Raw genomic sequence first — 54,250 nt, forward strand, 5'->3', positions numbered from 1 at the left:
TGGCGCCTTCGACGTAGTCGGAGCGGAACGGCGACACGCTGCACTCGCTGCCGACGAACATCGCGTTGAAGTCGGTCGCCAGCTGGTTGACGTCACAGCCCTGTTGCAGGCGCTTCAGCAGCTCATCCTGCTCCAGCGGCCAGTGCTGCTGCAGCTTGCCCTCTTTGATCAGCGCGAACAGCGGCACCAACAGCGGATCCTGCGGCTGGCGGTAGAACAGCGTACCCAGCACGCGGCAGACAATCGAAAACTCATTCATGATAAGGCCTTATACAATACGGAAAATTTTGCCGGGACGATGTCACAAATCGGCCAATTCCGCAATCGCCGGCTTGCCGCGCCGCTCGAGAAAATCCAGCAACCGGCGCGGGCTGACGTTAAGAATGCGCGCTTGTGGGAAGCCCACCTCTTCGATGATGCGCTCGCAGTGCTCGAAATTACCCAGTGAAAAAGCGACGTGCGAATCCGAACCCAGCGCCAGCCAGCCGCCGGCGTCGCGCACCGCGGCGGCGATCGCCCGGCAGTTGGCCTCGCTGCCCTTGCGGGAGTGGGTGAACGACGAGTTATTCAGCTCCAGCGCCACTTCGTATTTGGCGGCGGCCGCCGCGACGGCGGGAATGTCGATCGGGTAACGCGGGTTGCCGGGGTGGCTGATGATATGCACGTCCCCCTGCGCCATCGCGGCGATCATCGCTTCAGTATTGGACGCTTTATCCTGCGGCGCAAACACCGGCTCGTGGAAACCGGCGATGATCACGTCGGTGGCGGTCAGCATCGGGCCGGTGCAGTCGATGTCACCCTGCAGGTTTTTGATGTTGGCTTCGATGCCGCGCAAGATGCCCACGCCGTTCACCCGGCGCGGCCACACGTGCATGTTCATAAAGTGCCAGTAGTGCGGCGCATCGGCCATGTCCGGGCCGTGATCGGTGATGGCGAACAGCTTGATGCCCTTCTGCTGGGCTTCGGCGATGTAATCGTGCAGCGTGCTGTAAGCATGGGTGCTGGCGACGGTGTGCATGTGCAAATCAACGGGGTACATTGTTTCTCCTTCCAGAGGGCCCGCCCGCAAAGGTACGGGCAGGCGCGATGACGATAACAGCTTATCAGTTACCGAACGGCGGCTGAAGGATCAGTATCCCCGTTGCCTGTCGACCACGCCGGCCGGGGCATGCCCCGCCTCCAGCGCGCGAATGTTGGCGGCGATCTGATCCATCGCCTGCTGCGGCAACGTGATGGCAGCAATATGCGGAGTAATGGTGACACGCGGATGACGCCAGAACGGATGATCCTGCGGCAGCGGCTCGCGGGCGAACACGTCCAGCGTGGCGGCGGCCAGCTGCCCCTGTTCCAACGCCGCCAGCAGATCGGCTTCCACCAGGTGCGCGCCGCGCGCGATGTTGATGAGGTAGGCGCCCGCGCTCAACTGTGCGAACAGCTCGCGGTTGAGGATGCCGATGGTCTCCGGCGTATTGGGCAGCAGGTTGATCAGCAGGTTGACGCCGTCGAGGAAGGCCGCGCGCTGCGCCTCCCCGGCGAAGCTTTGCACGCCGTCGATCTGTTTGGCGCTGCGGCTCCAGCAGCGCACGCGAAAGCCAAACTCGGTCAGCTTACGCGCCACGCTCTGCCCCAGCACGCCGGCGCCGAGGATGCCGATGGTGAAATCATCCAGCGAGTGCGGATCGAGCGGCTGCCATTCCTGCCGCTGCTGCAACGCCTGATACTCGTCGAAACGGCGGAAATAGCGCAGCACATAGCTCAGCGCATATTCCTGCATCTGCTGCGCCATGCCGGTATCCTCCAGCCGCAGCAGCGGCACGCCGGCGGGCAGCGTGCCGGGGTGTTTGCGTTCCTGATCAAGAATGGCGTCGACGCCGGCGCCGAGGGCGAACACCGCTTTCAGATCGCGGCGGTTGGCCAGCATCTCGTGCGGCGGGCGCCACACCAGCGCGTAATCGGCCGGCCGCTTGTCGCCGCGCTGCCACTCGCGGATCTCGGCCTGCGGCAGGCGTTGCTTGATGCCGGCCAGCCATTCCTGGGCGTTAAACAAGGGGTGGTAATAAATGATGTTCATACTGCGGGCTCCCGTTTGTTTTTATTGGTTTTCCTCCAGCCTTCCGCGATTCGCCGCCGGATGCAAGCGTTAAAGCCCAAAATAAAAACAGCCCCGACCAGTGGGGCTGTTGCGCATGCTCGTCAATCAGGCGGCAGACGGGCCGTCACGCCGGATAAGACGCCGCAGCAGCGGAATGAGAATCAGCATCGCCACGCCGACGCCCGTCGCCCCCCAGCCCAGCGCGCTGAAGATTTCGCTGTAGCCGGGGTTGGTTTGCAGCGGCGTGCTGCCGCTGTTTTCCGGCATCAGGCCGGAGACATAGCCCGCCAGCACCGAGGCGACGCCGGTCACCATCATCCAGCAGCCCATCATCACGCCCTGATAGCGCGGCGGCGCCAGCTTGCCGATCATCGCGTAACCGATCGGCGAGATCATCAATTCACCGACGCTTTGCAGCACATAGCTGATGACAATCCATTTAAACGCCACCAGCCCGTCGCCGCCCGCCATGCTGATGCCCAGCGGCAACACCAGCATGCCGAGCCCGATGCAAAACAGCGATCCGGAGAACTGCAGCGGAATGTCGATGTTGCAGCCGCGAGCGCGCAGGCGGTTGAACCACCAGGCCAGCAGCGGGCCGCCCACCACGATCACCAGCGTGTTGATGTTCTGGATCCACTGCGGCGCCACCTGAATGCCGTAAACGTTCAGATTGATGTTGTGCTCGGAGAACAGCATCAGCCCCATCGGCGCCAGTTGGTACAGCGCCCAAAACACCAGCGAGCCCAGCGCCAGGATCAGATAGGCCGCCATTCTGCGGCGCTCATCGCGCGGATGGTGGCGCAGCGTCACCACGCACAGCATCAGGAAGATCAGGGCGCCGAGTACGATCACAAAGTGCCCGCTGAACTCGGCGTGGGTCAGCATCACGCGGATGATCGGCACCAGCGCGACCAGCACCGCCAGCCCGACCAGCATGCGCCAACGATATTGGCTGCGGCTGGCGTCGTGCAGCGGCGTATTGAGATCCGCCAGAATCCGCCAGCGGCAGACGGCGACGATGATCGCCGCCGCATTGCCCAGCGTGGCGAACAAGAACAGCGCGCGATAGTTTTCCGTCAGTTGGAAATACCCGGCGACGGTAAAGCCAACGAAGAACCCGAGGTTCATGCCGGCGTAGTTCCACAGGAATGCCGATTCGCGCCGGTCATCGTCCGGCTTGAAACGCTGGGTCAGCATCATGTTAATGCAGGTGACGTTAAGGCCGCTGCCGGTCAGGAACATCGCCAACCCCCAGTACAGCCCCCACACGCCCGCGACGGCAATCAGCGCGCAGCCGAACACCTGCAGCACCATACCGAGCACGAACAGGTTGCGGTTACTGAGGAAACGGCCGCCGAGGTAGCCGCCGAACATGTGCAGACCATAGTTGAAGGCGCCGAACACGCCCATCATGGCGTTGGCGCTGCTTTCGTTGAAGCCCAATCGCTTGGTGGCGTACAGCACCAGCGTGGAGTAAAGCACAGCGAAGCCCAGCGTGGCGAAGATTTGGATGAAGAACAGCGCCCCTGCACCGGGGGGAATGGCATGGCGCGCTTGCGGCGCCGGCATGGCATCTGAAGGAGTCAAAACCAACCTCTACTGCATTATTATGTAATGAGTCTGTCCCTGTCTGCGGTATCGCCGGCCTGTCTCCCGGCAATCTGCGCGGCGTCGTGATGTTCCTTGCCAAAAACGCCGCGCCGACACAATTCCATTTAGCGACACATTTGACTAATAATCCAGTATTAATGCATATAACATCAAATAGACCGATCTCATTGGCGATATATTGAGCTACTTGAACAGAAAAAGGTCAAACAATCGTCTGTCATGAATTCTGGCCGCAGCCTACCCTGCCCGCTGGCGACCGCGAGTGGGAATATCGTTCGGTAAATCAGCAAATTGCTGCAAGTTTGGCTAAACAGTCATGAGAATGAAATAAGAGGGTTGACGCTGAGATCAGATTCTCCTACATTAGCGCCCGTCGACAGCGCAAAGCGTTTTCGACAACAAAACGGTGAGGTGTCTGAGTGGCTGAAGGAGCACGCCTGGAAAGTGTGTATACGCGAAAGTGTATCGAGGGTTCGAACCCCTCTCTCACCGCCAAATTCAAAGAGAAAGCCTGGATTCGCGTCCAGGCTTTTTTTTTGCATGGCGCACCGCCGAGAGGGGTGAGAAGCCTCGACAGGGTTCGACAAAACGCCTGCGTTTTGGACCGCCAACGGCGGCCCGCAGGGTGAGCGCAGCGAATCAAGCCCTCTCTCACCGCCAAATTCAAAGAGAAAGCCTGGATTCGCGTCCAGGCTTTTTTTTGCATGGTGCACCGCCGAGAGGGGTGAGAACCCTCGACAGGGTTCGACAAAACGCCTGCGTTTTGGACCGCCAACGGCGGCCCGTAGGGTGAGCGCAGCGAATCTCCCCCCACAGCCCGCGCCGGTAATTCCCATTTCCACCGGTTATCCGCGAACCTTACTTCTGATTTTCCCACCTTTTCATGACTTCTGCCCTGCCGTTCGCCGCAGTTTTCAGCAAAGTGAACACGGCTTGAGCGGACGAACAAAAACACAGAAATTATTCTTGACCGGATCGGCCCCACTCCCTATAGTAGCGCCCCGTTGCAGCGATGATTTCGCAACAAAAAAATATGGTGAGGTGTCCGAGTGGCTGAAGGAGCACGCCTGGAAAGTGTGTATACGCGAAAGTGTATCGAGGGTTCGAATCCCTCCCTCACCGCCATATTCTAACGAGAAAGCCTGAGCGAAAGTTCAGGCTTTTTTGTATGCATCGCGCACCGACCGGGAGGGTGAGAACCCTCGACAGGGTTCGACAAAACGCTTGCGTTTTGGACCGCCAACGGCGGCCCGCAGGGTGAGCGCAGCGAATCTATCCCTCCCTCACCGCCATACAAAAAAGCCCGAACGCAAATTCAGGCTTTTTTATCCCCACTGCCCAACCGTTCAGTGGTGCGTGCATCTCACCGACGCTGGCTGCGCCAGCGCGCGGCGCCAGTCGCCCGGCGTTTGGCCGAACTGGCGTTTGAAGCTGCGGTTGAACGACTGCTGTGAGTCGAAGCCGAGCGAGATCGCCACGCTGACGATAGGCTCGCCGCTGTTGGCCAGGCGCTCCGCCGACACTTTCAGTTTTTGCATGCGGATATACTCCCCCAGCGCGTAGCCGGTCTGGCGTTTGAACATGCGCTGCAGATGCCATTTGGAATAGCCCGCGCGGTCCGCCACGGTGTTGATATCCAGTTTCTCTTCCAGATTGTTGTCGATCCACGCCTTCAAATCGGTAATAAAGCCCGTAGTGTTCATGCAGATGCTCCCATCATTCGGCAGGGTCACCCTCTGCCCGATGCACATACGTTGCAACAGTTTCGCTTTAAATGCAATTTTTATTATTGCATTTATCGGAAAGCCGCCACTATACTCCACCCAATTAATGTAACCGATATTGATACATTAATGTGACACCAATATGTTTCAAAACCTAACGTTGCGCCATGACAAAGCGCGGCGCCCCTTCCGCCGAACGCCGGCATGAAGGGAAAAGCCCGGAAAACAGGGCTGGGTATGGGGCCAGACAGCGCTTACTTATCGGAATAAAAATAATGCCAAATCAACCAAACTCATCGTTCAACGCCGGCGGCCGCACGCGCGCCGTCGCTCTGGGCCAGCGGCTCTCCGGGGTGGCGCTGTTGGCCGCCCTGCTCGCCGGGTGTGACAACAGCGTCGCGCACAATGCCCCGCCGCCGCCGCCGGTGGTCAGCGCCGCCAGCGTGGTGGTCAAGCCGATCAGCCAGTGGGATGCGTTCAATGGCCGGGTCGAGGCGGTGCAGAGCGTGCAACTGCGCCCACGGGTCTCTGGTTACATCGAGCGGGTCAACTACACCGAAGGCGACGAGGTGAAGAAAGGCCAGGTGCTGTTCACCATCGACGATCGCACCTACCGCGCCGCGCGTGAACAGGCGCAGGCAGAGCTGGTGCGGGCGCGCAATCAGGCCGCTCTGGCGCGCAGCGAATCCTCGCGCACCGAGAAACTGATCGGCACTCAGGCCATCTCGCAAGAGGTGTGGGAACAGCGCCGTTCGTCCGCCGCGCAGGCGCAAAGCAACGTGCTGGCAGCGCAGGCCCAGCTCGATATGGCGCAGCTTAATCTCGACTTTACCCGCGTCACCGCCCCGATCGACGGGCGCGCCAGCCGCGCGATGATCACCGCCGGCAACCTGGTCACCGCCGGCGACAGCGCCAGCGTGCTGACGACGCTGGTGTCGCTCGACAAGGTCTACGTCTATTTCGACGTGGATGAAGCCACCTTCCTGCGTTATCAGCAGCAAGGCCGGCACGATGCCCGCCTGCCGGTGAAAGTCGGCCTGGTGGGCGAAGACGGCACTCCGCATCAAGGGCTGGTGGACTTCACTGATAACCAACTGAACGCCGGGACCGGCACCATCCGCATGCGCGCCCTGCTCGACAACCGCGATCGCCGCTTCACGCCGGGGCTGTTCGCTCGGGTACAGATGCCCGGCAGCGCCGAGTTCAACGCCATGCTGATCGACGACAAAGCGGTGATGACCGATCAGAACCGCAAGTTCGTTTACATCGTCGATAAAGACGGCAAGGCGCAGCGCCGCGACATCGACGTGGGCCGGATGGCCGAAGGATTGCGCATTGTGCAAAAAGGCTTGGCAAACGGCGATCGGGTGATCGTCGACGGCATGCAGAAAGTGTTTATGCCGGGCATGCCGGTCGACGCGAAAAGCGTCGCCATGACCACCACCGCCTCCGCACTTAACTAAGCTCCCAGCAGAGAACTCTGACCCATGGACTTTTCCCGTTTTTTCATCGACCGGCCGATCTTCGCCGCGGTGCTGTCGATACTGATTTTTGTCGCCGGGGTGATCGCCATTCCGCTGCTGCCGATCAGCGAGTACCCGGACGTGGTGCCGCCCAGCGTGCAGGTGCGCGCAGAATACCCGGGCGCCAACCCGAAAGAGATCGCTGAAACGGTGGCCACGCCGCTGGAAGAAGCGATCAACGGCGTCGAAAACATGATGTACATGAAATCGGTTGCCGGTTCCGACGGCGTGCTGGTGACCACCGTCACCTTCCGCCCCGGCACCGATCCCGATCAGGCGCAGGTGCAGGTGCAAAACCGCGTGGCGCAGGCCGAAGCGCGCCTGCCGGAAGACGTGCGCCGCCAGGGCATCACTACCCAGAAACAGTCTCCGGCGCTGACGCTGGTGGTGCATCTGGTGTCGCCTTCCGGCAAGTACGACTCGCTGTACCTGCGCAACTACGCCACCCTGAAGGTCAAGGATGAACTGGCTCGCCTGCCGGGCGTCGGCCAGGTGCAGATCTTCGGCGCCGGTGAATACGCGATGCGCATCTGGCTCGATCCGAACAAGGTCGCCGCGCGCGGGCTGACCGCCTCCGACGTGGTGAGCGCCATGCAGGAGCAAAACGTGCAGGTCTCCGCCGGCCAGCTCGGCGCGGAGCCGATGCCGACGCGCAGCGACTATCTACTGTCGATCAACGCCCAGGGCCGCCTGCAAACTGAAGAAGAGTTCGGCAATATCATCCTCAAGAGCGGCGATAACGGTGAGATCGTGCGGCTGCGCGACGTGGCGCGCATCGAGATGGGTTCCGGCAGCTACGCGCTGCGCGCCCAGCTCAATAACAAGGATGCGGTCGGCATCGGCATCTTCCAGTCGCCGGGCGCCAACGCCATCGAGCTGTCGGACGCGGTGCGCGGCAAGATGGCCGAGCTGGCGACCCGCTTCCCGGATGGCATGAGCTGGAAATCTCCGTACGATCCGACGGTTTTCGTGCGCGATTCGATCCGCGCGGTGGTGGATACCCTGCTGGAAGCGGTGATCCTGGTGGTACTGGTGGTCATTCTGTTCCTGCAGACCTGGCGCGCCTCGATCATTCCGCTGTTGGCGGTACCGATCTCCGTGGTCGGCACCTTCTCCGCGCTGTATCTGCTCGGCTTCTCGCTCAACACCCTCAGCCTGTTCGGGCTGGTGCTGGCGATCGGCATCGTGGTAGATGACGCCATCGTGGTGGTGGAGAACGTCGAGCGCAACATCGAAGAGGGGCTGTCGCCGCTGGCGGCGGCGCACCAGGCGATGCGCGAGGTCTCCGGCCCGATCATCGCCATCGCCGTGGTGCTGTGCGCGGTGTTTGTGCCGATGGCGTTCCTCTCGGGCGTTACCGGCCAGTTCTACAAACAGTTCGCCGTCACCATCGCCATCTCGACGGTGATCTCCGCCATCAACTCGCTGACCCTATCGCCGGCGTTGGCGGCGCGCTTGCTGAAGCCGCACGGCGCGCCGAAAGATCTGCCGTCGCGCCTGATCGACCGGCTGTTCGGCTGGTTGTTCCGGCCGTTCAACCGCTTCTTCGCCAGCGGTTCGCAGCGTTATCAGCACGGGGTATCCCGCGTGCTGGGCCGACGCGGCGCAGTGTTCGTCGTCTACCTGCTGCTGCTGGCCGCCGCCGGGGTGATGTTCAAGACCGTGCCCGGCGGCTTTATCCCGACGCAGGACAAGCTGTATCTGATTGGCGGCGTGAAAATGCCGGAAGGCGCCTCGCTGGAGCGCACCGATGCGGTGATCCGCAAGATGAGCGCCATCGGCCTGAGCGTGGACGGCGTCACCGATGCGGTGGCCTTTCCCGGCCTGAACGCGCTGCAGTTCACCAATACGCCGAATACCGGCACGGTATTCTTCGCGCTGGAGTCATTGAGCACCCGTACCCGCACCGCGGCGCAGATCAACGCCGAGATTAACGCGCGCATTTCGCAGATTCAGGAAGGCTTCGCCTTCTCCATCATGCCGCCGCCGATCCTCGGCATCGGCCAGGGTTCCGGCTATTCGCTGTATGTGCAGGATCGCGGCGGGCTGGGTTACGGCGCGCTGCAGACGGCAATCAACACGATGTCCGGCGCCATTATGCAAACACCGGGCATGGGGTTCCCGATCTCCTCCTATCAGGCCAACGTGCCGCAGCTGGACGCCAAAATCGATCGCGACAAGGCCAAGGCGCAGGGGGTGCCGCTCAATGCGCTGTTCAGCACGCTGCAGACCTACCTCGGTTCGTCTTACATCAACGACTTCAACCGCTATGGCCGCACCTGGAAGGTGATGGCGCAGGCCGACGGCCAGTTCCGCGACAGCGTGGAAGACATCGCCAACCTGCGTACCCGCAACGACAAGGGCGAAATGGTGCCGATCGGCAGCATGGTCAGCATCGGCACCACTTACGGCCCGGATCCGGTGATCCGTTATAACGGCTTCCCGGCGGCGGATCTGATCGGCGACGCCGATCCGCGCGTGCTCTCCTCTACCCAGGCGATGGGTGCGCTGACGCAGATGGCCGATAAGCTGTTGCCGAACGGCATGAACATCCAGTGGACCGATCTGAGCTATCAGCAATCGACCCAGGGCAACGCCGCGCTGGTGGTCTTCCCGGTGGCAGTGCTGCTGGCGTTCCTCGCGCTGGCGGCGCTGTATGAAAGCTGGACGCTGCCGCTGGCGGTGATCCTGATCGTGCCGATGACCATGCTGTCGGCGCTGTTCGGCGTGTGGCTGACCGGCGGCGACAACAACGTGTTCGTGCAGGTCGGGCTGGTCGTTCTGATGGGGCTGGCCTGCAAGAACGCCATTCTGATCGTCGAGTTCGCCCGCGAGCTGGAAATGCAGGGCAAAGGCATCGTCGAGGCGGCGCTCGAGGCCTGTCGCCTGCGGTTGCGGCCGATCGTGATGACCTCCATCGCCTTCATCGCCGGCACCATCCCGCTGATCCTCGGCCACGGCGCCGGCGCCGAGGTGCGTGGCGTCACCGGCATCACGGTGTTCTCCGGCATGCTGGGGGTCACCCTGTTCGGGCTGTTCCTGACGCCGGTGTTCTACGTCACCCTGCGGCGCCTGGTGGCGCGCAAAGCGCAGCCGCAGACGGCGTAATCATCGTCTTAACATGCAAAAAGGTCGGGCATTGCCCGACCTTTTTTTATGCATGCGAACCGCGATTATTTATCGGCGGTTTCAGCCTCTTGCTCGGCGGCGTACTCCGCGCAGGCGCGTTTGTCGCCCCGCTCCAGCTCGGCCAACGAGTCGGCCACGGTGTGGCGCGCCAGCACCGCGAGCGAAGCCTGCTCGGCCTCGTTCACCACCGATTTGAAATACCAGCAGGCGTTGGCGCTCACCAGGCAGCGGGCCGGCACTTCAGGGCGGGAAGCCCAGATGCGCTTGTCGTCGATCACCGCCAGATAGATGTCCCGCAGGGTGATCTCTTCCGCCGGGCGGCCGAGGTGGATAGAGCCGTTTCGGCCCAGGGTGGAAACGATGATGCCGTCTTTGGTCAGCGGCACCATCAGTTTGCGGATAAAGCTGGGGTTGGCTTCCAGAGCGGCGGCGAGGGTGGCGCTCGTCGAACGCATGCCCTGCTTCTCAGCTACGGCGACGCTAAGGACCATTTGCAACGCTGTCGGAAAGCGAAAATCTAACATGTCGTTATCTCTGCGAGACGAAATACTCGGGTTTGGCCGGTGTGGCGATTGGCGCCGAACACACCGCTTAATCGCACAATAATATAACAAACGCGGGGGCTTTTTTGAAGTTTCGCCCAGCGATATCGCACGCAGACATTAGAACGATCGCAAATTTTTAGGCAGGCAGAAAACAGAAACCCGCGTCAATGTTAACGCCGCTCGCTTAACCGGGTTAAACGATCAGAACTAACACTGCCCGCGGGTTTAATTCGAATGTGGCGATCAGGCTCTGTTCAACACCAGCTGGCCGTTTTTATCCAACGGGATTTGCGTGCCCGGATCGTGATCCATGCGGATCTTGCCCTGCTGATTGCCGATCTTGTAGGTCACGTCATAGCCCAGCATTTTCTGAGACTTGTCGTAGACCGTTTTGCAACGCTGCTGAACGCTGGTGCTGACGTCGTTGTTCTGCATCGCCCCTTGCACCTGGTTGCCGGCATAACCGCCGCCCAGTGCGCCTACCACCGTCGCCACGTCGCGCCCGCGACCGCCACCGAACTGGTGGCCGATCACGCCGCCCGCCACTGCGCCCAGCACAGAACCGGCGATGCGGTTTTCATCCTGCACCGGTGCGCGGTGCGTCACGGTGACGTTGCGGCATTCCTGACGCGGCGTTTTGATGGTTTCTTTAATCGGCGTTGCGGCGAGCACCTGCGCATATTGCGGACCGGCAGAAAAGACGTCCAGGCTGGCTACCGCGGCAATCCCCAGAGCGGCAGCGACACCAATTCCAACACCGGCTAACATTGACTTGTTCACAGGAAACCTCCTGAAAGTGTTACCACGCATTTTTTCCGGGGTCTGTTACCGGCTGCACCGCGCTTATTATTTTGCGCATGGGCGGCTTGCGGTATCCCGGTTTACGGCGTGCGCGACGCGCCGTCTGTAAACGAGGTAAAGTCTGCACAATGATCTGAAGGCCCGCAATAAGACAAAGGGACCAAAAATGCGGGAAAACGGCCGTTTTCCCGTTGTTTAGGAGGAATCTTAAGAATTTTACCCATGCCGATGACGGCTTGTGCAGAAGAATCAAACAACCGCCGCCGATCGCCTCGCGCCGCCATAAAAAAACCCGCGCGGGCGAACCGGCGCGGGTTGGTCGACAAAGGCGGGATCAGTGCATCTTCAGACGCGGACGGATCACCCGGTTGATGCCGCCCACCAGCATCATCAGGCCGGTTTTGATGTAGCCATGCAGCGCCACCTGGTGCATGCGGTACAGCGAGATGTAAACGAAGCGCGCGATGCGCCCTTCCACCATCATCGAGCCGCGCATCAGGTTGCCCATCAGGCTGCCGACGGTGCTGAAGCGCGACAGCGACACCAGCGAGCCGTGGTCTTTATACACGTATGGCTTCAGCGTCTGGCCGTTCATCAGCGCCAGAATATTGGTGGCGCAGCGTGAGGCCATCTGGTGCGCCGACTGCGCGCGCGGCGGCACGAAACCGCCGCCCTCTTTCGGGCAGGAGGCGCAGTCGCCGATGGCGAAGATGTTCGGATCGCGCGTGGTCTGCAGCGTCGGCTCCACCACCAGCTGGTTGATGCGGTTGGTTTCCAGGCCGCCGATGTCCTTCATAAAGTCCGGCGCCTTGATGCCGGCCGCCCACACCATCAGATCGGCATCGATAAATTCGCCGCCCTTGGTGTTCAGCCCCTTGGCGTCCGCGCTGGTCACCATGGTGTTGGTCAGCACGCGCACGCCCAGTTTGATCAGCTCCTGGTGCGCGGCGGCGGAAATGCGCGGCGGCAGCGCCGGCAGGATGCGCTCGCCGGCTTCCACCAGCGTCACGTTGAGCGCGCTGTTGTCCAGGCCTTCGAAACCGTAGCTGTGCAACTGCTTCACCGCGTTATGCAGTTCGGCGGACAGTTCAACGCCGGTGGCGCCGCCGCCGACGATAGCGATGTTGACCCGCTCTTTTTGCCCCGGCTGCGCCGAGAACTTCAGGAACAGGTTGAGCATTTCGTTGTGGAAACGACGTGCCTGATGGGGGTTATCCAGGAAGATGCAGTGCTCTTTCACGCCCGGCGTACCGAAATCGTTCGAGGTGCTGCCCAGCGCCATCACCAGGATGTCGTACGGCAATTCGCGCGCCGGCACCAGCTCGCCGCCCTGCTCGTCGCAGATCTGCGCCAGCTGCAGCGTTTGCGTCTCGCGGTTGATGTTGGTCAACGACCCCAGTTGGAAGCTGAAATGGTGATTGCGCGCGTGCGCCAGGTAGCTGAGCGCATCCACGCCGTCATCGAGGGAACCGGTCGCCACTTCGTGCAACAGCGGTTTCCACAAATGGCTGTGGTTGCGATCCACCAGCGTGATCTCGGCTTTGTTCTTGCGGCCAAGTTTATGGCCCAGGCTGGTCGCCAGCTCCAGACCACCGGCGCCGCCGCCAACAATAACGATTTTCTTCTTTGGCGTTGTCAAAATAACCCCCTAAATGTGAACCATTTGTTATCCCAGGGTAAATAAATAATATCCTTAGAATACATAGGGTTCGCGTAAAATAAATCGGCTCTCTGCAGCCAGAATAGCATGTGAGGTTATTTGGTCATACCAAAATTGACGTACATCAAATTTTTTTGGTTAAAGGCTGGACGCGGGGATTTTTTGGGGATTGTGATTCAAATAGTTAGCGCTGAGTCACAGTTTTAAATTTTGCCGATTGCCACAGAGAATCTTGCTTTGACGCACAAAAAAACCGCACTTTCCGCCGGTGAAAAACGGGGCGCGCGGCTCGCGGCAGCGTTATGAAACTGTTAACCCAGCGCCTTGAACGCCTTGAGCCGCTGCAGATGCGGCGAGATGTTTTTGAACTTGTGCGTCTGCTGTTCATCCCAGACGATTTCGTAGTAGTGATGCAGCAATTCGGCGCTGCGCCGGTTATCCAGCACCTCGTCGTGGCGCGACAGCACCACCAGACAGCGATCGCGGTTTTTCTCGCGGAAATCCTCCACGCACTTGGTGGCGATATCGCGATACTCTTCCGGCCGGTCTATCTTGCCGTGCATGTGCTCTTCCGGGTACAGGTTGGGATTGAACATCGCCTGGCGAATGCCGCACAGGAAACCGATGCGCTCCGCCCAGAAGCCGCCGAGGCCGACCCCGCAGATCAACGGGTGCGCGTCGCCGCCCTGCTGCACCGCCTTGTCCACCTCTTTCAACAGATGCTGCATGTCGTGACGCGGATGCTGCGTGCTGTAGCTGATAAAGCGCACGTCCGGATCGATAAACTGCAGCTGTAACACCTTTTCATGATTGCCGGGACTGGTGGAATCGAAGCCGTGCAAATAGATAATCATGTGGATCCTCGCAACAAGCCAAGGGCCGCGGGCGCGGCCCTCATCATTTCCGCTCTGCGCCGCGGTGCGGCGCCTGGATTCACCCTTGCGAACGCTGCTTGTGCTCCTCCCAGCGCTCGCTCAGCGCGCTGAGCGCCTTGTGCGCCTGCTGCCAGCGCTCGGAGTCGCGCAGTTCCTGACGGGTGAACTGACCGCGATGATATAACCGCTTCACCTTCTCTGCTTTGACCGGGGACAGGTTATCCAACACGCTGACCGCGCCTTCGCGGTGGTTGCACACCAGGATCATGTCGCAACCGGCATCCAGCGCCGCCTGGCCGCGTTCGGCATAGCTGCCCATGATGGCGGCGCCTTCCATCGACAGATCGTCGGAGAAAATCACGCCGTCGAAGCCCAGCTCCTGACGCAGGATCTGCTGCAGCCAGTACGGCGAGCCACTGGCCGGACGCGGGTCCGCTTCAGTATAGATGACGTGGGCCGGCATGACGGCGTCCAACAGCTGGCGGTTGATCAGCTCGCGGAAGATCGCCATGTCGTGCTCGCGGATCTGCGCCAGCGGCCGCGGATCGCGCGGGGTTTCCTTGTGCGAATCGGCGCTGACGGCGCCGTGCCCCGGGAAGTGTTTGCCGGTGGTTTTCATGCCGGCGCTGTGCATGCCGAGGATGAAGCGTTCCGCCATCGCCAACGCCTGCGGCGGATCGCTGTGGAACGAACGCTCGCCGATCGCCGCGCTGCCGTGGCCGATGTCCAGCACCGGCGCAAAGCTGATGTCGATATCCTGCGCGATCATTTCCGCCGCCATCAGCCAGCCTGCCTCCTGCGCCAGACGGCCGCCTTCCTGCGCATCGTGCAACGCGGCAAACGACTGCGCCGCCGGCAGACGGGTGAAGCCCTCGCGGAAGCGCTGCACGCGCCCGCCTTCCTGATCTACCGCCACCACCAGCCGATCGTGCGATTCGGCGCGGATCTGGCGCACCAGCTCACGCAGCTGCTCCGCATCGTGGAAGTTGCGGGTAAACAAGATCAATCCGCCAACCAGCGGGTGTTTCAATATTTCGCGTTCTTCTGCATCCAGCTCGTAGCCGGCGACATCTAGCATTACTGGGCCCACGGGCACCTCACTTCATTGTGTTCGTTCAGAATTCGGATGGTGATAAACAGAATCGCCGGCGCAGCGCAGCGCCCCAGCGCAAAAATTCAACGTCGCCGCTCTGCTGCCAGCGCACTTCAAACCACAGCAGCATCAGATAATCCACCCACGGCAGCCAACGGCGCACCTGTGCCTGCAGCCGGGCGATGTCGTGATAATCCTGACGCGCGTAGTGCTGCAAAAAGCGCTGCTGCTGTTCGGCCGACCAGCCGTTGCTGCGAAACAGCGCGGCGATATCCAGCGCCACATCACCGTCGGCGGCATACTCCCAGTCGATCAGCCGCAGCCCTTCGCCGGTGGCGAGCAGATTGCCCGGATGGATATCCATGTGCAGCGGCGCCAGACGCAGCGGCCGTGGCAAGGCGCTGCGTAAAAAATGACGCTGCAGGCGCAGCCAGGCGGGGGTTAAACGCCGCGTATCCAGCTGCTGCCAGTAGCGGAGGAACTGCCGCCGCAGATCCAGCCGGTAACCGCTGAGCGGCCGCCGATGCAGCGTCGCCACCATCGCCGCCAGCTCGCCGCGCTGATTCAGCGCGTCAAACTCGGCAATTGTGACGACGTCACCTTCAAGCCATTCGAGGATAAGCCACTGATTATTCTGCGCGAAAACCCGTGGCCCCAGCCCCGACGCGCAGCGACGCAAGACCTGCGCTTCCCGCCGCCTGCTCACGCCCAGCGCGCGTTTCTCCGCGCTGTGTTGCCGCGCCAGCAGCGTAATGCCCGCGCCGTCGATACGCCAGCTCTCGCCGGTCAGCCCCTGCACCGGGCTGAAATGACAACCGGCGGTATTCACCGCCGGCAGTCTGGTTTCCATCAATCGTCGCAGCGCGGCCTCAGCGTTTAACGGCGCCATTGCCCGACCAGACGATCTCGCCGGTTTGCACCAGCATCAGCTGCATATCCAGCGCCGGCGACTTCACGTCGCCGCTGACATCGCTGTACAGCACGTACTGCGCGCCGACGATGCGCGCCAGGCCAATCGCCTTGCTGCGCGAGCCGAAGCTGTCATCCGCCGACAGGCCCAGCGTTTGTCTGGCGCTGGTCAGCTTCGCTTCCGGCACCACGCTGAAGGTGGAGTTCGACGCCAGCGCCTTATACAGCGCCGCGGTGGCTTTGCCCATCTGCAGCGAACCGTTGGTGTTGTTCTTGACGCTGTCCAGCAGCAGCACGCTGCCGGCCGTGACGCCATCGGCCTTCAACATCTGCCCCACCAGCGGCTGAACGCTGCCCAGCCAGTCGAGCTGCTGGATTTTCGGCGGCTGCGGCACCGGCTCGGTAGTTGGCGGCTGCGGCTGCTCGACCGGCGGCGTCGGCTGATCCGGCTCGACGGTGACCGGCGGCAGCGGTTGTTCCGGCTCAGGCGGGCGCGACAGACAGCCGCTCAGGGTGAATGCGGCCAGCGCCACTAAGACGTACTTTTTCATGCTTTTTCTCCAAACCTGGCAAGCGCTTACAGGTACAGATACAGACGCGCGCTTTTAGCGTCCAGATTGCCGTTAATCGAGTAGATTTTGGCGTCCGAGTTGGGCGCCACCACGATCTCGCGCGGTTTCTCGAAGGGGCGAATATCCAGTCCCTGCGCGTCGTACCAATAGAAACGGTAATGTACGGTGACCGGCGTCGGCTGACTGTTATTGAGCACCGAGGTTGCCATCACCCGCCCGGAAGCGTTCGAAATCGAGGGCGTATCGGCCAGAATGCCGGCGGTCAGCACCGAAGGATCCATCACCACCGTCTGCCCTTGGTTGACCGCGATGCCGGGCGGTGAGCTGCATCCCATCAACAACGCGGCGGGCAGCGCCAACGCCATCAGACCACGCAGAGTTTTTTTACCGCGCATGATTTCCTCGCTTAACGTGACAACAGCGGCCCCAGCGAGCGGCCACCGACCAGGTGCATATGAATATGATAGACCTCCTGACCGGCGTGGCGATTGCAGTTGACGATCAGGCGGTAGCCGTCCTCGGCGATGCCTTCCTGTTCGGCGATTTTCGCCGCGGCGGTGATCATGCGGCCCAGCGCGGCTTCGTGCTCCACGGTCACGTCGTTGACGGTTGGGATCAGCACGTTGGGAACGATCAGCACATGGGTGGGCGCCTGGGGGGAGATGTCACGGAAAGCGGTCACCAGTTCATCCTGGTAAACCACATCAGCAGGGATTTCGCGGCGGATAATTTTACTGAAAATCGTTTCTTCGGCCATCTGGCGTTCCTTGTTTTACACAATTAGCTGTACGCAGTATGAGTGACAAATTCTACTGCTTTCAACCTGATTGCGCACTTTCCACGTCGAGTGCTGCAGATTCGCGCAGGCCGGCCCCCCGCTTGTGCATCTTTTCACTTTGGTTATTCACTATTGTTGCTTTACTTGCCCCGCGCCGCCGCCAATAGTAACCCCATGATTAACAAAGGATAGAGGGCGTTATGTTACCGAGGATTCCGGCGCTGTGCGCGCTGTTGCTGAGCGCCGCCGTGCAGGCGGCCCCGTCGGGCGGTATCGATCTGCAGGCTAATCGACAGCCGATACGCTCAGAGAAGAACCCCGCCGCTATCGCGCTGATTCCGGCGAACTTTCACTTCGCGGTGCCCGGCAAGCTGACGGTGGCGGTGGCATTCGAGAACTCCCCGCCGCTGGCGCTGTTCGCCGAAGACAATAAAACGCTGATCGGCAGCGATCCGGACATCGCCCGCCTGGTGGCCGACAGCCTCGGGCTGGAGCTGAATCTGGTGCCCACCTCCTGGGAAGATTGGCCGCTTGGCATCAGCGCGGGCAAATACGATGCGGCGATCTTCAACATCGCCGTCACCAAACAGCGTAAAACCAAATTCGACTTCGCCACTTACCGAGTGGACACGCTGGGCTTTTACGTCAAATCCACCAGCAACATCACCGCGATCAACCGGCCGCAGGACGTCGCCGGTCTGCGGATCATCGTCGGATCCGGCACCAATCAGGAAAACATTCTGCTGGGATGGGATAAGCAGAATCGCGCCGCCGGGCTGCCGCCGGTGCAGCCGATCTACGTGACCGACGACGCCGCCACCAACCTCAGCATTCAGTCCGGGCGCGCCGATGCGTTCTTCGGCCCCCACTCTACCGGCGCCTACAAGGCGGCGCTGACCGGCAAAACCAAAATGGTCGGCATCGGCCCCAACGTGGCCTATGTCGCGGTCACCACCAAAAAAGGCAACGGGTTGGTGAACGCCGTCAACGCCGCCATCAACGGCGTCATCGTCAGCGGTGAATACGCGCAGGTGCTGGAACGCTGGGGCGAAGGCGACGAAAAGGTCGAGCGCTCCGCCATCAATCCGCCGGGCATCGGCGACTAGCTGCCGATCAGCTGCGGCGCATGCCGACGCATCCACTCGGCCAGCGAGTCCAACGTTGGCCGCAGCGATTTGCCCAGCGCGGTGACCTGATACTCCACTCGCGGCGGCACTTCGGGAAACACCTGCCGCGTCACCAGACCGCGCTGTTCGAACAGCCGCAGCTGGCGCGTCAGCTCTTTTTGTGCAATGGGCGCCACCGCCCGCTGCAGCTCGCTGAATCGTACCGGGCCATCGATCATGATCAGCCGGTACAAGATCGGTATCGCCCATTTGCCCGACACCAGATTGACGAAGTCCACCATCGGGCAAGGTTCACCCGCCGTCGGCAACGCCGCCAAATTATTTTCCGCCGCTAAGGGCGCTTGCGTCGTCATTTCATCCCACCTCGTCCATTAGTATCCAAAAGGTGCCTACTATGCAAAAGTAACTATAGCGCAAATAATGCCGAAACTGACGCTAAAGAGGAATCGGTTATGTCACGACTGCAAGGCAAATACGCATTGATCACCGGCGGCACCAGCGGCATCGGGTTGGAAACCGCCCGCCAGTTCATCGCCGAGGGCGCGACGGTGGCGATCACCGGCCGCAGCCAACGCGCCCTGGACACGGCGGGCCAGGCATTGGCGGGCAACGCGCTGCTGCTGCTGAGCGACGCCGGCGACCTCCCACAACAGCGCGCGCTGGCGCAGCAGTTGGAGCAACGGTGGCCGCGGCTGGACGTGCTGTACGTTAACGCCGGCGATGTCACGCACCGCCCGCTGCAGGAATGGGATGAACAGAGCTACCAGCGGCTGATGGACATCAACCTCAAGGGACCGTTCTTTCTGATCCAGGCGCTGCTGCCGCTGCTGGCCAACCCTTCTTCGGTGATCCTGTGCGGTTCGGTCAGCGCCCATATCGGCCTGCCGCAGAGCAGCGCCTACGCCGCCAGCAAAGCCGGTTTGTTATCTTTGGCCAGAACGCTCTCCGGCGAGCTGCACGCGCGCGGCATTCGCGTCAACGGCCTCAGCCCCGGCCCGACCGAAACCCCGGCGCTGGGTAAGCTGGGGCTGGCGGAAGCGGATGAGCAGGCATTGCGCGACGATATCCGCGCGCTGGTGCCGATCGGCCGCATGGGCAGCGCGCTGGAACTGGCCAAAGCGGCGGTGTTTCTGGCGGCGGACGAGTCGGCATTTATGGTCGGCGCGGAGCTGCAAATGGACGGCGGCGTGGGGAACCTGTAACCGCGCGCGACACCCTAAGAAGGCCGCTTGCGCGGCCTTTATCTGTCCTTATCAGCTCACCCCTTGAATCGGATTGGTATTAAAGGTGTAGACCACGATCTTCCATTGGCCCTGCTGTTTCTCCAATACAAATACTTCACGGTTTAAATCGATCAGGGTGGCGCCGTCGCTTATTCGGGTGACCGTTGCGCCGCGATGATGGTGCGTTCGCACATAGGCCATATTACCGTTCACGCTGACGCTGTCATAAGCAAACTCGGTTTCAAATTTCTCGTTTTTAAATAAGTTGTCATATTGTTGGCGGCGCTTTTCATTGCTGTCCGCCGTCGGTTTTTCGTTCCATTGCGAGTAACTTTCTGGCGCAAAAAGTGACAAAATCGTTTGTGTGTCGCCGGCGTTAAGCGCTGTCTGGTAGCGGTTTATCAGCTCATACACCGCCTTCTGCTCTGCCGCGACGCCCGCCTCTGCGGAAACCCTGTAACGTTGCGGTGCGGCCTCGCTGCTTGCGGCATAAGTTTGGCCGCACAAACCCGCGCCCGCCAATAACAATACGGCAGTTAACTTTTTCATATAAATATCCTCTTCGGCGTTATTTCATTATGGCAATAAGGATGCGATTTCAGATAAATAAAAGCGCTTAAAATAAATTATCCAATGCCGCGTTAAATTGACAGCTGGCATATTTAAAAATACTCTTTTAATAATTTAAATAATGGAAGCTGTTAACATGAACGAACTGCATGCGTTGCGCGTGTTCTGCCAGGTGGTGGAAATGGAGGGATTCAGCCAGGCGGCAACCAAAATGGGGCTCTCCCCAGCCAGCGTCACGTACAGCATCAATCAGCTTGAAAAACAGTTCGGGCAGTCCCTCTTCAAGCGTTCAACCCGGCGCTTCTCGCTGACCAGCGCCGGGGAGCGTTGCTATCGCACCGCGCAAGAGATACTGCGGCAGTTTGACCAGCTGAAAAACGACATGTCGGGTGACTTTGAACAACCGCGCGGACCGCTGCGGGTTGAGATAGCCTCAATGCTGAGCAGCATGCATATCGCCCCGGCGCTGCCGGCTTTTTTGGCGCAATACCCAGAGTTGCAGCTCAGCGTGTCGGTTAGCGATCGCTTGGTCAATCCGGCGGAAGATCGCGCCGACGTATTTATTCGCATCGGCGCCGGCGACATCCCCGAGATGGTCAGCCGTCAATTGCTGCAACCACGCTACCTGTGCTGTGCGTCGCCCGATTATTTTGCGCGCCATGGCCGGCCGGAACACCCGGAACAGCTGCAACAGCATCAGCGGCTGGGATTTATGCGTTCAGGCGCAGCGGCGGCGGACGACTGGCAGTTCATTCGCGGCGACGAACGCTACTCTCTGGCGCCCAGCCCGCTGCTGAGCTTCAACCATTCTCAATCGCTGTGCGAGGTGGCCAGGAATCACCTCGGCCTGGTTTACTTGCTGGATTGCACGCTGGAAAATTATCTGAAGACAGGGGAATTGGAGCCGATACTGCAGGAATGGGCGCCCACAGGGGCGCCGATCAATATTCTCTATCCGCGCCTGCGGGATCGCAGCCACAAAATTCGGGTCTTCGTCGACTTCATCAGCGAGCTGTTCACCGACAAATTCGCCAGGCCCTGAGCGCGCGCCTCACCCCAGTCCAGGGATATCGACGCCGAAAGTCTGCAGCAGCAACACCCCGTTGAGCAGCACGATCACCACCGTGCCGACCACCGCCGCCAGACTGGTCCAGCGGCCGTTGGCGAACTCGCCCATGATGTCGCGGCGACGGGTGAACATCACCAACGCGATCATCGGCGCCGGCAGCGCCAGGCTCAGCACCACCTGGCTGTAGACCAGCGCGTCGGTGGCGTTGACGCCCATCGCCACCACGATAAACGCCGGCACCATGGTGACCAGGCGGCGCACCCACACCGGGATACGGAAACCGACGAAGCCCTGCATGATCATTTGCCCGGCCATGGTGCCCACCACCGAGCTGGAAATGCCGGAGGCGATCAGCGAAGCCAGGAAGATGCCGGCCGCCGCCGCGCCGAACAGCGGCGTCAGGGTATGGTAGGCGGAGCCAATTTCGGCCACGTCGCTGTTACCGGCGTGGAAGGCGCTCGAGGCCATGATCACCATCGCAATATTCACCAGCCCGGCAAGGGCCAGCGCGATCACCACTTCAATATTGGAAAAGCGCAGCAGCTTGCGCCGCTCGCCGTTGTCGCTGGCCGGGCTGCGGTGCTGGGTCAATCCCGAGTGCAGGAAAATGGCGTGCGGCATCACGGTGGCGCCGATAATGCCGACGGCGATGGTCAGCGCCTGGGCATCCGGCAACTGCGGCGTCACCATGCCGATGCCGGCCGCCTGCCAGTTCACCGGCACGATGAACATCTCCACCAGATAGCACAGCGCGATGATGCCCACCAGGCCGCCGATCATCAGCTCGACCGGGCGGAAACCTTTCTTTTCCACCATCAACAGCGCATAGGTGATCACCGCCGTCACCCCCATCCCCGCCAGCAGCGGCATATGGAACAGCAGCGCCAGCGCAATCGCCCCGCCGAGAAACTCCGCCAAATCGGTGGCCATCGCCGCCACTTCGCTGAGCAGCCACATGCCGATCACCACCGGCCGTGAAAACTGGTCGCGGCACATTTCCGCCAGATTGCGGTTGGTGACGATGCCCAGTTTGGCCGACAGCGCCTGAAACAGCATGGCGATCAGGTTGGCCATCACCACCACCCACAGCAGGCTGTAGCCGTATTTCGCCCCGGCCTGAATGTTGGTGGCGAAATTACCGGGGTCCATATAGGCGATCGAGGCAATCACCGCCGGGCCGGCGAACAGCAACGGCGTAAAGGCGCCGCGCTTGCGTCCGGCAAGGGCGGCGCCAATCGCGATGTTGGTCCGTTCGGTTAACGATGAGGGAGTAGCCGCGTCTCGCATGAAGTACCCTTAATCTTTTGCTGGTTATTTTTCCACCGATCATGCTGACAATGTAGCATCGGCTACACTTTATGCAACAGGCGAAATTAATGGGCTTTGTGTAGAGATATTTCTAACTACCACAATGCGTGGCATCGAATTGATAATGTGTGCTATTTGGACTAACTTAGGGCAACCCTCCCCGCATTGCCGGGAGACGCCATTTTTATGCTTACAGGACGCCCCACGCTATGGTTACCCGCGCGCCAGATAACGCCGACCGCCACGCCCAGACCGACATGCCGGACGAGGCCGAGCACGCCCTGCGTTTTAGCCGCGCCCGCGAAGCGCAGTCCAATGCGCTGATCGAAGATTACGTTGAGCTGATTGCCGATTTGCTGCAAAGCACCCGCGAAGCCAGAACCACCGATATCGCGCGCCGCTTCGGCGTCTCTCACCCGACGGCGATCAAAAATATCGCGCGGCTCAAAAGCGCCGGGCTGGTGGAGTCGCGCCCTTATCGCGGGGTGTTTCTAACGGAAGAAGGCGAGCAGCTGGCGCAGAAGGTGCGCCGCCGTCACCGCATCGTGGTCGATCTGCTGATGTGCCTCGGGGTGCCGAGCGAAACTGCCGAGCTGGACAGCGAAGGGATTGAACACCATATCTCGGACGAAACGCTGGCGGTGTTCGAGCATTACCTGCAAAAACATGCCAAACCCTGACTCCCGGAGCGCCGATGAGCTACGCCGTGCAGCAAGTCTACGATCTGTGCCTGGTGGTTTTCGCCGAAGCCGGGCCGATGTTGAAAGACGAAAACGACGTCAGCCTGTTTATCGCGCCCGCCTTTGAACACGAGGCCGGGATGATTGCCCTCCCCATCAACCGCCTCGACGCCACCTTTTTCCAGCTCAAAAGCGGCATTGCCGGCGCCGTATTGCAGAAATTCATCAACTACCACCTGCGCGTGACGCTGCTGGGCGATATCACCCCTTGGTTAGCGCAAAGCAACGCGCTGCAAGATTTCGTTCGCGAAGCCAATCGCGGCGAACAGGTCTGGTTCCTTCCTTCTCTCGCCGAACTCGAACAGCGCCTTGGCGCCTGACGACAAGCAATAAAAAAGGGAGGCTTGCGCCTCCCTTGATAACTCCCCTACCTGAATCAATGATTACGGATGTATTCGTCCATATCGGTTTTCAGGTTGTCGGACTTGGTGCCGAAGATGGCCTGCACGCCGGAGCCAGCGACGACTACGCCGGCTGCGCCCAGTTTCTTCAGGCCCGCCTGGTCGACTTTGGACACGTCGGCCACGCTGACACGCAGACGGGTGATGCAAGCATCCAGGTTAGTGATGTTTTCTTTACCGCCGAAGGCCTGAACCAGCGCCGCGGACATTTCGGAACCGCCCTGCGCAGTCTGCTCGGCAGCGGTGTCTTCACGGCCCGGAGTTTTCAGATCCAACTTGGCAATCAGCACGCGGAAGATGGTGTAGTACACCAGACCGTAGACGATGCCGACGATTGGGAACAGCCAGATTTTGCTGCTGTTGCCGCTCAGTACGATAAAGTCGATCAGGCCGTGCGAGAAGCTGGTGCCGTCACGCATGCCCAACAGGATGCAGATTGGGAACGCCAGACCGGCCAGGATAGCGTGGATCACGTACAGGATCGGCGCAACGAACATGAAGGAGAACTCGATCGGCTCGGTGATACCGGTCAGGAACGAGGTCAGCGCGGCGGAGATCATGATGCCGCCGACTTTCGCGCGGTTTTCCGGCTTGGCCGAGTGCCAGATGGCGATGGCCGCAGCAGGCAGACCGTACATTTTGAACAGGAAGCCGCCGGACAGTTTGCCCGCGGTTGGGTCACCCGCCATGTAGCGAGGGATGTCGCCGTGGAACACCTGGCCCGCCGCGTTGGTGAATTCACCGATTTGCATTTGGAACGGCACGTTCCAGATGTGGTGCAGACCGAACGGCACCAGAGCACGCTCAACCACGCCGTAAATGCCGAAGGCCACGACCGGGTTCTGATAAGCCGCCCACTGCGAGAAGGTCTGGATAGCCGTACCGATCGGCGGCCAGATGAAGGACAGCACTACGCCCAGAACGATCGCCGCCAGACCGGAAATGATCGGCACGAAACGCTTACCGGCAAAGAAGCCCAGGTATTCCGGCAGTTGAATGCGGAAGAAGCGGTTGAACATATAGGCCGCGATGGCGCCGGAGATAATCCCCCCGAGCACGCCGGTATCCGCCAGGTGTTTGGCCGCAATTTCTTCAGCCGGCAGGTGCAGCACCAGCGGCGCAACCACCGCCATGGTTTTCACCATAATGCCGTAAGCCACCACCGCCGCCAGCGCGGAAACGCCGTCGTTGTTGGTGAAGCCCAGAGCGACGCCGATGGCGAAAATCAGCGGCATATTGGCGAAGACCGAACCGCCCGCTTCCGCCATCACGTGGGAGACTACCGCAGGTAGCCAGCTAAAGTTGGCGGAGCCGACGCCCAGCAGGATACCTGCGATAGGCAACACGGACACCGGCAGCATGAGCGATTTACCTACTTTTTGCAGGTTTGCAAATGCGTTCTTGAACATAGTTGAGTGTGCTCCTGAGTAATAATGCTTTGCTACTTCTTGTCGCGATGATTCGCGCTGCAAGGGGGGGAGAAAAACCCCTGCAATTCAGGGTGTCTGAGCACCCCTTGAATTTATTACGCAGAGTAAAATAAATAGCCTGCGCAATGTTTGATGACAATCACGTTTCGATGATCGAGCCGCGCAACTTTGCAAAAATCGGCGTTTTTTTGGCAAAACAGAGCAAAAAACGCGCACCAACCACCTTGAAACGGGAGGGAACCTTACCCGTTTCAGTGATTAATTACGAGCTTAAAAAAAATTACGCAGACAATGACCTACAGCTATAGCCTAGGTCAAAGATCACAGTTCGAGGTGAAATAAGCGTGAAAAGTTGGCGGTGGTGGCTTCGGCCAGTTGTTCCAGGCTAACGCCCTTCAATACCGCCATGTATTCAGCCACATCACGCACATAGGCGGGTTGGTTTTCTTTGCCGCGATGCGGCACCGGCGCCAGGTACGGCGAGTCGGTTTCCACCAAAATGCGATCCAGCGGCACATAACGCGCCACTTCGCGCAGCTGTTCGGCATTGCGGAAGGTGACGATACCGGAGAAAGAGATGTAGAAGCCCAGATCCAACAGGGCTTCGGCCGTGGCCAGATCTTCGGTGAAGCAGTGCAGCACACCGCCGCAGTCCTGTGCATTCTCTTCACGCAGGATCGCCAGCGTGTCCGCGCGCGCATCGCGGGTGTGGACGATCACCGGCTTGTTCAGATCCCGGCCAATGCGGATATGTTCGCGGAAAGAGTCCTGCTGCAGCTCAAGGTTGTCTTTCTGGTAGAAGTAATCGAGCCCGGTCTCTCCCAGCGCCACCACCTGCTCCGCCGCCGCCAGGCGACGCAGTTCGGCGTAATCATAACCCTCTTCCAGATTGAGCGGATGCACCCCGCACGAGAAGGCCACGTCGTTGCGCTCGCCGATCAGTTCGGTCATGGAACGGTAACCCGGCAACGTGGTGGCGACCGCCAGCACATAGCCGACGTCGCGCGCTTTGGCCTTGGCCAGCGCGTCGTCCACATTCTGGTGCAGCGTCTGATAATCCAGACTGTCAAGGTGGCAATGAGAATCGACTAACAACATAATGTTTAACTCTTTAACTTTACAGCGAGTGAGGGTGGGAATAGCCGGCGGCGCCAAGCATCTGTTCCCAGCGAAGTAACTGTTCGGTCAGCAGCAGCTCGCGGTTGACGCCCACCACGCTGAGCAGCTGATGGCGGCAGTTCAACCACTGCTGCACGATCTGTTGCAGCGAGGCGCTGCTCAGCAGGCTGGCCAACTGATGCACCAGCGGCTGCTGATCCTGATTCAATACATAGTGATGCGCGCCCTGCTGCCACTTCATGGCGTCCACCAGCAGCGCGCACAGCCAGTGCAGGCGCTCGGCGACGTCTTCATGGTTCAGCGCCGGCAGCAGCGACAGCATATCGCGCTGCGGCAGCGCGGCGCTCAAGGCGGCGCACAGCGCGCTGCGCTGCTGCCACTGCTGCGGCTGCAACAGCTGTTCGGCGGCCAGCGGCGCGCCGTCGTGCAGGCGCAGCGCCGTGAGGCGGTCCGTCTGAGAACCGGCCGCCTGCCGGCTCAGCCACTGCAGGCTGAGTTGTTCATCCGGGCTGGCCAAATGCCAGTACAGGCAGCGGCTGCGCAACGTCGCCATCAGCCGCGACGGCTCACGGCAACCCAGCAGAAAATAGGTTTTCTCCGGCGGCTCTTCCAGCGTTTTCAACAGCGCGTTGGCCGCCGCCTCGGTCAGCTGTTCCGCCTGCGGCAGCCAAATCACCTTGGCGCCGCCCTGTTGAGCGTGAGCGTACAGCGTTTCAATCACCTGGCGAATCGGTTCGATACCCAGGCTGCTCTTGCCCTTTTCCGGCGCCAGCACATGATAATCCGGGTGGTTGCCCGCCAGCATCAGCCGGCAGCTGTGACACTCGCCACAGCTTTTTTCGCCGTTGCGCTGTTGGCAGATCAACCAGCGGCTCAAGCCGTAGGCCAGCGCATCGTCACCATTGCCCGCCGCCGCGTGCAGCAGCAGCGCATGATGGCCACGGCCCTCAGCGTACTGCCCAATCAGCTGGCGATAAGGGCCGTTCAGCCACGGGTACCAGTTCATTATGCGCCTTCCTGCTGCCGCAGCCAGTGGCCGACGCAGTCGCGGATCGCCGCAGTCACCTGCTCCAGCGGCTGGGCGGCGTCGACGGTGACGATGGTTTCATCCTGCGCCGCCAGCTCGAGATAGCGAGCGCGGGTGCGTTCGAAGAACGGCAGCGCCTCCTGTTCGATGCGATCCAACTGGCCGCGCGCCTGCGCGCGTTGCAGGCCGACCAGCGGCGGCAGATCGAGATAGACCGTCAAATCCGGGCGGAAATCCCCCAGCACGGTGTCGCGCAGCGAGGTCATCAACTGCGGATCCACACCGCGGCCGCCGCCCTGGTAAGCCTGTGAAGAGAGATCGTGGCGATCGCCCACCACCCAGGCGCCGCGCGCCAGGGCGGGTTTGATCACGGTTTCCACCAGCTGCACGCGCGCAGCGTACAGCATCAAGACTTCGGCCTTGATGGTCGGCAATTCGCCGTCGATGCCGCGCTTGAACAGATCGCGCAGCTTCTCCGCCAGCGGCGTGCCGCCGGGTTCACGGGTGAAGACGATATCGTTGATGCCATGTTCACGCAGCACATTGACCACCGTATCGCGCGCGGTGGTTTTGCCCGCGCCTTCCAGCCCTTCAATTACAACGAATTTACTTTTCATTCTTTTCCTTTAACGCCTGACGGTACACGCGCACCGCCTGGTTATGGCTCGCCAGATTGGTGGTGAAGGTATGCCCACCCTTGCCGTCGGCGACAAAATAGAGATATGGCGTTTTGGCCGGATTGGCGGCCGCCTGCAACGAGGCCTCACCCGGCATGGCGATCGGCGTTGGCGGCAGGCCGGCGATCACATAGGTGTTGTAAGGCGTCGGCGTCTCCAGATCCTTGCGCGTGATGTTGCCATTATAGCTTTCGCCCATGCCGTAGATCACCGTCGGATCGGTCTGCAGACGCATGCCGATGCGCAAGCGGTTGACGAACACCGACGCCACCTTGCTGCGCTCTTCCGGCACGGCGGTCTCTTTCTCGACGATCGAAGCCATGGTCAGCAGCTCTTCCGGCTTTTTGTACGGCAGGCTGGTGTCGCGGCCGGCCCAAGCGGCCTGCAGCGCTTTGTTCATGCGCACATGCGCGCGTTTGAGCAGCGCGATGTCGCTCATGCCGGCGGTATACTGATAGGTATCCGGGTACAAATGTCCTTCCGGGGTTTCTCCCGCAGGAATGCCGAGCGCAGCGGCGATCTCCGCTTCGCTCTTGCCCGCCAGGGTGTGTTTCAGGTATTTGGACTGCTGCAACACCTGCTGCCAGTCACGCAGGCGTGAGCCTTCGATAAAGCGTGCGGTGAACTGCGCCTCTTTGCCGCTGGCCAACAGTTTCAGCATCTGGCGCACCGTCATGCCCGGCGTGAACCGGTAGGTACCGGCTTTAAATTCCGCCAGCTCCGGCTCCAGCTTCAGCAGCCACTGGAACCAGCGGCCATTGTGCACCAATTTATCGCGTACCAGTAACCCTTCGAGCGCTACCCGGCCAGTGCCGGCCGGCAGTTTGAAGATGGTTTCTTGTTGGATAGCCAGTGGCGTATCGGCAAAGCGTTCGATCTTCTGGTAGCCCCAAAACAACAGCGCCAATATCAGAACAACAATAACAGACAGGACCTTCAGCTTTCTTTTCTTCATCAATTAGCCATGGTTAACAGTGTGGACGCAAAAAATCATACAGCTGACGTGAAGCATAACGCCATGATTGCGCAGCGTTTACCGGCAGCAACGGCATTAGCGCATTGCTCACCAGGACTTCGTCGGCATCGGCCAGCGTATCCAGCGGTTCACTGACGCAGTGCAGACGGTATTCCGAGCCCGCCAGCAGCGCGATCACTCGCCGCCGCATCAGGCCCGCGACGCCCGCCTGGCTCAGATCCGGGGTAAATACCGCTTTTCCCTTACGCCAGAACAAATTAGCCGCACAGCATTCCACCAGCATACCGGCAGTGTCAAGCACCAGCGCCTCGTCGGCGGCCGTCTGGTCAAGATGCGCGCGGATCAGCACCTGCTCCAGGCGGTTCAAATGCTTCAACCCCGCCAGCAGCGGATTGCGCGCCAGCGCCACCGGGCTGAGCGCAAGCGTAATGCCCTGCTCGCGCCACTGCAAATAGTGCGCAGGGTAGCTGCTGCGGGCCACGATGCGCGTCGGGTTTTCGCACCCGGTCGGGCTGTAACCCCGCCCGCCGCTGCCGCGCGTCAGTATCGCTTTGACCACGCCGAGCGGAATTGATTCGGCCGCCTGCGCCATCTCGCGCTCGAAAGCCGGCCAATCGGTGGAGGGCAGCATCAGCCGCTGCGCCGCTTGCTGCAGCCGCTCCAGATGCCAGGGCAGCAGCTCGATTTTACCGTCGATAACCCGGGCAGTCGTAAAACAGCCATCGCCGAACTGCAGGCCGCGATCGCTCGGCGCCAGCGCATCGTGGCGTTGTCCGTTAATCCAGTACATGCTTCCTCCTGTTGCCGGGTGATATCATTACGCTCGCAGAATAGCAGGCGGCGAGGCAATACGCAGCCCTGCTGACGGCCGGACGCCAGGCGTAAAAAAGCCCGGTTAAAAAACCGGGCTTTTCATCAGCGAACAATCGCGCGAGTTACACTCGGCGGAAGATCAGCGAGCCATTGGTGCCGCCGAAGCCGAAGGAGTTACACAGGGTGTACTCCATATCGCTGACCTGGCGCGCTTCGTGGGGCACGAAGTCCAGATCGCAACCTTCATCCGGGTTATCCAGGTTGATGGTTGGCGGTACCGCCTGATCGCGCAGCGCCAGCACGGTGAAGATGGACTCGATCGCGCCCGCCGCGCCCAACAGGTGGCCGGTCATCGATTTGGTCGAGCTCACCAGCACGCGCTCTGCATCGGCGCCGAACACGGATTTCACCGCCTGCGCTTCCGCCTGATCGCCCGCCGGCGTAGAGGTGCCGTGTGCGTTGATGTAACCGATTTGTGACGGGGTCACACCGGCGTCAAGCAGGGCATTTTCCATCGCCAACGCAGCGCCAGCGCCGTTTTCCGGTGGTGACGTCATGTGATAAGCGTCGCTGCTCATCCCAAAGCCAACCACTTCGGCGTAGATTTTCGCGCCGCGTTTTTTCGCGTGTTCGTACTCTTCCAGCACCATCATGCCGGCGCCGTCGCCCAGCACGAAGCCGTCGCGGTCTTTATCCCACGGACGGCTCGCCGCCTGCGGGTTGTCATTACGGGTGGACAGGGCGCGCGCTGCGCCAAAGCCGCCGACGCCCAATGGGGTGCTGGCTTTCTCTGCCCCACCGGCCAGCATCACGTCCGCATCATTGTAGGCAATGATACGCGCCGCATGGCCGATGTTGTGCACACCTGAAGTACAGGCGGTGGCGATGGAAATGCTTGGGCCACGCATGCCGTACATGATTGTCAGGTGGCCTGCAATCATATTCACGATGGTGGATGGCACGAAGAACGGACTGATTTTCCGTGGGCCACCGTTAACCAGTGAACTGTGGTTTTCTTCGATCAAACCCAGGCCGCCGATGCCGGAACCGATCGCGGCTCCAATGCGGGTGGCGTTAGCCTCAGTGATGTCCAGGCCAGCATCCTGCATGGCTTGCATGCCGGCAGCGATACCGTACTGGATAAAGGCGTCCATCTTGCGCGCATCTTTGCGAGAGATGAAATCCTCAGAATTAAAATTCTTTACCAGGCCAGCAAACTTGGTCGCATAGGCAGTGGTATCGAAATGGTCGATCAGGCTGATGCCACTCTGACCGGCAAGAAGAGCGTTCCACGTGGACTCTACCGTATTGCCGACAGGAGACAACATGCCCAGTCCGGTCACAACTACTCGACGCTTAGACACGTTTGTCCTCCAGGGAGGGAAAAATATGACACTAGGGATAGAAAAAACTTAGGCGGTCGAACGACCGCCTAGATATGTTCTCTTACTGCTGGCTAGCGTTGATGAAATCAATAGCTGCCTGAACAGTAGTGATCTTCTCAGCTTCTTCGTCTGGAATCTCGGTGTCGAATTCTTCTTCCAGTGCCATTACCAGCTCAACGGTGTCAAGAGAATCAGCGCCCAGATCTTCAACGAAAGAAGCGTTGTTCAAAACTTCTTCCTGTTTAACACCCAGTTGCTCAACAATGATTTTCTTAACGCGTTCTTCGATAGTGCTCATACTCTTAAATTTCCTATCAAAACTCGCTTTCGCGATGGTTTTCGTAGTGTATAAAATGCTGAAAAAGATGCAACTAAATCCCGGCTGGTCAAACCACGATTTTACGCTATTTTGCGGTTTTTGCCTCAAATAACGCAAATGGTTTTCACATTTTTTAAATCATGTACATGCCGCCATTGACATGTAACGTTTCACCGGTGATATAGCCGGCCTCATCAGAGGCCAAAAATGCAACAGCGCTGGCGATTTCTTTAGCATCGCCCAGCCGGTTGGCTGGAACTGATGACAAAATGCCTGCGCGTTGATCATCTGTCAACGCCCGTGTCATGTCCGTCTCAATAAAGCCAGGTGCCACGACGTTGACCGTAATGCCACGCGAAGCAACTTCACGTGCCAAAGATTTGCTAAAACCAATCAGACCGGCTTTAGCCGCCGCGTAGTTCGCCTGCCCTGCGTTCCCCATGGTGCCGACAACGGAACCGATGGTGATGATACGGCCAAACCGCTTTTTCATCATAGCGCGCATTACCGCTTTTGACAGGCGGAATACGGAAGTCAGGTTAGTGTCGAGGATATCCTCCCACTCATCATCCTTCATACGCATCAGCAGGTTATCACGCGTGATGCCGGCATTATTCACTAAAATGTCGATTTCGCCAAATTCGGCGCGAATCGATGCCAGCACGCTGTCGATAGATTGCGCATCAACAACGTTCAACATAAACCCTTTGCCGTTTGCGCCCAGGTAGCTGCTGATCGCTTCAGCGCCGCTCTCGCTGGTTGCGGTGCCGATCACTTTGGCGCCGCGTGCTACAAACGTTTCTGCAATGGCTCGGCCAATACCGCGGCTCGCGCCGGTGACCAGAACGATTTTACCTTCGAAGCTCATCATTTTCCTCTTTATTGTTCAAGCGCCGCCGACAGGCTGGCGGTGTCGTTCACCGCCGCAGCCGTCAGGGTGTCAACAATACGTTTAGTCAGACCGGTCAGCACTTTGCCCGGCCCCACTTCCAGCAGCGACGTCACTCCCTGTGCTGCGATAAATTCTACGCTCTCGGTCCAACGCACCGGGCTGTACAGCTGACGCACCAGCGCGCTGCGGATCGCTTCAGGATCGTTTTCGGTGCGCACGTCGACGTTGTTCACCACCGGCACCTGCGGCGCGTTGAAAGTGATGTCCTGCAGCGCTACGGCCAGCTTGTCGGCGGCCGGCTTCATCAGCGCGCAGTGCGAAGGCACGCTCACCGGCAGCGGCAGCGCACGTTTGGCGCCGGCGGCTTTGCAGGCGGCGCCCGCACGTTCAACCGCTTCTTTGTTGCCGGCGATGACCACCTGGCCCGGCGAGTTGAAGTTGACCGGAGAAACCACCTGCCCCTGTGCGGACTCCTCACACGCCTTGGCGATCGCGTCGTTGTCCAGACCGATGATGGCGTACATCGCGCCGGTACCTTCCGGCACCGCTTCCTGCATCAGCTTGCCGCGCAGTTCGACCAGACGGATCGCCGCCTTGAAGTCCAGCACGCCGGCGCAGACCAGCGCCGAGTACTCGCCCAGGCTGTGGCCAGCCATCAGCGCAGGCGCTTTACCGCCCTGCTGCTGCCACACGCGGAAAATCGCCACCGAAGCGGCCAGCAGAGCCGGTTGGGTCTGCCAGGTTTTGTTCAGTTCTTCCGCCGGACCTTGCTGCACCAGCTGCCACAGGTCGTAACCCAGGGCGGAAGAAGCCTCGCCGAAGGTTTCTTCGACGATCGGGAACTGTGCGGCCAACTCGGCCAGCATGCCAACGGTCTGCGACCCCTGGCCCGGGAAAACAAAAGCAAATTGCGTCATTTTTTCTTCCTGTCCAAATCAGAAACGAACCAGCGCCGAGCCCCAGGTAAAGCCGCCGCCGAAGGCTTCCAACAGCACCAGTTGACCACGCTGAATTCGCCCGTCGCGCACGGCTTCGTCCAGTGCGGAAGGCACCGAAGCGGCAGAGGTGTTGCCGTGACGATCGAGCGTCACCACCACTTTGTCCATCCCCATGCCCAGTTTTTTCGCCGTTGCGCTGATGATGCGCAGGTTGGCCTGGTGCGGCACCAGCCAATCCAGCTCGCTGCGGTCCATGTTGTTGGCCTGCAACGTCTCGTCGACGATGCGCGCCAGTTCGGTGACCGCAACCTTGAAGACTTCGTTGCCCGCCATGGTGACATAGGCCGGCTTGTCTTGATTCTGGCGATCCTTGTACGGCAGCGTCAGCAGGTTGCCGTAGCTGCCGTCGGCATGCAGATGGGTAGACAGAATGCCCGGCTCTTCAGACGCCCCAAGCACCACCGCACCCGCGCCATCGCCAAACAGGATGATGGTGCCGCGATCTTCAGGATCGAGCGTGCGCGACAAGACGTCCGCGCCGATAACCAGCGCATGTTTGACCGCGCCGTTTTTCACGTACTGATCGGCCACGCTGAGCGCATAAGTAAAGCCGGCGCAGGCCGCAGCCAGATCGAACGCCGCGCAGTCTTTGATGCCCAGCATTTGCTGCACCAGGCACGCCGCGCTCGGGAACGCGTGAGTGGTCGTGGTGGTCGCCACGATGATAAGCCCAATGTCTTCTTTAGCCACACCTGCCATTTCCAGCGCGTTCTCAGCGGCCTGGAAGCTCATCGTCGCAACGGTTTCATCCGCAGCTGCGATGCGACGTTCGCGGATACCGGTACGCGTGACGATCCATTCGTCAGAGGTATCCACCATTTTTTCCAAATCAGCATTGGTGCGCACTTGTACGGGCAAATAACTCCCCGTACCGAGAATCTTTGTATACATGTACGATCAGTCACTCTTAGGTAATACAGCCTCAAGGCGCGCAGCAATCCTTTCCGGGACTTGCCGCTGCACCGCCTGCACAGCCTGTTCGATTGCGACTGCAAACGCGTGAGGGTTCGCAGCGCCGTGGCTCTTGACTACGGTGCTGCGCAATCCTAACAGACATGCGCCATTATACTGGTCGGGGTTCAGGTGGCCGAACCGCTTAACCACCCGTTTTTGCAACCAACGGCCCAACAATTTCAACCACCACGCTCGCTTGTTTCCGTCGCCGGACGATTTCAACAGCGATAAGAACACCCTGACCACCCCTTCCATGGTTTTCAGGGTGACGTTGCCCACGAAGCCATCGCAAACCAACACGTCGGTCTTGCCGGTGAGCAGTTCGTTTCCTTCCAGGTAACCAATATAGTTGATTGCCGGAGTATTTTTTAGCACAGCGGCCGCCTCGCGGATATTATCCAGGCCTTTGGTCTCTTCTTCGCCAATATTCAGCAGCGCCACCCGCGGTTGCGCAATGCCGATCACCTCTTCCGCCATCACCGCCCCCATCACGGCAAACTGCACCAGCATGGTGCTGTCGCACTCGACGTTGGCGCCGAGATCCAGCACCACGGTTTTGCTGCGTTGCTGATTCGGGATCGCCGTCATCAGCGCCGGGCGCTCGATGCCTTCCAGCGGCTTGACCAACAGCTTCGCCAATCCCATCAGCGCACCGGTATTGCCGGCGCTGACGCACCCCTGCGCGTTTCCGCTGCTGAGCTGCTCGAGCGCAATGCGCATCGACGTGCCGCGGCTGGCGCGTATCGCTTGTGAAGGTTTGGCGTCGCCGGCGATCACGGACTCGGCGGGCACGACTTGCAGACGCTCCAGAAGAACCGGATCGGCGTGGGCAAGCAAGGGAGAGATGACGTCGGGATTGCCGACCAGCAGGAGATGAAGCTGTAAATTAGAGGCCAGTGCCTGCAACGAAGCAGGCACTGTGACGCAGGGACCGAAGTCCCCGCCCATTGCATCTAACGCCAGGGTTAGACGAGTCAAGGTATCGCTACTTAGCCGATAACCTTGCGACCGCGGTAGAAACCGTCGGCAGTGATGTGGTGACGACGGTGAGTTTCACCGGATACTTTGTCTACAGACAGAGTAGTCGTGGTCAGAGCATCGTGAGAACGACGCATGCCACGCTTGGAACGGGTTGGTTTATTCTGTTGTACGGCCATGGACCTTACTCCTCAATTACTTACGCTTTAAACTGGCTAATACGGCAAACGGATTCGGTTTCTCCGCCTCAGGAGGCAGTTGGCCAAATACCATGTCCGCTTCGGACACTTCACAGTGTTCAGATTCATGTACCGGAACGACAGGCAGTGAAAGAATAATTTCGTCTTCAATCATTGCCAACAGATCGACTTCGCCAAACTCGTCAACTTCGATCGGTTCGTACGCTTCCGGTAATGCCTCAGCCTGCTCATCATTGACGACCGGGCTAAAACAATATGTTGTGTGAACCTGATGTTCGAACGGGACTCCACAGCGTTGGCACATCAACGTTACCGTGACGTCCGCATGCCCTGTTATCACCGCGAGGCGTTGATTGTCGATATTAAACGACAACGACACCTCGACATCACTGTCCACACTGACCACGGAGTCGGCAACACGAGTAACCTGCTCAGGCGCATAGACACCAGCATAGTCCAGGCGTTTCTGAGCGGTACGTACCGCATCAATGGTCAAGGGTAATTTTACCTTTTGCATAGGGCGCGCATATTAACTTTGTAACGACATAGAGTCAAAGAAAAAGGCCGTAAAACGGCTCCTTTCACCAATATTCGCTTCCACAGCGGCCGACAGTTTAAAATGCCGTACCCATTTACGCTACGGTTTGCGAAAAAAATTATGCAGAGATTGCTTTTAGCCTCCACCTCCCCCTATCGAAAAATGCTGCTGGAGAAGCTGCAGCTGCCGTTCGACTGCGCCGCGCCGGAGGTGGATGAAACCCCCTTGCCCGGCGAAAGCGCGGAAGCGCTGGTGCTGCGCCTGGCGGCGGCGAAGGCTCAGGCGTTGGCCCTCGCCTATCCCGAGCATCTGATCATCGGCTCCGATCAGGTCTGCGTGATCGATGGCAACATCACCGGCAAGCCCCATACCGAGGAAAACGCCCGGGCGCAGCTGCGGCAGGCCAGTGGCCAAGCCGTGACTTTCTATACCGGCCTGGCGCTGTACAACGGCCGCAGCAAGCAGCTGCAAGCTTTGTGCGAGCCGTTTCACGTGCATTTTCGCGCGCTGAGCGAAGCGGAGATAGCCGCCTATGTACGTCTGGAGCAACCGCTGAACTGCGCAGGCAGTTTCAAGAGCGAGGGATTGGGGATCGCGTTGTTCGACAGGCTGGAAGGCCGAGATCCGAACGCCCTGATCGGCCTGCCGTTGATCGCGCTGTTGGAGATGTTGCGGGCTGAAGGCATCAACCCGCTGGGGTGACGCAGATTACTTGGCCGCCTGCCGGCGCAGCACCTGCAGACAGTGGCGCAGTTCTTCGTCCATCGGCGCTTCGATGCGCATCGTTTCGCCGGTGGCCGGATGCTCGAAGCGCAGCGCAGCGGCGTGCAGGAATAGCCGCTTCAGGCCGGTACCCGCCAGTTGGCGATCGAACTCGCGGTCGCCATAGCGGTCGTCAAAGGCGATCGGGTGCCCGGCATGCAGAGTGTGCACGCGGATCTGGTGGGTACGCCCGGTGATTGGGCTAGCCTTCACCAGGGTGGCGAATTCGTAACGCTCTTCCACCTTGAAGCGGGTTTCCGAAGGCTTGCCTTCGCTGTTGACGCGCACGATGCGTTCACCGCTTTGCAAAATATTTTTCAGCAGCGGCGCCTGTACGGCCTTGCAGTGCGATTGCCATTGGCCGCGCACCAGCGCCAGATAATCTTTCTGCATGCCTTTCAGCCGCAGTTGCTCATGCAGCGAACGCAGCGCGGAACGCTTCTTGGCCACCAACAGCACGCCGGAGGTATCGCGATCGAGCCGGTGCACCAGTTCAAGGAAACGAGCCTCCGGGCGCAGCGCGCGCAGCCCTTCGATCACGCCGAAGCTCAGGCCGCTGCCGCCGTGCACTGCGGTGCCGGAAGGCTTGTTGAGGATCAGCAGGTGGTCGTCTTCATACAAAATACAGTCGGCCAGCGCGGCCACCTTATCCAGCTTGGCCGACACCGGCGTCTCTTCGCGCTCGGCCACCCGCACCGGCGGCACGCGCACCACGTCGCCGGCCGCCAATTTGTATTCAACCTTGATGCGCCCTTTATTGACCCGCACCTCGCCTTTACGCACGATGCGATAAATCATGCTCTTCGGCACGCCTTTCAGGCGAGCGAGCAGAAAGTTGTCGATTCTCTGACCGGCTTCGTCGTCGGAAATCGTGATGAATTGTACTGCTGGATTGTTCGTTTTCATGGTGCGGGATTCTAAATAGAGCGCGTGAATAGCGCCACATCTTTTTCTGTGCTTAACTGTCTCTCTGACGGCGGGCGAAACCCCAGCGGACAATAAGGCAGCAAGCCGATTTGAACGTTTGCGATTTCTTCCGCAGTTAAGGAAAAGTCACCTTGCTATAACGGCATCAGCAGTGGAATAATGCAGTCACTTTCCGCGTTGATTCTCGTTAAACAGGGAAAACGGTGGAATTATAAAATTTGTCTGATCGCGCAAAAACGCAGCAATGGCGTAAGACGTAATGCGAAATCAAACAATTAGCGGGCTGCGGGTTGCAGCTTGGCCGGCAAATGGAATCAGATCTGTCGACGTAAATCAGAGGCTATTCCCCTAGTAAAAGTGCTGTCTTTCACAAAGAAAAGCAGGCTTACCGAGATAATGCGCCCCTATGCAGGCGACAACCGTGAGGTTGACGACTTTGCGAGAAGACACGGGGCTTTCGGTTTAACTCCGGCCATGAGGTTATTTTGCCCGCAGCTTTGTCGATAATGTAAAAATAACGAGTAAGTTAAGATGAAAAGAATGTTGATTAACGCAACTCAGCAGGAAGAGTTGCGTGTTGCCCTCGTAGATGGACAGCGGCTGTATGATTTGGATATTGAAAGTCCGGGTCATGAGCAGAAAAAAGCGAATATTTACAAAGGCAAAATCACCCGCATTGAACCAAGTCTTGAAGCAGCGTTCGTGGACTACGGCGCAGAACGACATGGTTTCCTCCCCCTTAAAGAAATCGCCCGCGAATACTTCCCTAGCAATTACTCTTCCCATGGTCGCCCGAACATCAAAGATGTGCTGCGCGAAGGCCAGGAAGTCATCGTTCAGGTAGACAAAGAAGAACGTGGCAACAAAGGCGCCGCCTTGACCACCTTCATCAGTCTGGCGGGCAGTTATCTGGTGCTGATGCCGAACAACCCGCGCGCCGGCGGTATTTCTCGCCGCATCGAGGGCGACGATCGCACCGAGCTGAAAGAAGCGCTCTCTTCGCTGCAACTGCCGGACGGCATGGGCCTGATCGTTCGCACCGCGGGCGTAGGCAAATCCGCCGACGCGCTGCAGTGGGATCTCTCCTTCCGCCTGAAGCACTGGGAAGCGATTAAAAAAGCCGCCGAAGGCCGCTCTGCGCCGTTCCTGATCCACCAGGAAAGCAACGTTATCGTGCGCGCCTTCCGCGATTACCTGCGCCCGGACATCGGCGAAATCCTGATCGACAACCCGAAAATTCTCGATCTGGCCAAAGAGCACATCGCTGCGCTGGGCCGCCCGGATTTCAGCAGCAAAATCAAACTGTACAGCGGTGAAATTCCTCTGTTCAGCCACTATCAGATCGAATCGCAGATCGAATCCGCCTTCCAGCGCGAAGTGCGCCTGCCGTCCGGCGGCTCGATCGTCATCGACAGCACCGAAGCGCTGACCGCCATCGACATCAACTCCGCGCGTGCAACCCGCGGCGGCGACATCGAAGAGACGGCGTTCAACACCAACCTGGAAGCGGCGGACGAGATCGCTCGCCAGCTGCGCCTGCGCGACCTCGGCGGCCTGATCGTCATCGACTTCATCGACATGACGCCGGTTCGCCACCAGCGCGAAGTGGAAAACCGCCTGCGTGACGCCGTGCGCCAAGACCGCGCGCGCATCCAAATCGGCCGCATCTCCCGCTTCGGCCTGCTGGAAATGTCGCGTCAGCGCCTCAGCCCGTCGCTGGGCGAGTCCAGCCATCACGTGTGCCCACGCTGTAACGGCACCGGCACCATTCGCGACAACGAATCGCTGGCGCTGTCCATTCTGCGCCTGATCGAAGAAGAAGCGCTGAAGGAAAACACCAAAGAAGTTCACGCTATCGTGCCGGTTCAGGTCGCTTCGTACCTGTTGAACGAAAAGCGCGAATCCGTCAGCGCGATCGAAAAACGTCAGGGTGGCGTGAAAGCCGTCATCGTGCCGAACGATGAAATGCAAACCCCGCACTACTCGGTGCTGCGCGTGCGCAAGGGCGAGGAAACCTCTACCCTCAGCTACCTGCTGCCGAAGCTGCACGAAGAAGACATGGAGCGCCCGCTGGAAGACGCGCCGATGGAGCGCAAGCGTCCGGAGCAACCGGCCCTGGCTTCCTTCTCGCTGTCCGCCGATGCGCCGCCGCCGGCTGAAGAACCCGTCGCCGTGGCCAAGCCTGCCGCTGCAGCCGCCAAGGCGAAAGCCGCAGCGCCGGCCGCCGCCAAGCCAGGCTTCCTGGGTCGCCTGTTCGGTGGTCTGAAGAACTTGTTCGCCGGTGAAGAGCAACCTGCCGTCGAAGAAGCCAAACCAGCCGAAGCGCCGAAGGCGGAAAGCAACGGTGAAAACCGTCGTCAGGATCGTCGCGGTCAGCGCCGTCAAGGCACCGGCCGTAAAGAGCGCGGTGAGCGTAGCGACCGTGGCGATCGTCCGGAACGCGGCGAGCGTAAAGAGCGCGGTGAAGGCCGTGACAATCGCGAGCGCGACAACCGTGAACCGCGTGAGAACCGTGAAGGCCGTGAATCGCGTGAGTCCCGCGATGAGCAGCGCCGTAACCGCCGCAACCAGCAGCAGAACGCGCCGGTAGCGGAGGAAACCGCTTCAGAAGAAGGCGCTAAAGCGCCGCGCGAAGATCAGCAGCAACGCCGTGAGCAGCGCGCTGAACGCCAGCGTCGCCGTCAGGAAGAGAAACGTCAGGCTCAGCAGGAAGTGAAAGCGCTGGAAAGCGTTGAAGCGGTCGAGAGCACCGACGAAGAACAGGAAGAACGCCAGCAGCAGAACATGCAGCGCCGTCAGCGCCGCACGCTGACGCAGAAAGTGCGTATCCTGTCTGCCGAAGAAGAGCTGCAGCGCGCAGCGGAAGAGCTGTTGGCGCCGAAAGCGCCGGTAGCGAAAGCCGAAGACGCGCAGCCGACCGCCGACGACAGCGTCAAGCTGCTGCCGGAAACCGTTGCCGCACAGCCGGAAGACGATGCCCAGGGCGAAAGCCGCGGCAACGGCGAAGGCATGCCGCGCCGTTCCCGCCGTTCACCGCGCCACCTGCGCGTCAGTGGCCAGCGCCGCCGTCGTTACCGCGATGAACGTTACCCGCTGCAATCTCCAATGCCGCTGGCGGGCGCGTTCGCTTCGCCGGAAATGGCATCGGGCAAAGTCTGGGTAAGCTACCCGGTCGCTCAGGTTGAAGAAGCCGAAGTGCAGACCGAAGCCGTAGAACAGGCTGCGGCACCGGTTGTCGCTGCCGCGGTTGAACAGCACAACGTTGCCGTGGAAGAAACCCAGGTGGCGGCCAGCATCAACCCGCCTGCGCCAGAAGCCGCCGTTGAAACTGCTGCCGTTACCGTAACGGAAGAAGCTGCAGCCGTAGCGCCTGTCGTGGCTATCCCGGCCGAGGAAATCCCGGCGCCGGTGGAAACCGCCCCGGCAACTGTTGCAGTTGAACAGCCGAAAGCGGAAGAGACTGCCCCTGCAGTGGAAGCCGAGCCGGTAGCTGAAACCGTAGCTGTAGAGCCAGTGGTTGAACCTGCGCTAGCGGAAGACGAGCCTGTGGTCGAAACTGCACCGGTGGTAGAAGCCACGCCAGCGGAAGAAACGCCAATGGTAGAAGTAGAAGCCGCACCTGCGGCGGCAGCCGTGGAAGCCGCTCCGGTGGAAAAAGCCCCTGCGCCAGTGGTTGCTCAGCAGCCGGCGCCGGTGAAAGCCGTGCAGGACGCGCTGTACAAACACATCGCCACTGCGCCGATGACCAAAGCGCCTGCGCCGGCCTATGTGCCGGAAGAACGCAAGCACAGCGACTGGCAGCGCCCTTCCTTCAACTTTGAAGGCAAAGGCTCCGCAGGCGGCCATTCGGCGGTGAGCCAGGCGACCGCGCCGGCCACCAAACCACAGCCGGTTAACGAATAAGTTAATCTGCAACCCTAAAAAAACCCGCCATCGGCGGGTTTTTTCTTGCCTGTAACGTCCTCAGGCGATCTTCTTCAGTTTTTTGATGTCCAGAACATCCAACTTGCCGTCAAGCCGGCTGACGAATTGCTGAAAATGCGCCGTCTCATTATGCTTATCCAGCGCTTCGCTGCTGGCCCAACGCTCAAAGAACACGAAAACGCCCGGTTTTTCCAGATCGCGATGCAAGTCATATTGCAGGTTGCCCAACTCCTGGCGGCTCGGCTCGATAATGTCGTGCACCGCTTCGCTGACGGCGGCTTCAAATCCCGCTTTCGCTTGCAGGGTGGCGATAACGCGTACTTCCATTGCTTTCTCCCTTTCCACTTGATGAAGGTCGACGGTATTGGCGTCGGCATCGTTGAAATCCCGGTTACTATGCGCCCGCCGCGCTATTGATTTCAACTTGTCGCCAACAAACAGATGCATCTGCGGCACTTTCCGCTTATCCTTACACCCCGGCGTGAATAAACCCATTATTCGCTTTTCATTAGACGTATTTGACCGCCGGAGCCTAGCTAGATGACCGCACAACCTCAAGTTCTGAAAATCCGCCGCCCAGACGACTGGCATATCCACCTGCGTGACGATGAAATGCTGAAAACGGTGGTGCCCTATACCAGCCAGGTATTTGGCCGGGCGATCGTGATGCCGAACCTGGTTCCGCCCGTAACGACCGTGGCCGCCGCGCGCGCCTACCGCGATCGCATTCTGGCGGCGGTTCCGCAGGGTCACAATTTCACTCCGCTGATGACCTGCTACCTGACCAACTCCCTGGCGGCCAGTGAACTGGTCAACGGCTTCGAACAAGGGGTGTTTACTGCCGCCAAGCTGTATCCGGCCAACGCCACCACCAACTCCAGCCACGGCGTCAGTGACGTGACCGGTATTTACCCGCTGTTCGAGCAGATGCAAAAAATCGGCATGCCATTGCTGATCCACGGCGAAGTGACCGATCCTTCCGTCGATATCTTCGACCGCGAGGCGCGCTTTATCGAGCAGGTGATGGAACCGATTCGCCAACAGTTCCCTGAGCTGAAGATCGTCTTCGAGCACATCACCACCAAAGAAGCGGCGCAATACGTGCAGGCAGGCAATCGTTTCCTCGGCGCCACCATCACGCCGCAGCACCTGATGTTCAACCGCAACCACATGCTGGTCGGCGGCATTCGCCCGCACCTGTTCTGCCTGCCGATCCTCAAGCGCAATGTCCACCAGGAAGCGCTGCGTCAGGCGGTCGCCAGCGGCTCGGATCGCTTCTTCCTTGGCACCGACTCCGCGCCGCACCTCAAGCATCGCAAAGAGTCCAGCTGCGGTTGCGCCGGCTGTTTCAACGCGCCGAATGCCATCCCGGCTTACGCAGCGGTCTTCGAACAGCTAGGCGCACTGGAGCACTTCGAAGCCTTCTGCTCGCTCAACGGCCCGCGCTTCTATGGCCTGCCGCTCAACGAAGACTTCATCGAACTGCAGCGCGTGCCAACCACCCAGCCGGAAGAGATTACCCTCGGCAATGAATCCGTGATCCCCTTCCTGGCGGGTGAAACCCTGAACTGGTCGCTGAAAGACTGATATTTTTGCGTCGCCCTCTTGCCCCCGCACTCGGTTAACTGTATAAATAAACAGTAAATCGCTTCGGGGGCAATTATGCGTGTTGAAGTCACTATAGATAAAACCCGGCCGCTGCCGGCGGGCGCCATTGAGGCGCTGACCGGTGAACTGGGCAAGCGGGTCAACCGCCAGTTTCCAGACGCCGTCGTGCACGTACGTTATGCCGGCGCCAACGGGCTCTCCGTGCTGGGGGGCGCCAAAACCGACCGGGATCTGATTGAGGAAATCCTTCAGGAAACCTGGGAAAGCGCAGACGAATGGTTTAGCGCAGAATAACACTGCAATGCTGTTTTTGCCGGGGGTCGCTCTCCGGCTTTTTTGTTTCTGGCGCCCTGCCCATTCATCGCTTACCCTTACTCTGAAACAAAATCTGCCTCAGCGCTGTATTTAACGCAAAGGAGTAAGCATGGCCCCGGACAAGGTGAAATCCGAAGACGCAATGACGTTTGGCGAACTGCTGGCGCTGATTGCCGATCAGAAAAGGCGCTTGAACGTACTGGAAGTGGCTTTCTCTTATCTGGCCTTCAGCCTGGATGACAAAGCCAACCAACGGCTGATCCACAGCCTGAAGCTGGAATCGCACAGCCAGAATCGTGATGCCGAAACGCAAAAGCATTTCGCCCATTTGGCCGAAGAGCTGGAAAAATGTCTGCACGGCGCATCGCCACCTGCCGACGCGGAATAACGCGCTGCGCTTGACTCATCCACTGCTGCACATACAAATTTGTAGAATAATTGTTCAAATAAATATTTATTTTGCAAATTTCGGTGACAACCCCCTCCACCGATGAAAGCGGATGCGTATACTGTAATTGCTCTCATGATGATGAGCCGCATTGATCCTCGTTAGTCACTCACGGTAGTTACTACTCAATAAGGGGTCTTTATGGACAGAAATGATGAAGTAATTCAGACGCACCCGCTTGTCGGTTGGGATATCAGTACTGTCGACGTTTACGACGCCATGATGATACGCCTTCATTACCTGTCTTCACTAGACCAAACGCCCGAAGAAGCCCAAGTAGACCGAACGCTTTGGCTCACTACAGATGTCGCCCGTCAATTAATCAATATCTTAGAGGCCGGCATCGCCAAGATTGAAGCTACGGATTACCAGGATCTTGATCGCAGAAAACATTGATACATCGTCCCCTAACCCCTAAGGCGCCGTGATCGATCCCGGCGCCTTTTCTTCGCCTTTCGCCGTTCAATCAGTGCATTGCGCTCGCCAACCTTTTATCATGGGGCGATAAGAAATCGCTATCAGAGAGGGTGGGCACGTGGAATATGATTTGATTGTGGTGGGCAGCGGTTCAGTCGGCGCGGCGGCAGGGTATTACGCTACCCGGGCCGGCTTGAAAGCGCTGATGATCGACAGCGCCATTCCTCCACACCGCAACGGCAGCCATCACGGCGATACCCGCATCATTCGTCACGCTTACGGCGAAGGTGAAAAGTACGTGCCGCTGGTGCTGCGCGCACAGGCGCTGTGGAATGCGCTGATTCAACAATCCGGTGAAGAACTGTTCCAGTCGTGCGGCGTGCTCAACCTGGGGCCGCAGCACTCCGAATTCATTCGCAATGCTCAGCAGAGCGCGCAAAAGTTTCGCCTTAATGCGCAAACCCTCAGCGCCGAACAGATCGCTCAACGCTGGCCGGAATTCCGCGCGCCGGAAGGTTATGTCGGTGTCTTCGAGCCGGACGCCGGCTTCCTGCGCTCCGAACTGGCGGTTGCCAGCCTGATCAAACTGGCGAAAGAGGCCGGCTGCAGCCAGCTGTTCAACTGCCCGGTCAGCGCGGTGAACCCCATTGATGGCGGCGTTGAGGTCGTCACCGACGAAGGGCGTTTCACGGCGCGAAAAGCGGTGGTCACCGCAGGCACCTGGGTGAAGGCGCTGTTGCCGCAGCTGCCGATCGCGCCATTGCGCAAGGTATTCTCCTGGCATCAGGCGGACGGCCGCTACAGCGTGAACAATCGCTTCCCGGCCTTTACCGTCGAAGCGCAGGACGGCACGCACTATTACGGCTTCCCGGCGGATAACGATGGCCTGAAAGTGGGCAAACACGACGGCGGCCAGCCGATGGATGCCCCCGAGCAGCGCAAGCCCTTCGGCAGCTACGCCAGCGACGGCACGGAAGTTTTCTCCTTCCTGCGGCAATTTTTGCCGGGTGTAGGCGTATGTTTACACGGCGAAGCCTGCAGTTATGATATGAGCCCTGACGAAGACTTTATTATCGATACGCTGCCGGATTGCGATCGCCTGATGGTCATCAGCGGATTGAGCGGCCACGGCTTCAAGTTCGCCAGCGCTCTGGGCGAGATCGCCGCGCTGTTCGCGCAGGACAAAGCGCCGCCGGTTGACCTCTCCAGCTTTGGTCTGAAGCGATTTAGCTGAGCGGAGGATTTCGCTGTCCACGTTCCCGTCGAGCCCTGGACAGCGAAATCTGGCGGTTACAATTTATTAACCTGCTAACTCTTTTAAATACCAAGTAAAAATTCTGATAACGGAAATTTCTTGCATTCAGCATTTGAATTTCCGAATTGAACACTTGCAGTGTAAGTCCTATTTTACAGAAGATATGCTCCATCGGCTTTCAACAAGGACGTCACCATGAAACTACTTGTCGTGGACGAATGCTGCTTCACCCGGGTCGGTATAGCCAGCTACTTTGCTGATAGTGGGATTACGACGATCAAGTGCTGCCACAGCATTGAGTACGCTACGCCACTGTTGTCCAGCTTTCAGCCGAGCCACATTCTGGTGAACCTCAGCAACCAATGCCGCTATAACGAAGCGGACGCACAGCTGCTGGCATTTATGGAAGCCAGCCAGTCTGCCTTGCTGTTTATCTATCTCGATACGCCTTACCCTTACAGCGAAGCGCCAATGCGCATCGCCGATAATGCCTTTCTGTTCAATAAAAGCATTCTGCCGCTCACCTTACGCACGCTGCGCGAAAATCCGCTGGCGCTGGCCGATGACGGCGAAGAGCGTTCCCTGTTCAGCCCGCAGGAACTGACGGTAATGAAATATTGGATGGCGGAGATGCCCAACTACCGCATCGCGAAAAAGCTGCAGATCAGCTCGCATACGGTGTACGTGCACAAGCGTCACATCACGGAGAAGATCAACGCGCGCAACCGGCTGGAGTTCTACTCGCTGTATAACGTGCTGCGCTATTTCTACCCGCCGAGCACGCCAACAAATTCGACGCCGCTGGCGCTGCTGGCGGTATAACATCAAGCCTGCGATAACGCAGGCTTTTTTATCGCCGCTCTTCCAGCGCACACGCGCGGCGCGCTGTAAAAGACGTCGAGAAAAGGACTATAATCAAGGGTCCTTCTCTTCAGGCGGCTGAAATGTTAAACCGAATACTGGCGGCTATCGTCAACAATGTGCGTGAGCACCTGGTGCTTTACCTTTGCCTGTGGCTGGTGCTGCTGGCGTTGGATGTCTATTTCTTCTTCGTCATGTAATCCATGCCGCCGTTATTTCCCCGATTGAGCTTCAGCCGCTTCGGCGATCCCGCCCAGGTGCTGGAATTGCAGCAGATGAGCAGACCGCTGCTGCGCCCCGGACAGCAGTTATTGCAGATGCGCTATGCCCCGATCAACCCTTCCGATCTGATCCCGATCCACGGCCAATACGCGCACCGCATCGCCCTGCCGCAGGTGCCGGGATATGAAGGCGTGGGCGTCATCGTCAATCCGCAGAATGGGCATTCAACGGACCGACGCGCGCTGGCGGTAGCGGGTGACGGCAGTTGGCAAACCTTCGTCACGCTGCCTGAGACTCGGGTGGTCTGGGTGCCGGATGACATTGACGACGCCTGCGCAGCGCAAATCTATATCAACCCGCTCACCTGCTGGGTGCTGTTGACGCAATGGCTGCCGCTCAACGCCGGCGACGTACTGCTGATCAACGGCGGCGGCTCCGCTGTCAGCCTGCTGCTGGCGCAGCTGACGGCGCTGCGCGGCATTCGTCTGGCGGTCGTGGTGCGCAACGCCGCTCATCGCCAGGCGTTACTGGCCGCCGGCGCCTGGCGCGTTATCGAAGCACCTCAGCTGGTGGAAATGACGAATTTTGGCGCCCGTGCGGCCATCGACTGCATCGGTGGGGAAGACGGATTGCAGCTGGCGCAGGCGGTCCGCACCGGCGGCGATTTTGTGGCGCTGGGCCTGCTGAGCGGCCGCCAGGTAGACTGGCGGCGCGTGGTGGACGAGTTAAAGCTGCGCGCTTCGCTGTTCCACCTGCGCAAATGGAACGCACAGGCGGCGCCGGCGCAGTGGCAGATGGCGTTTTATCAGCTATTCCAGCTGCTGCGGCGCGGCCAGCTGGCTTTGCGCCCACCCGCCGCGATTTATCCTTTGCATCAGTACGCAACGGCGCTGCAGCACGCCACGCAGCCCGGTGTGAACGGCAAGATCTTCCTCACTCCGGCGCCGCCGGAGGCTGACGCGGCGGGCGGCCGTCCCCCAGGATAACCGCCAGCCGATAGCCGCCCTCGGTAGTCTCCAGCGCGATGCGCGCCACGATCGTCAGCGGCACCGACAGCAACATGCCCACCGGGCCGAGCAGCCAGCCCCAAAAGATCAGCGACAGGAACACCACCAGCGTCGACAGCCCCAGCCCGCGCCCCATCACCCGTGGTTCGAGGATATTACCGATCACCATGTTGACAGCGATAAAGCCGCCCGCCACCACCAGCGCATCGCCCAGCCCGTTGAACAACAGCGCCTGAATCAGCGGCGGAATGGCGGCCAATACCGAGCCAATGTTGGGAATGTAGTTGAGCAGAAACGCCAGCAGCCCCCAGATAAAAGCGAAGCGCACGCCGACCGCCGCCAGGAAGATCCAGACGATCACCCCGGTGGCCAGGCTGATGATGGTTTTAATCACCAGATAGCGCGTCACGCCGTCCAACGCCCGCCGCATCGCGGCGAGCCCCTCGTTCGGCTTATCCAGCGCCTGCTGCAGCTTATACGGCAGCAGCTGCACTTCAAACAGCATAAACACCACGGTCATCAGCAGCAGGAAGACGTTGGTCATGGCGCCAGACAGGTGCCCCAGCATGCGGGTGACCAAATTCATCGCCGCGCTCGGATCGACATACTGCAGCATCGCTTCGCTGGAGAGGCTGATATTGAAGCGATCGGCGTAATGCTGCAGCTCGCGCAACTTCTCGATCATCATGCCGCGGTACTGCGGCAGCGAGCGGGCGAACTCATTGAGCGAAGCGCCCAACATGCCGATAAACAGCATCACGACCACGATCACCGCCGTCACCAGCAGCGTCACCCCGACGATACGCGGCACCCGCTTGCGTTCCAGCATCGCCACCAGCGGGTTCAACACCATGGCGAGAAATATCGCCAGCAAAAACGGCACCACGATGTCAGCGGCGGCTTTCACCCCGGCCAAAATGATCACCAACATCGCCAGCAGGACGGCCAGACGCAGGCTGCTGTCGGTCACGCGGGTTCGGCCCATGACGTTTCCTTGTTATTTCACTGGGTTAACCGGCGGCAGGCGCCGACTCTTGGCGCTAATGGTAGCAAAATCCACCGTCACGCCGCAGAGGATTTCGCCTAACCGTTCGAAAAAATTAATCTTTCCGCCCTGCTCTTTGCCGCAAGAAATAGGCATAACGTTTGCCAACAAATAATTCCACCGAGCAACTCATGGACGATTTACGTAAAATGACAAAAGCTGACATTAATAAATAATAAGCCTAATTTTCAACAACTAGCACAACCGCCCCGTGAGGGAAATAATATCATCTTCAACGATTTATCTGATGAAGCCCGAACATCTCAAACAAATTCACTGACTAATATTTCTAAGAAGTAACATAGTTAAATTTATTATTGATTTTATGTTTCCTAAAGTTTAATTATTGCAGCCAGCCAATCGGTAATCGAAGGAAACAGGATGCTCTGGAAAAATACCGCCGATCGTTTCGGCCATGTGTCAGTGTTGATCCACTGGCTGGTGGCGCTGACGGTGTACGGCATGTTCGCACTTGGCCTGTGGATGGTCACGCTGGGCTATTACGACGTCTGGTACCATCAGGCGCCGGAGATCCACAAAAGCATCGGCACGCTGCTGTTCATCGTGATGGTGATCCGCGTGGTCTGGCGCTTTGTCTCGCCGCCGCCCAAACCTCTGGCCAGCTATGGCCGCCTCACTCGCGTCAGCGCTATTCTCGCGCATCTGGCGCTGTATGCCGTGCTGTTCGGCATTCTGATCAGCGGCTATCTGATCTCCACCGCCGACGGCCAACCGATCAGCGTATTCGGCTGGTTCGACGTGCCCGCCACCGTCACCGGCATGGCGGAACAGGCCGACACCGCCGGCGCCATACACCTTTACCTGGCCTGGGCCGTGGTAGTGCTTTCGGTACTGCACGGGCTGGCCGCGCTTAAACATCACTTTATCGATCGTGATGTCACTTTGAAACGGATGCTGGGTAGCAGCGCCGATTAACCTTTGGATTTATGGAGATTGCTATGTTGAAAAAGACCGTATTGGGCCTGACCGCAGGCGCCCTGCTGCTGAGCGCCGGTTCCGCACTGGCGGCGGACTACAAGATCGACAAACAGGGCCAGCACGCCTTTATCGAGTTCCGCATCCAGCACCTGGGCTACAGCTGGCTGTACGGCAGCTTTAAAGACTTCGACGGCGGCTTCACCTTCGACGAGAAAGATCCGTCCAAGGACAAGGTTAACGTGACCATCAATACCGCCAGCGTCGACACCAACCACGCCGAGCGCGACAAGCACCTGCGCAGCGCCGAGTTCCTCAACGTGGAGAAGAACAAACAGGCCAAGTTTGAATCCACCGAAGTGAAGAAAAGCGGCGACGGTTATGCGGTGGTCGGCAACCTGACGCTGAACGGCGTGACCAAGCCCGTCACGCTGGACGCCAAACTGATTGGCCAGGGCAACGATCCGTGGGGCGGCTACCGCGCCGGCTTTGAAGCCAACGGCAAGATCAAGCTGAAAGATTTCGGCATTACCACCGATCTGGGCCCGGCGTCGCAAGACGTTGAGCTGATCATCTCCGTAGAAGGCGTGCGCGAGAAATAAAAAAAAGCCCGGCTTGGCGGCCGGGCTTCTCATTTCCTCAGGCTCAGCGGGCTGGGCCTTCTTCTTCCGGTGCCGGAATGTGCATCGTGGTCTGCAGCAAGCCTTTCGACTTATTGAAGATCTTGACGCCATTTTCGCGGCCTGCACGGCGCGCGCGCTGCTCTTCGCGCGGCAGCTTCAGCTCTTCGCGGCAAATCTCGCTGCAGCATCCTTCAAACTTGGCGGCGCAGCTCGGGCACTGAATGAACAGCAGATGGCAGCCGTCGTTCTTGCAGTTGGTATGGGTATCGCACGGCGCGCCGCACTGGTGGCAGTTGGCGATCACATCGTCAGAGATGCGCTCGCCCATGCGCTCATCGAACACGAAGTTTTTGCCGATAAACTTCAGCGGCAACCCCTGTTCTTTCGCTTTGCGGGTGTACTCGATAATCCCGCCTTCCACGTGGTAGATGTTTTTAAAGCCGTTGTGCAGCATATAGGCGCTGGCTTTTTCACAGCGAATGCCGCCGGTGCAGTACATGACGATATTCTTGTCTTTGCTGTCCTGCAGCATCTCCACCGCCATCGGCAGCTGATCGCGGAAGGTATCCGACGGCACCTCGATGGCATTTTCGAAGTGGCCGACTTCGTACTCATAGTGGTTGCGCATATCGACAAATACCGTATTCGGATCGTCGATCATCTGATTGACGCGCTCGGCCTGCAGATACTCGCCGACGTTGCTCGGATCGAAGCTCTCGTCATCGATGCCGTCGGCCACGATGCGCTCACGCACCTTGAGGCGCAGCACCCAGAAGGATTTGCCGTCGTCTTCCAGCGCGATATTCAGGCGGACCTGATCCAACGCCGGGTGCGAGGCGAACAGCGCGGCTTTGAACGCGTCGAAGTGATGCTGCGGCACGCTGATCTGCGCGTTGATGCCCTCTTTCGCCACGTAGATGCGGCCGAACACCTTCAGTTTTTCGAACTGAATGTACAGGCTGTCGCGAAACGCCTTGGGATCGTCGATGGAGAAGTATTTGTAAAAAGAAACTGTGGTGCGCGGCTCGGTTTCCGCCAGCATGCGCGCCTTCAGTTCCTCATTAGAAATTCGGTTATGTAACACTGGCATGGTGTACTTTCCTGTCTTTCGGGAGGTGACTGATTACCGCGCGCAGCCAGCAGGCCCGCGCGCGGCGCACATCATACCCGAAAAACCGCCGCCGCGCAGCCCTGGCGCAAGCGCCCCGTTCAGCGTCCGCCGCCTTCGGTAAACGCGGAAGCCACCATACCGAGCGCCATCATCACGCCGGCAAGCGCCAATATCGCGTTCATCTGCAAATGTGCGCCGACGCTGCCGACCGCCGCGCCCAACACCAGCAGCCCCGCACTGATCCATGGTGCCAACATATTTACCCTCTGAATAATTACCGACAATAATATCGCCATTATCTTTGGCAGGAAAGATTGTGGAAAAATTCGGCATTCGATGCATATTTAACGCCCAAAAAGGGATTTTAATGCGTTGTGTTTTCCCGGATCGCCAGAAAAATGCCACAATAGTCGCAAACAAACGGCAGAAACGAACCTTGCCGCCGAGTTCACCCGGCTGCCAGACCGTGCGATGACGCTGTCATTACACTTAAACAACCGTATTCAAACAGAGAACCCATGACTCAAGTTCCTACTTTCAATCGCTCCTTATTGCACCCGCGCTACTGGCTGACCTGGGTCGGCATCGGCTTGCTGTATCTGCTGGTGTTGCTGCCTTACCCCGTCATCTACTGGCTCGGCACCTCGATTGGGCGATTTTCCATGCGCTTTCTCAAGCGGCGCGTCGCTATCGCCCAGCGCAACCTCGAGCTCTGTTTTCCCGACATGCCGCAGGCCGAACGCGATGCGCTGGTGGTAAAGAATTTCGAATCGGTCGGCATGGGGCTGTTTGAAACCGGCATGGCGTGGTTCTGGCCTAACTGGCGCATCGAGCGCTGGTTCAAGGTCAGCGGCCTGGAGCATATCCAAAAAGCGCGCGACAACCAGCAGGGCGTGCTGCTGATTGGCCTGCACTTTTTGACGCTGGAGCTGGGCGCGCGCATCTTCGGCATTCACAACCCGGGCATCGGCGTTTACCGCCCGCACGACAACAAGCTGATGGACTGGCTGCAAACCTGGGGGCGCATGCGTTCCAACAAGTCGATGCTGGATCGCAAGGACGTCAAAGGCATGATCCGCGCCCTGAAACAGGGCGATATCATCTGGTATGCGCCGGATCACGACTACGGCCCGCGCAGCAGCGTTTTCGTGCCGCTGTTCGCAGTGGACAAAGCCGCCACCACCACCGGCAGCTATGTGCTGGTGCGAATGGGTAAACCGGCGATCATTCCGTTCACCCCGCGCCGCCTGCCGGACGGCAAAGGGTATGAGCTGATCATGCAGCCGGCGGTGGAAAACTTCCCGCTGGATAATGAACTCGACGCCGCCGCCTTCATGAACAAAGTGGTGGAAAAAGAGATCCTGATGGCGCCGGATCAATACATGTGGCTGCATCGCCGCTTCAAGACCCGCCCGGAAGGCGAGCCTTCGCTTTACTGATAAAACCAACCCGCCGCCGGCGGGTTTTTTATTGCGTGCCTCTTGAGAATCGCCGGCGAGGGTGGGATGGTAATGCCTTTGCCGCCACCCCCTGGAGCCGCTATGTACATTGTCAGCCTGACCTACCATCGCCCGATCGCCGACGTCGACAGCCACCTTGACGGGCACATCGCCTGGCTTAAGAAATATTTTCAGGACGGCACCTTCGTCGCTTCCGGCCGCAAGAATCCCCGCACCGGCGGCGTGATCCTGGCCAAAGGCATTGAGCGTGCGCAACTGGACGCCATCCTGGCCGAAGATCCGTTCAACGCCGTGGCCCACTACGAGGTCACCGACTTTAGCGCCACCACCACCGCTGCCGGTTTCGAGGCGCTGGCCGGCTTATAAAACGCTGTAAATTCCGCGCGCCAAGCGCGGAATAAGGTTTAAACGTCATTTTTAAAACTTTATTTCATTTTTCGCCCAATCTTTGTCCCCTCATTTGCCGTCGCCGCGCTTGCGGCGCATACTTACCAGGCTAACTTTTCACGTTTTGCCCCTTCATCTTTGCCACCGGCAAAACGCGTCACCTTTCGGCAATGGACATTTATGGCTTCGGCAGCAGAACCCGTTAACTGGAAACGCAACCTTTTCGTCGCCTGGCTGGGATGCTTTCTCACCGGCGCCGCCTTCAGCCTGGTGATGCCGTTTCTGCCGCTGTACGTAGAGACGCTGGGCGTAACCGGCCATCAGGCGCTCAACATGTGGTCCGGTCTGCTGTTCAGCATTACCTTCCTGTTTTCCGCTATCGCCGCGCCGTTCTGGGGCGCCCTGGCCGACCGACGCGGCCGCAAACTGATGCTGCTGCGTTCGGCGCTCGGTATGGCGATCGTCATGGCGCTGATGGGCATGGCGCAAACGGTCTGGCAGTTTCTCGCGCTGCGTGCGGTGCTGGGGCTGCTCGGCGGGTTCATTCCCAACGCCAACGCGCTGATCGCCACCCAGGTGCCGCGCAACCGCAGCGGCTGGGCGCTCGGCACCCTGTCTACCGGCGGCGTCGGCGGCGCGCTGGTCGGCCCGCTGATCGGGGGGCTGCTGGCCGATTTATACGGCCTGCGCCCGGTGTTTTATATCACCGCCGCGGTGCTGTTCGTCTGCTTCGTGCTGACGTTGCTGTATGTCAAAGAACAATTCACCCCGGTGCAAAAGCGCGACATGTTGCATGCAAAACAGGTGTTCGCTTCGCTGAAAAACCCGAAGCTGGTGCTCAGCCTGTTCGTCACCACCATGATCATCCAGATCGCCACCGGCT

59 protein-coding genes, 2 tRNA genes and 2 other RNA genes (2 of these 63 cut by a window edge) are annotated in these 54,250 nt (G+C 59.5%); 26 read left to right on the forward strand and 37 right to left on the reverse strand.

Annotated features, from left to right (window positions below; translation table 11 throughout):
- The 4 genes from ACJ8KE_RS08465 to ACJ8KE_RS08480 all read right to left on the reverse strand — a co-directional run.
- Positions 1 to 259: the beginning of a TorD/DmsD family molecular chaperone gene (locus ACJ8KE_RS08465; RefSeq protein ID WP_016928163.1), read on the reverse strand. It extends 320 nt beyond the left edge of the window; the window shows 259 of its 579 coding nt (coding positions 1-259); it begins with the start codon at positions 257 to 259; its stop codon lies off the left edge, out of view.
- A gap of 42 nt (positions 260 to 301) precedes the next feature.
- A complete protein-coding gene (locus ACJ8KE_RS08470; protein ID WP_033640672.1) occupies positions 302 to 1,039 on the reverse strand; it encodes a phosphatase in 738 nt (245 codons plus the stop codon).
- A 90-nt stretch (positions 1,040 to 1,129) separates the two neighbouring features.
- Complete coding sequence (gene ghrA / locus ACJ8KE_RS08475) at positions 1,130 to 2,071, reverse strand: glyoxylate/hydroxypyruvate reductase GhrA (protein ID WP_317006208.1); 942 nt, start codon at positions 2,069 to 2,071, stop codon at positions 1,130 to 1,132.
- A gap of 126 nt (positions 2,072 to 2,197) precedes the next feature.
- Positions 2,198 to 3,664: a peptide MFS transporter gene (locus tag ACJ8KE_RS08480; protein ID WP_016928165.1), complete on the reverse strand. Its 1,467-nt coding sequence runs from the start codon at positions 3,662 to 3,664 to the stop codon at positions 2,198 to 2,200.
- 447 nt (positions 3,665 to 4,111) lie between these two features.
- On the opposite strand from ACJ8KE_RS08480, the gene ACJ8KE_RS08485 reads away from it, so the two are divergent.
- The 4 genes from ACJ8KE_RS08485 to ACJ8KE_RS08500 all read left to right on the forward strand — a co-directional run bounded on the left by ACJ8KE_RS08485 (position 4,112) and on the right by ACJ8KE_RS08500 (position 4,998).
- A tRNA-Ser gene (locus tag ACJ8KE_RS08485) sits at positions 4,112 to 4,201 on the forward strand.
- 44 nt (positions 4,202 to 4,245) lie between these two features.
- A non-coding RNA gene (locus tag ACJ8KE_RS08490) (RtT sRNA) lies at positions 4,246 to 4,366 on the forward strand.
- A gap of 375 nt (positions 4,367 to 4,741) precedes the next feature.
- Positions 4,742 to 4,831, forward strand: a tRNA-Ser gene (locus ACJ8KE_RS08495).
- Between the two features lie 47 nt (positions 4,832 to 4,878).
- A non-coding RNA gene (locus ACJ8KE_RS08500) (RtT sRNA) lies at positions 4,879 to 4,998 on the forward strand.
- A gap of 54 nt (positions 4,999 to 5,052) precedes the next feature.
- Here ACJ8KE_RS08500 and ACJ8KE_RS08505 read toward each other — a convergent pair.
- On the reverse strand, positions 5,053 to 5,409 hold the full coding sequence (locus ACJ8KE_RS08505) for a helix-turn-helix domain-containing protein (protein ID WP_033640674.1): 357 nt from the start codon (positions 5,407 to 5,409) through the stop codon (positions 5,053 to 5,055).
- A 296-nt stretch (positions 5,410 to 5,705) separates the two neighbouring features.
- On the opposite strand from ACJ8KE_RS08505, the gene sdeA reads away from it, so the two are divergent.
- On the forward strand, positions 5,706 to 6,893 hold the full coding sequence (gene sdeA / locus ACJ8KE_RS08510; RefSeq protein ID WP_033640675.1) for a multidrug efflux RND transporter periplasmic adaptor subunit SdeA: 1,188 nt from the start codon (positions 5,706 to 5,708) through the stop codon (positions 6,891 to 6,893).
- Between the two features lie 24 nt (positions 6,894 to 6,917).
- Positions 6,918 to 10,061 (forward strand): multidrug efflux RND transporter permease subunit SdeB, encoded by a 3,144-nt coding sequence (gene sdeB, locus ACJ8KE_RS08515; RefSeq protein WP_234214147.1) that lies wholly within the window; start codon positions 6,918 to 6,920, stop codon positions 10,059 to 10,061.
- 65 nt (positions 10,062 to 10,126) lie between these two features.
- Here sdeB and ACJ8KE_RS08520 read toward each other — a convergent pair whose 3' ends face one another.
- The 10 genes from ACJ8KE_RS08520 to hinT form a co-directional block, all read right to left on the reverse strand.
- Positions 10,127 to 10,606, reverse strand: coding sequence for an RrF2 family transcriptional regulator (locus ACJ8KE_RS08520; protein ID WP_028128027.1), 480 nt, complete (start codon positions 10,604 to 10,606; stop codon positions 10,127 to 10,129).
- A gap of 264 nt (positions 10,607 to 10,870) precedes the next feature.
- Complete coding sequence (locus ACJ8KE_RS08525; protein ID WP_167325016.1) at positions 10,871 to 11,407, reverse strand: glycine zipper 2TM domain-containing protein; 537 nt, start codon at positions 11,405 to 11,407, stop codon at positions 10,871 to 10,873.
- Positions 11,408 to 11,508: 101 nt separating this feature from the next.
- A complete protein-coding gene (locus ACJ8KE_RS08530) occupies positions 11,509 to 11,754 on the reverse strand; it encodes a hypothetical protein (RefSeq protein WP_147282122.1) in 246 nt (81 codons plus the stop codon).
- Positions 11,755 to 11,762: 8 nt separating this feature from the next.
- Entirely contained in the window at positions 11,763 to 13,067 is a 1,305-nt protein-coding gene (locus tag ACJ8KE_RS08535; protein ID WP_004928794.1) for an NAD(P)/FAD-dependent oxidoreductase, read from the reverse strand.
- 332 nt (positions 13,068 to 13,399) lie between these two features.
- On the reverse strand, positions 13,400 to 13,942 hold the full coding sequence (gene ycfP / locus ACJ8KE_RS08540) for an alpha/beta hydrolase YcfP (protein ID WP_016928172.1): 543 nt from the start codon (positions 13,940 to 13,942) through the stop codon (positions 13,400 to 13,402).
- Positions 13,943 to 14,021: 79 nt separating this feature from the next.
- Entirely contained in the window at positions 14,022 to 15,041 is a 1,020-nt protein-coding gene (nagZ, locus tag ACJ8KE_RS08545; RefSeq protein ID WP_016928173.1) for a beta-N-acetylhexosaminidase, read from the reverse strand.
- 37 nt (positions 15,042 to 15,078) lie between these two features.
- Complete coding sequence (gene thiK / locus ACJ8KE_RS08550; RefSeq protein ID WP_442517215.1) at positions 15,079 to 15,945, reverse strand: thiamine kinase; 867 nt, start codon at positions 15,943 to 15,945, stop codon at positions 15,079 to 15,081.
- Positions 15,926 to 16,516 (reverse strand): penicillin-binding protein activator LpoB, encoded by a 591-nt coding sequence (lpoB, locus tag ACJ8KE_RS08555; protein ID WP_004928784.1) that lies wholly within the window; start codon positions 16,514 to 16,516, stop codon positions 15,926 to 15,928. The genes thiK and lpoB overlap by 20 nt, the downstream gene beginning before the upstream one ends.
- Positions 16,517 to 16,542: 26 nt before the next feature.
- On the reverse strand, positions 16,543 to 16,932 hold the full coding sequence (locus ACJ8KE_RS08560; protein WP_016928175.1) for a YcfL family protein: 390 nt from the start codon (positions 16,930 to 16,932) through the stop codon (positions 16,543 to 16,545).
- 11 nt (positions 16,933 to 16,943) lie between these two features.
- Positions 16,944 to 17,294 carry a purine nucleoside phosphoramidase gene (gene hinT, locus ACJ8KE_RS08565; RefSeq protein WP_004928776.1) on the reverse strand — a complete coding sequence of 117 codons (351 nt, stop codon included), beginning with the start codon at positions 17,292 to 17,294 and terminating at the stop codon, positions 16,944 to 16,946.
- A gap of 221 nt (positions 17,295 to 17,515) precedes the next feature.
- Between hinT and ACJ8KE_RS08570 the strand changes: the two genes are divergently transcribed.
- Positions 17,516 to 18,421 (forward strand): ABC transporter substrate-binding protein, encoded by a 906-nt coding sequence (locus ACJ8KE_RS08570; RefSeq protein WP_442517216.1) that lies wholly within the window; start codon positions 17,516 to 17,518, stop codon positions 18,419 to 18,421.
- On the opposite strand, the gene ACJ8KE_RS08575 is transcribed toward ACJ8KE_RS08570, so the two are convergent.
- Entirely contained in the window at positions 18,418 to 18,795 is a 378-nt protein-coding gene (locus ACJ8KE_RS08575) for a winged helix-turn-helix transcriptional regulator (RefSeq protein ID WP_075205923.1), read from the reverse strand. The genes ACJ8KE_RS08570 and ACJ8KE_RS08575 overlap by 4 nt on opposite strands.
- A gap of 99 nt (positions 18,796 to 18,894) precedes the next feature.
- Here ACJ8KE_RS08575 and ACJ8KE_RS08580 point away from each other — a divergent pair, with 99 nt between their 5' ends.
- Positions 18,895 to 19,644, forward strand: a complete 750-nt coding sequence (locus ACJ8KE_RS08580; protein ID WP_317006584.1) for an SDR family oxidoreductase — start codon at positions 18,895 to 18,897, stop codon at positions 19,642 to 19,644.
- Between the two features lie 51 nt (positions 19,645 to 19,695).
- Here ACJ8KE_RS08580 and ACJ8KE_RS08585 read toward each other — a convergent pair whose 3' ends face one another.
- Entirely contained in the window at positions 19,696 to 20,214 is a 519-nt protein-coding gene (locus ACJ8KE_RS08585) for a YybH family protein (RefSeq protein ID WP_442517217.1), read from the reverse strand.
- A 157-nt stretch (positions 20,215 to 20,371) separates the two neighbouring features.
- On the opposite strand from ACJ8KE_RS08585, the gene ACJ8KE_RS08590 reads away from it, so the two are divergent.
- On the forward strand, positions 20,372 to 21,277 hold the full coding sequence (locus ACJ8KE_RS08590) for a LysR family transcriptional regulator (RefSeq protein WP_016928180.1): 906 nt from the start codon (positions 20,372 to 20,374) through the stop codon (positions 21,275 to 21,277).
- Positions 21,278 to 21,286: 9 nt separating this feature from the next.
- On the opposite strand, the gene ACJ8KE_RS08595 is transcribed toward ACJ8KE_RS08590, so the two are convergent.
- Positions 21,287 to 22,591, reverse strand: coding sequence for an Nramp family divalent metal transporter (locus ACJ8KE_RS08595; protein WP_442517218.1), 1,305 nt, complete (start codon positions 22,589 to 22,591; stop codon positions 21,287 to 21,289).
- Between the two features lie 230 nt (positions 22,592 to 22,821).
- On the opposite strand from ACJ8KE_RS08595, the gene mntR reads away from it, so the two are divergent.
- Positions 22,822 to 23,292 carry a manganese-binding transcriptional regulator MntR gene (gene mntR, locus ACJ8KE_RS08600; protein WP_016928182.1) on the forward strand — a complete coding sequence of 157 codons (471 nt, stop codon included), beginning with the start codon at positions 22,822 to 22,824 and terminating at the stop codon, positions 23,290 to 23,292.
- 14 nt (positions 23,293 to 23,306) lie between these two features.
- On the forward strand, positions 23,307 to 23,672 hold the full coding sequence (locus tag ACJ8KE_RS08605; protein ID WP_079449376.1) for a DUF4180 domain-containing protein: 366 nt from the start codon (positions 23,307 to 23,309) through the stop codon (positions 23,670 to 23,672).
- 56 nt (positions 23,673 to 23,728) lie between these two features.
- Here the strand turns inward: ACJ8KE_RS08605 and ptsG are convergent, their stop codons facing one another.
- From ptsG to yceD, 14 genes are all read right to left on the reverse strand, one after another.
- On the reverse strand, positions 23,729 to 25,162 hold the full coding sequence (gene ptsG / locus ACJ8KE_RS08610; RefSeq protein ID WP_016928184.1) for a PTS glucose transporter subunit IIBC: 1,434 nt from the start codon (positions 25,160 to 25,162) through the stop codon (positions 23,729 to 23,731).
- Between the two features lie 342 nt (positions 25,163 to 25,504).
- Positions 25,505 to 26,281, reverse strand: a complete 777-nt coding sequence (locus ACJ8KE_RS08615) for a metal-dependent hydrolase (RefSeq protein WP_016928186.1) — start codon at positions 26,279 to 26,281, stop codon at positions 25,505 to 25,507.
- A gap of 19 nt (positions 26,282 to 26,300) precedes the next feature.
- Positions 26,301 to 27,308, reverse strand: coding sequence for a DNA polymerase III subunit delta' (gene holB, locus ACJ8KE_RS08620; RefSeq protein ID WP_033640744.1), 1,008 nt, complete (start codon positions 27,306 to 27,308; stop codon positions 26,301 to 26,303).
- The gene (gene tmk / locus ACJ8KE_RS08625; RefSeq protein WP_016928188.1) at positions 27,308 to 27,946 is read right to left on the reverse strand and encodes a dTMP kinase; all 639 of its coding nucleotides are present in this window, start codon (positions 27,944 to 27,946) and stop codon (positions 27,308 to 27,310) included. The genes holB and tmk overlap by 1 nt, the downstream gene beginning before the upstream one ends.
- Positions 27,936 to 28,961, reverse strand: coding sequence for an endolytic transglycosylase MltG (gene mltG / locus ACJ8KE_RS08630; RefSeq protein WP_442517219.1), 1,026 nt, complete (start codon positions 28,959 to 28,961; stop codon positions 27,936 to 27,938). The genes tmk and mltG overlap by 11 nt, the downstream gene beginning before the upstream one ends.
- Before the next feature lie 13 nt (positions 28,962 to 28,974).
- On the reverse strand, positions 28,975 to 29,772 hold the full coding sequence (gene pabC, locus ACJ8KE_RS08635; RefSeq protein WP_016928190.1) for an aminodeoxychorismate lyase: 798 nt from the start codon (positions 29,770 to 29,772) through the stop codon (positions 28,975 to 28,977).
- 145 nt (positions 29,773 to 29,917) lie between these two features.
- The gene (gene fabF / locus ACJ8KE_RS08640; RefSeq protein ID WP_004928734.1) at positions 29,918 to 31,159 is read right to left on the reverse strand and encodes a beta-ketoacyl-ACP synthase II; all 1,242 of its coding nucleotides are present in this window, start codon (positions 31,157 to 31,159) and stop codon (positions 29,918 to 29,920) included.
- A gap of 82 nt (positions 31,160 to 31,241) precedes the next feature.
- Positions 31,242 to 31,478: an acyl carrier protein gene (acpP, locus tag ACJ8KE_RS08645; RefSeq protein WP_004719003.1), complete on the reverse strand. Its 237-nt coding sequence runs from the start codon at positions 31,476 to 31,478 to the stop codon at positions 31,242 to 31,244.
- A 154-nt stretch (positions 31,479 to 31,632) separates the two neighbouring features.
- Entirely contained in the window at positions 31,633 to 32,367 is a 735-nt protein-coding gene (gene fabG / locus ACJ8KE_RS08650; protein ID WP_016928193.1) for a 3-oxoacyl-ACP reductase FabG, read from the reverse strand.
- Between the two features lie 11 nt (positions 32,368 to 32,378).
- A complete protein-coding gene (gene fabD, locus ACJ8KE_RS08655; protein WP_015377451.1) occupies positions 32,379 to 33,308 on the reverse strand; it encodes an ACP S-malonyltransferase in 930 nt (309 codons plus the stop codon).
- An 18-nt stretch (positions 33,309 to 33,326) separates the two neighbouring features.
- A complete protein-coding gene (locus tag ACJ8KE_RS08660; protein ID WP_028128023.1) occupies positions 33,327 to 34,280 on the reverse strand; it encodes a beta-ketoacyl-ACP synthase III in 954 nt (317 codons plus the stop codon).
- A 6-nt stretch (positions 34,281 to 34,286) separates the two neighbouring features.
- A complete protein-coding gene (gene plsX / locus ACJ8KE_RS08665) occupies positions 34,287 to 35,321 on the reverse strand; it encodes a phosphate acyltransferase PlsX (protein WP_004928717.1) in 1,035 nt (344 codons plus the stop codon).
- Between the two features lie 11 nt (positions 35,322 to 35,332).
- Complete coding sequence (rpmF, locus tag ACJ8KE_RS08670) at positions 35,333 to 35,500, reverse strand: 50S ribosomal protein L32 (protein WP_004927778.1); 168 nt, start codon at positions 35,498 to 35,500, stop codon at positions 35,333 to 35,335.
- Between the two features lie 16 nt (positions 35,501 to 35,516).
- Complete coding sequence (gene yceD / locus ACJ8KE_RS08675; RefSeq protein WP_004927780.1) at positions 35,517 to 36,038, reverse strand: 23S rRNA accumulation protein YceD; 522 nt, start codon at positions 36,036 to 36,038, stop codon at positions 35,517 to 35,519.
- A gap of 141 nt (positions 36,039 to 36,179) precedes the next feature.
- Between yceD and ACJ8KE_RS08680 the strand changes: the two genes are divergently transcribed.
- The gene (locus ACJ8KE_RS08680; RefSeq protein ID WP_065426414.1) at positions 36,180 to 36,761 is read left to right on the forward strand and encodes a Maf family protein; all 582 of its coding nucleotides are present in this window, start codon (positions 36,180 to 36,182) and stop codon (positions 36,759 to 36,761) included.
- Positions 36,762 to 36,767: 6 nt separating this feature from the next.
- Here the strand turns inward: ACJ8KE_RS08680 and rluC are convergent, their stop codons facing one another.
- Entirely contained in the window at positions 36,768 to 37,727 is a 960-nt protein-coding gene (gene rluC, locus ACJ8KE_RS08685) for a 23S rRNA pseudouridine(955/2504/2580) synthase RluC (RefSeq protein ID WP_015377448.1), read from the reverse strand.
- 552 nt (positions 37,728 to 38,279) lie between these two features.
- On the opposite strand from rluC, the gene rne reads away from it, so the two are divergent.
- On the forward strand, positions 38,280 to 41,651 hold the full coding sequence (gene rne, locus ACJ8KE_RS08690) for a ribonuclease E (RefSeq protein ID WP_079451365.1): 3,372 nt from the start codon (positions 38,280 to 38,282) through the stop codon (positions 41,649 to 41,651).
- A 60-nt stretch (positions 41,652 to 41,711) separates the two neighbouring features.
- Here the strand turns inward: rne and ACJ8KE_RS08695 are convergent, their stop codons facing one another.
- Positions 41,712 to 41,999 (reverse strand): putative quinol monooxygenase, encoded by a 288-nt coding sequence (locus tag ACJ8KE_RS08695; RefSeq protein ID WP_015377446.1) that lies wholly within the window; start codon positions 41,997 to 41,999, stop codon positions 41,712 to 41,714.
- A gap of 213 nt (positions 42,000 to 42,212) precedes the next feature.
- On the opposite strand from ACJ8KE_RS08695, the gene pyrC reads away from it, so the two are divergent.
- The 8 genes from pyrC to ACJ8KE_RS08735 all read left to right on the forward strand — a co-directional run bounded on the left by pyrC (position 42,213) and on the right by ACJ8KE_RS08735 (position 47,784).
- Positions 42,213 to 43,259, forward strand: a complete 1,047-nt coding sequence (gene pyrC / locus ACJ8KE_RS08700) for a dihydroorotase (RefSeq protein ID WP_033640751.1) — start codon at positions 42,213 to 42,215, stop codon at positions 43,257 to 43,259.
- A 75-nt stretch (positions 43,260 to 43,334) separates the two neighbouring features.
- Complete coding sequence (dinI, locus tag ACJ8KE_RS08705; RefSeq protein ID WP_015377444.1) at positions 43,335 to 43,574, forward strand: DNA damage-inducible protein I; 240 nt, start codon at positions 43,335 to 43,337, stop codon at positions 43,572 to 43,574.
- Positions 43,575 to 43,704: 130 nt separating this feature from the next.
- Entirely contained in the window at positions 43,705 to 43,983 is a 279-nt protein-coding gene (locus tag ACJ8KE_RS08710; protein ID WP_004927809.1) for a hypothetical protein, read from the forward strand.
- 201 nt (positions 43,984 to 44,184) lie between these two features.
- A complete protein-coding gene (gene bssS, locus ACJ8KE_RS08715) occupies positions 44,185 to 44,439 on the forward strand; it encodes a biofilm formation regulator BssS (protein WP_004927812.1) in 255 nt (84 codons plus the stop codon).
- A 139-nt stretch (positions 44,440 to 44,578) separates the two neighbouring features.
- A complete protein-coding gene (solA, locus tag ACJ8KE_RS08720; protein ID WP_028128020.1) occupies positions 44,579 to 45,694 on the forward strand; it encodes an N-methyl-L-tryptophan oxidase in 1,116 nt (371 codons plus the stop codon).
- 216 nt (positions 45,695 to 45,910) lie between these two features.
- A complete protein-coding gene (locus ACJ8KE_RS08725; RefSeq protein WP_028128019.1) occupies positions 45,911 to 46,537 on the forward strand; it encodes a LuxR C-terminal-related transcriptional regulator in 627 nt (208 codons plus the stop codon).
- Between the two features lie 122 nt (positions 46,538 to 46,659).
- Positions 46,660 to 46,776, forward strand: a complete 117-nt coding sequence (locus tag ACJ8KE_RS08730) for a DUF2770 family protein (protein WP_004927822.1) — start codon at positions 46,660 to 46,662, stop codon at positions 46,774 to 46,776.
- Between the two features lie 3 nt (positions 46,777 to 46,779).
- Positions 46,780 to 47,784 (forward strand): zinc-dependent alcohol dehydrogenase family protein, encoded by a 1,005-nt coding sequence (locus tag ACJ8KE_RS08735; protein WP_079449410.1) that lies wholly within the window; start codon positions 46,780 to 46,782, stop codon positions 47,782 to 47,784.
- Here ACJ8KE_RS08735 and ACJ8KE_RS08740 read toward each other — a convergent pair.
- Positions 47,732 to 48,790: an AI-2E family transporter gene (locus ACJ8KE_RS08740; protein WP_079451367.1), complete on the reverse strand. Its 1,059-nt coding sequence runs from the start codon at positions 48,788 to 48,790 to the stop codon at positions 47,732 to 47,734. The two genes, ACJ8KE_RS08735 and ACJ8KE_RS08740, sit on opposite strands and share 53 nt — an antisense overlap.
- Before the next feature lie 441 nt (positions 48,791 to 49,231).
- Between ACJ8KE_RS08740 and ACJ8KE_RS08745 the strand changes: the two genes are divergently transcribed.
- Entirely contained in the window at positions 49,232 to 49,786 is a 555-nt protein-coding gene (locus tag ACJ8KE_RS08745) for a cytochrome b (protein ID WP_016928207.1), read from the forward strand.
- 23 nt (positions 49,787 to 49,809) lie between these two features.
- Complete coding sequence (locus ACJ8KE_RS08750) at positions 49,810 to 50,388, forward strand: YceI family protein (protein WP_016928208.1); 579 nt, start codon at positions 49,810 to 49,812, stop codon at positions 50,386 to 50,388.
- Between the two features lie 43 nt (positions 50,389 to 50,431).
- Here ACJ8KE_RS08750 and trhO read toward each other — a convergent pair whose 3' ends face one another.
- Positions 50,432 to 51,499, reverse strand: a complete 1,068-nt coding sequence (gene trhO, locus ACJ8KE_RS08755; protein ID WP_016928209.1) for an oxygen-dependent tRNA uridine(34) hydroxylase TrhO — start codon at positions 51,497 to 51,499, stop codon at positions 50,432 to 50,434.
- A gap of 119 nt (positions 51,500 to 51,618) precedes the next feature.
- Positions 51,619 to 51,777 carry a hypothetical protein gene (locus tag ACJ8KE_RS08760; protein WP_016928210.1) on the reverse strand — a complete coding sequence of 53 codons (159 nt, stop codon included), beginning with the start codon at positions 51,775 to 51,777 and terminating at the stop codon, positions 51,619 to 51,621.
- Positions 51,778 to 52,038: 261 nt separating this feature from the next.
- Here ACJ8KE_RS08760 and ACJ8KE_RS08765 point away from each other — a divergent pair, with 261 nt between their 5' ends.
- The 3 genes from ACJ8KE_RS08765 to mdtG all read left to right on the forward strand — a co-directional run.
- Complete coding sequence (locus tag ACJ8KE_RS08765; protein ID WP_015377426.1) at positions 52,039 to 52,959, forward strand: Kdo(2)-lipid IV(A) acyltransferase; 921 nt, start codon at positions 52,039 to 52,041, stop codon at positions 52,957 to 52,959.
- A gap of 102 nt (positions 52,960 to 53,061) precedes the next feature.
- A complete protein-coding gene (locus tag ACJ8KE_RS08770; protein WP_016928212.1) occupies positions 53,062 to 53,346 on the forward strand; it encodes a YciI family protein in 285 nt (94 codons plus the stop codon).
- 201 nt (positions 53,347 to 53,547) lie between these two features.
- Positions 53,548 to 54,250 carry the 5' portion of a multidrug efflux MFS transporter MdtG gene (gene mdtG, locus ACJ8KE_RS08775; protein ID WP_016928213.1) on the forward strand. 536 nt of this gene lie beyond the right edge of the window, so the window shows 703 of its 1,239 coding nt (coding positions 1-703); it begins with the start codon at positions 53,548 to 53,550; its stop codon lies beyond the right edge, outside the window.

Origin of the sequence: Serratia sp. CY56464, from assembly GCF_052168435.1 — a bacterium.
Lineage (GTDB): Bacteria > Pseudomonadota > Gammaproteobacteria > Enterobacterales > Enterobacteriaceae > Serratia > Serratia marcescens.

What these genes read in the sequence shown, in the direction of transcription:
- ACJ8KE_RS08470 (WP_033640672.1), bottom strand. Translation starts at nt 1,039, where the DNA reads ATGTACCCCGTTGATTTGCACATGCACACCGTCGCCAGCACCCATGCT.
- ghrA (WP_317006208.1), bottom strand. Translation starts at nt 2,071, where the DNA reads ATGAACATCATTTATTACCACCCCTTGTTTAACGCCCAGGAATGGCTG.
- ACJ8KE_RS08480 (WP_016928165.1), bottom strand. Translation starts at nt 3,664, where the DNA reads ATGCCGGCGCCGCAAGCGCGCCATGCCATTCCCCCCGGTGCAGGGGCG.
- ACJ8KE_RS08505 (WP_033640674.1), bottom strand. Translation starts at nt 5,409, where the DNA reads ATGAACACTACGGGCTTTATTACCGATTTGAAGGCGTGGATCGACAAC.
- sdeA (WP_033640675.1), top strand. Translation starts at nt 5,706, where the DNA reads ATGCCAAATCAACCAAACTCATCGTTCAACGCCGGCGGCCGCACGCGC.
- sdeB (WP_234214147.1), top strand. Translation starts at nt 6,918, where the DNA reads ATGGACTTTTCCCGTTTTTTCATCGACCGGCCGATCTTCGCCGCGGTG.
- ACJ8KE_RS08520 (WP_028128027.1), bottom strand. Translation starts at nt 10,606, where the DNA reads ATGTTAGATTTTCGCTTTCCGACAGCGTTGCAAATGGTCCTTAGCGTC.
- ycfP (WP_016928172.1), bottom strand. Translation starts at nt 13,942, where the DNA reads ATGATTATCTATTTGCACGGCTTCGATTCCACCAGTCCCGGCAATCAT.
- nagZ (WP_016928173.1), bottom strand. Translation starts at nt 15,041, where the DNA reads ATGCTAGATGTCGCCGGCTACGAGCTGGATGCAGAAGAACGCGAAATA.
- thiK (WP_442517215.1), bottom strand. Translation starts at nt 15,945, where the DNA reads ATGGCGCCGTTAAACGCTGAGGCCGCGCTGCGACGATTGATGGAAACC.
- lpoB (WP_004928784.1), bottom strand. Translation starts at nt 16,516, where the DNA reads ATGAAAAAGTACGTCTTAGTGGCGCTGGCCGCATTCACCCTGAGCGGC.
- ACJ8KE_RS08560 (WP_016928175.1), bottom strand. Translation starts at nt 16,932, where the DNA reads ATGCGCGGTAAAAAAACTCTGCGTGGTCTGATGGCGTTGGCGCTGCCC.
- hinT (WP_004928776.1), bottom strand. Translation starts at nt 17,294, where the DNA reads ATGGCCGAAGAAACGATTTTCAGTAAAATTATCCGCCGCGAAATCCCT.
- ACJ8KE_RS08570 (WP_442517216.1), top strand. Translation starts at nt 17,516, where the DNA reads ATGTTACCGAGGATTCCGGCGCTGTGCGCGCTGTTGCTGAGCGCCGCC.
- ACJ8KE_RS08575 (WP_075205923.1), bottom strand. Translation starts at nt 18,795, where the DNA reads ATGACGACGCAAGCGCCCTTAGCGGCGGAAAATAATTTGGCGGCGTTG.
- ACJ8KE_RS08580 (WP_317006584.1), top strand. Translation starts at nt 18,895, where the DNA reads ATGTCACGACTGCAAGGCAAATACGCATTGATCACCGGCGGCACCAGC.
- ACJ8KE_RS08585 (WP_442517217.1), bottom strand. Translation starts at nt 20,214, where the DNA reads ATGAAAAAGTTAACTGCCGTATTGTTATTGGCGGGCGCGGGTTTGTGC.
- ACJ8KE_RS08590 (WP_016928180.1), top strand. Translation starts at nt 20,372, where the DNA reads ATGAACGAACTGCATGCGTTGCGCGTGTTCTGCCAGGTGGTGGAAATG.
- ACJ8KE_RS08595 (WP_442517218.1), bottom strand. Translation starts at nt 22,591, where the DNA reads ATGCGAGACGCGGCTACTCCCTCATCGTTAACCGAACGGACCAACATC.
- mntR (WP_016928182.1), top strand. Translation starts at nt 22,822, where the DNA reads ATGGTTACCCGCGCGCCAGATAACGCCGACCGCCACGCCCAGACCGAC.
- ACJ8KE_RS08605 (WP_079449376.1), top strand. Translation starts at nt 23,307, where the DNA reads ATGAGCTACGCCGTGCAGCAAGTCTACGATCTGTGCCTGGTGGTTTTC.
- ptsG (WP_016928184.1), bottom strand. Translation starts at nt 25,162, where the DNA reads ATGTTCAAGAACGCATTTGCAAACCTGCAAAAAGTAGGTAAATCGCTC.
- ACJ8KE_RS08615 (WP_016928186.1), bottom strand. Translation starts at nt 26,281, where the DNA reads ATGTTGTTAGTCGATTCTCATTGCCACCTTGACAGTCTGGATTATCAG.
- holB (WP_033640744.1), bottom strand. Translation starts at nt 27,308, where the DNA reads ATGAACTGGTACCCGTGGCTGAACGGCCCTTATCGCCAGCTGATTGGG.
- tmk (WP_016928188.1), bottom strand. Translation starts at nt 27,946, where the DNA reads ATGAAAAGTAAATTCGTTGTAATTGAAGGGCTGGAAGGCGCGGGCAAA.
- mltG (WP_442517219.1), bottom strand. Translation starts at nt 28,961, where the DNA reads ATGAAGAAAAGAAAGCTGAAGGTCCTGTCTGTTATTGTTGTTCTGATA.
- pabC (WP_016928190.1), bottom strand. Translation starts at nt 29,772, where the DNA reads ATGTACTGGATTAACGGACAACGCCACGATGCGCTGGCGCCGAGCGAT.
- acpP (WP_004719003.1), bottom strand. Translation starts at nt 31,478, where the DNA reads ATGAGCACTATCGAAGAACGCGTTAAGAAAATCATTGTTGAGCAACTG.
- fabG (WP_016928193.1), bottom strand. Translation starts at nt 32,367, where the DNA reads ATGAGCTTCGAAGGTAAAATCGTTCTGGTCACCGGCGCGAGCCGCGGT.
- fabD (WP_015377451.1), bottom strand. Translation starts at nt 33,308, where the DNA reads ATGACGCAATTTGCTTTTGTTTTCCCGGGCCAGGGGTCGCAGACCGTT.
- ACJ8KE_RS08660 (WP_028128023.1), bottom strand. Translation starts at nt 34,280, where the DNA reads ATGTATACAAAGATTCTCGGTACGGGGAGTTATTTGCCCGTACAAGTG.
- rpmF (WP_004927778.1), bottom strand. Translation starts at nt 35,500, where the DNA reads ATGGCCGTACAACAGAATAAACCAACCCGTTCCAAGCGTGGCATGCGT.
- yceD (WP_004927780.1), bottom strand. Translation starts at nt 36,038, where the DNA reads ATGCAAAAGGTAAAATTACCCTTGACCATTGATGCGGTACGTACCGCT.
- ACJ8KE_RS08680 (WP_065426414.1), top strand. Translation starts at nt 36,180, where the DNA reads ATGCAGAGATTGCTTTTAGCCTCCACCTCCCCCTATCGAAAAATGCTG.
- rluC (WP_015377448.1), bottom strand. Translation starts at nt 37,727, where the DNA reads ATGAAAACGAACAATCCAGCAGTACAATTCATCACGATTTCCGACGAC.
- rne (WP_079451365.1), top strand. Translation starts at nt 38,280, where the DNA reads ATGAAAAGAATGTTGATTAACGCAACTCAGCAGGAAGAGTTGCGTGTT.
- ACJ8KE_RS08695 (WP_015377446.1), bottom strand. Translation starts at nt 41,999, where the DNA reads ATGGAAGTACGCGTTATCGCCACCCTGCAAGCGAAAGCGGGATTTGAA.
- pyrC (WP_033640751.1), top strand. Translation starts at nt 42,213, where the DNA reads ATGACCGCACAACCTCAAGTTCTGAAAATCCGCCGCCCAGACGACTGG.
- dinI (WP_015377444.1), top strand. Translation starts at nt 43,335, where the DNA reads ATGCGTGTTGAAGTCACTATAGATAAAACCCGGCCGCTGCCGGCGGGC.
- ACJ8KE_RS08710 (WP_004927809.1), top strand. Translation starts at nt 43,705, where the DNA reads ATGGCCCCGGACAAGGTGAAATCCGAAGACGCAATGACGTTTGGCGAA.
- bssS (WP_004927812.1), top strand. Translation starts at nt 44,185, where the DNA reads ATGGACAGAAATGATGAAGTAATTCAGACGCACCCGCTTGTCGGTTGG.
- ACJ8KE_RS08725 (WP_028128019.1), top strand. Translation starts at nt 45,911, where the DNA reads ATGAAACTACTTGTCGTGGACGAATGCTGCTTCACCCGGGTCGGTATA.
- ACJ8KE_RS08730 (WP_004927822.1), top strand. Translation starts at nt 46,660, where the DNA reads ATGTTAAACCGAATACTGGCGGCTATCGTCAACAATGTGCGTGAGCAC.
- ACJ8KE_RS08735 (WP_079449410.1), top strand. Translation starts at nt 46,780, where the DNA reads ATGCCGCCGTTATTTCCCCGATTGAGCTTCAGCCGCTTCGGCGATCCC.
- ACJ8KE_RS08740 (WP_079451367.1), bottom strand. Translation starts at nt 48,790, where the DNA reads ATGGGCCGAACCCGCGTGACCGACAGCAGCCTGCGTCTGGCCGTCCTG.
- ACJ8KE_RS08745 (WP_016928207.1), top strand. Translation starts at nt 49,232, where the DNA reads ATGCTCTGGAAAAATACCGCCGATCGTTTCGGCCATGTGTCAGTGTTG.
- ACJ8KE_RS08750 (WP_016928208.1), top strand. Translation starts at nt 49,810, where the DNA reads ATGTTGAAAAAGACCGTATTGGGCCTGACCGCAGGCGCCCTGCTGCTG.
- trhO (WP_016928209.1), bottom strand. Translation starts at nt 51,499, where the DNA reads ATGCCAGTGTTACATAACCGAATTTCTAATGAGGAACTGAAGGCGCGC.
- ACJ8KE_RS08760 (WP_016928210.1), bottom strand. Translation starts at nt 51,777, where the DNA reads ATGTTGGCACCATGGATCAGTGCGGGGCTGCTGGTGTTGGGCGCGGCG.
- ACJ8KE_RS08765 (WP_015377426.1), top strand. Translation starts at nt 52,039, where the DNA reads ATGACTCAAGTTCCTACTTTCAATCGCTCCTTATTGCACCCGCGCTAC.
- ACJ8KE_RS08770 (WP_016928212.1), top strand. Translation starts at nt 53,062, where the DNA reads ATGTACATTGTCAGCCTGACCTACCATCGCCCGATCGCCGACGTCGAC.